Origin of the sequence: Shuttleworthella sp. MSX8B (genome assembly GCF_000524295.1) — a bacterium.
Classification (GTDB): domain Bacteria; phylum Bacillota; class Clostridia; order Lachnospirales; family Lachnospiraceae; genus Shuttleworthia; species Shuttleworthia satelles.
The window spans coordinates 57,672-115,342 of record NZ_JAQT01000033.1 but is presented as its reverse complement, the minus strand read 5'-3'; the positions used below and the strand labels follow the sequence as shown (position 1 = coordinate 115,342).

Sequence of the window (57,671 nt, the reverse complement as noted above, 5' to 3'; positions counted from 1 at the left end):
ATTCAAGGGTATCAGTCAGTGTAAAGGAGGAGACATATTTAACAATAGCAGAAACAGGTGTAGAAACCGGATATGATGCAAGACACGAATTTGTCTTTGAAAAGGGCATCAATGGTGAGTGGAACATTATTGAAGACAAGCAGCTGGATCCCACCGGATTAATGCCCTTATATAAAGCCGAAGAGTATGTTGATCCCTCAAGTGATATTTTCGAGGAGATTGGCGAAGAATGAAATGAAGAAGGACTTACTCCAGCGTCTACGGAAATAGAAGATATAAATAAGGAAGAGAGAAGTCTTTATTCAAAAGGCGGATATAATTACACTGCAATGGCAAATTATCTTGAAAAATACTGGAGTAACTATAATTCGGCATATAGAAGATTTTCAAACACAGATTGTACGAATTTTGTAAGCCAGGCCTTAAGAGCTGGTGGATGGAAAGATAAAGTTGGGTGGTACAAAAATTCAAATTATTGGTGGTATAGTAATTTCAATCAATCATGGTCGTGGTCTTCGGTTAATTATTGGGGGAGTTTCGCAAGAAACAGCGGTCGAACATCTCACTTAAATAATGTATGGTATCTTGGACTAGGAGATGTACTTCAAGTCAAGGCAAAAGGTTCGTCACAAAAAAATCATACAATGATGGTTTCGTATGTTTCTAACGACATGCCATATTTTACATATCATTCCCGAAATAGGTACAGAAGAAGTTTGAAGCAGACATTGGGAGATTGGGAAGGGGGGACTTTTTACGCATATAGGACATGAAAAAATCTTGATGATAGATTTGATGAAATTCAATCACAGCCTGAAGGACTTGCGATGGTTTAGAAAGGCTTCTGCTTGTGTTTGACAAGAAAGAGGTCGGGCAAGTATAATACACATTGGTGTTGCGACTTCCCGTGAATATGCAGTTTCGCGGATTCAAAACACAAATCCACGACTGGAGGGAGGTCGAGAAGAGTATGTCAAGCATTATCGTAAAAGAGAATGAGTCTCTTGACAGCGCACTGCGTCGCTTTAAGCGCAGCGTAGCTAAGGCTGGTATCCAGCAGGAGATCCGCAAGCGCGAGCACTACGAGAAGCCCAGCGTTCGCCGCAAGAAGAAATCTGAGGCCGCACGTAAGCGCAAGTTCAACTGATGAGTGAACAATCAGCCCCCGAGGTTATCCTCGGGGGCTTTTGTCTGCGCCCCGGGAAATTGACAGGTGAGATGAAAAAGCACTTTTCTCTTATTGCAACATGTGTTACATTTTAATCAGAAAATCAGAATTTCAGAAAATATGGAGGTGACGACATGATTGCAACCATAAGAAAAAGATCGCAGATAACTTTGCCAAGTGAGATTGTTACTAAGCTGGGTCTTTCCGAAGGCGACCAGCTCGATGTCATGGAAAAGGATGGAACAATCATGCTCTTTCCTATGGCTGTTTATCCGACTAAGTACATAGACGATCTGAAAAAAGAGGTAAGCGATATCAAAGCGAAGATTGCTTGTGGTGAGCAGCCAGTATTTGATACTGTAGATGCTCTCTTCGAATCGCTGGAGAAGTAGTATGGCATATAAGATTACATACACAAAGCGATTTCAGAAGCACTACAAGAAAATGGCTGCGACCGAAAAGAAGCAGATTAAATCGAAAGTAGAGACGCTTTCGAAAAATCCACTTCATCCGTCTCTTAGGACAAAAAGGATTCAAGGGACGGATGATCTTTTTGAGTGTAGCGTCAATATGGATATAAGGATTATCTGGTACTATGAGGATGATCAACTTATCCTTCTTCTTGATGTTGGACACCACGATATTTTGGATAGAATTTAAAATATATTTTTTAGAATTGAGAATAAAAATGACACATCTTGGTACAAAAACTATAGAAACAGACAGACTGTGCCTTCGAAAGCTAAGTGTTAATGATGCTGAAGCCATGTATAAAAATTGGGCATCAGATTCGGAGGTTACTAAATATTTGACTTGGCCTCCTCATGAGAGTATTGAAACTACGAAGAAACTTCTTTCCTTGTGGTCAAAGGACTATAGGAAAGAAGACTGTTATCAATGGGGCATCGAATTGAAATCCATAGGGGAGGTAATAGGTACTATTTCTGTAGTTGGGAAGAAGGACGAAATAGACATGGTGCATATAGGTTATTGCATCGGACGTGCATGGTGGCATCAAGGAATAATGACAGAGGCACTTAGTGCAATTATTGATTTCTTTTTCAACGAGGTTGGATGCAATAGAATTGAGTCCAGACATGACACCAACAATCCTCATTCAGGAGACGTTATGAAAAAGTGCGGTATGAGGGTAGAAGGAACCAAAAGAAGTGCTGACATAAATAATCATGGAATCTGCGATGTGACAGAATATGCTATTCTGCGCTGTGACCATTTATAAACCTCATGATCAAGCATTTTTGCGGCTTACATGGGGCTTTTGTCTGCGCCCCGGGGAATTGACAAGTGATTTTTCCACCCGTAAACTATAGAGGTTTGGCGGAACCGCAGTCGAAAGAGGCTGGTGTCTGCCCTGTGGAAACAGAAAAATGCCGGGAGATCCCGGCAGAATATATGAGGTGCATCTTGTCAAAGTTGAGAGAAGAAATCGAGAAGAGGAGAACATTTGCCATTATTTCTCACCCGGATGCCGGAAAGACAACCCTGACAGAGAAATTCCTGCTCTACGGGGGAGCGATCAATACGGCCGGTTCTGTTAAGGGGAAGGCGACCGCCCGGCATGCGGTCTCTGACTGGATGGAGATCGAGAAGCAGAGAGGAATCTCTGTTACCTCCTCTGTTCTCCAGTTTAATTATGCCGGACGCTGCATCAATATTCTGGATACGCCCGGCCACCAGGATTTCTCGGAGGATACCTACCGGACTCTGATGGCGGCTGACTCCGCGGTCATGGTGATCGACGGATCAAAGGGAGTTGAGGCCCAGACCAGGAAGCTCTTTAAGGTCTGCGTCATGCGTCATATACCGATCTTTACCTTCATCAACAAGATGGATCGTGATGCCATGGATACCTTTGAACTCCTGGATGATATTGAAAATGAGCTGGGGATCGCCACCTGTCCCATCAACTGGCCCATTGGCTCCGGTAAAGATTTCAAGGGGGTCTTCGACCGCGATACGAAGAGGGTTATGACCTTCGCGGATACGATGAAGGGGACCAAGGAGGGAAGTGAGGAGGAGTTTGACATCGGAGACGCCAAACTTCGTGCGGCCATCGGCGAGGAAGCGCTTGGAATTCTGGAGGAGGAGATTGAACTTTTGGACGGCGCTGCCGCTGCCTTTGATCAGGGCAAGGTGGATGCGGGACAGCTCTCTCCGGTCTTCTTTGGCTCCGCCCTGACCAACTTCGGCGTAGAGACCTTTCTGAAACATTTTCTGGATATGACATCCTCACCTTTGCCAAGAGAGTCCGATGCGGGGCTGATTGATCCCTTCTCAGAAGATTTTTCAGCTTTTTGCTTCAAGATTCAGGCCAATATGAATGCCCGCCACAGAGACCGCATAGCATTTATGCGTATTACTTCCGGCAAGTTCACAGCCGGCATGGAGGTCTTTCATGTCCAGGAGGGAAAGAATATCCGTCTTTCCCAGCCCCAGCAAATGATGGCGGATGACCGCCGTATTGTCGATGAGGCCTATGCGGGTGATATCATTGGAGTCTTTGATCCGGGTATTTTCTCTATTGGGGATACGATTCTGACGGGAAAAGAGCACTTCAGCTTTCACGGTATTCCCACCTTTGCCCCGGAGCATTTCGCCCGTGTCTGTCAGGTGGACACCATGAAGCGCAAGCAGTTCATGAAGGGGATCAATCAGATTGCCCAGGAGGGCGCCATCCAGATCTTCCGCGAATACAATACGGGAATGGAGGAGATCATTGTGGGAGTGGTCGGCGTCCTCCAGTTTGATGTTTTGAAATTTCGCCTCAACAATGAGTACAAGGTCGAGATCAAGATGGAGAATCTTCCCTATGAGTATATTCGTTGGATCAGCAATGAGGGAGTGGATGTAGACGCGATTGTGGGGACATCCGATATGAAGAAGGTGACCGATTTAAAGGGCAGGCCCCTTTTGCTCTGGGTCAATGAGTGGTCCATCCGAATGACGCAGGAGCGCAATGAGGGACTGGAGCTGGCCGAATTTTCACAGGATTGATTGTTTTGCTCCCGCAGGGCTTGAGCCCGGCGGGATTTTTTGAAGGCTCCAATTCTCCGGGGATTTATTTTTGAAGTCTCCAATTCTCCAGGGATTTATTTTTGAAGGCTCCAATTCTCCGGAGATTTGTCTTTGAAGGCTCTAACTCTCTGGAAGTTTGTCTTTGAAGAATTCGGCTCTGCGAAACCTTGTCCTTTTCCGTTTTCCGTATGAAGAAAATCCTGCAAATGACAGATCCGCCGAAGTTTGGCGGAAAAAATCGTGCAAGAGAGAGAATCGGGCGGGGAGTGATTGCCAAAGTCCCTCCGGCATGGGAGAATGAGGATGCGCAAGGGGAAATGAATTCGATCAGACGGATGTCTGCGGTCAGGAACCCGATCATGTCGTTGACAGCTATGTAGAATAGGATTAAGATGATCAAAAAAGCGAACAGCTGTTCGCGAATAAACGTTCGAACAAGGAGAGCATGATGGCAGCAGAAGCGAAGACAGTAGAAGCGAAGACGGCAGAGGAGAAGCAGAAGGCGCTGGAAGCCGCGATTACGCATATTGAGAAGCAGTATGGCAGGGGCTCTGTCATGAAGCTGGGAGAGGGAAGCCAGCGCATGAAGGTTGAGGCGGTCTCCACAGGCTCCATCAGCCTGGACCTGGCCCTGGGCGTTGGAGGTCTCCCCAAGGGGAGAATCATTGAGATCTTCGGACCGGAGTCCTCCGGTAAGACGACGGTGGCCCTTCACTGTGTCTCTGAGGTACAAAAGAGGGGAGGGATCGCAGGGTTTATTGACGCGGAGCACGCGCTGGATCCTGTCTATGCCAGGAATATTGGCGTTGATATTGATAATCTCTATATTTCACAGCCGGATAACGGGGAGCAGGCATTGGAGATTGCCGAGACAATGGTTCGCTCCGGAGCGGTTGATATTATTGTGGTCGATTCCGTCGCCGCGCTGGTGCCGAAGGCGGAGATTGAGGGGGATATGGGAGACAGCCATGTGGGTCTGCAGGCCAGACTGATGTCTCAGGCTCTGCGCAAGCTCACCTCTGTTGTCAGCCGAACCAATTGTATTGTTATCTTCATTAATCAGCTGCGAGAGAAGATCGGCGTCATGTTCGGGAATCCTGAGACTACGACCGGCGGCCGGGCCCTCAAGTTCTATGCCTCTGTCCGCCTGGATGTCCGCCGTACGGAGGCGATCAAGCAGGGAGGCGATGTGGTCGGCAATCATACCCGCGTCAAGATCGTCAAGAATAAGGTGGCGCCTCCCTTTAAACAGGCTGAATTTGATATTATGTTCGGACAGGGGATTTCAAGATCCGGAGATATTCTGGATCTGGCAGTTGATATTGATATTATTAACAAGTCCGGAGCCTGGTATGCCTATGAAGGGGAGAAGATCGGCCAGGGCCGTGAGAATGCCAAGAAGTATCTGGAAGAGCACCCGGAGCTTATGGAGCGGATTGAACAGCTGATTCGCGACCACTATGCGCCCGAAGAAGTGGCCGAAGAGCCTGAGGCAAAAGAAGAGTGAGTCGTTTGATTGAATCCATAGAGCCGGAAGGGAAGCGGCAGAGAGTCTGTCTCGATGACGGGACAGACTTTCTTCTCTATCAGGCAGAAGTCAGTCGATATGCGCTAAAGGCCGGAGAGGAACTGTCGGAGGACCAGTATCACATCCTTCTCAGCGAGATTTTCTTTCCCAGGGCCGCCAAGAGGGCAATGCGGCTTCTTGAGGTCAGAGATTACGCGGAGAAGAGACTTCGTCAGAAGCTTGAGACAAGCGGCTATCCCCAGGAGGCCGTCGATTACGCGATTGAATATGTCAGTCGCTTTCATTATCTGGATGACCGTCGCATGGCAGCTGCCTATGTGCACGCTCATCAGGAGAATAAAAGCCGCAGGCGGATTGCTCTCGACCTGACGAGGCGGGGGATTGACAGGGACTTGATTGAGCAGACCCTGGATGCAGAATACACGGCATCGGAGGAGGATCAGATTCGGAGCCTGCTCCATAAGAAGGGCTATGATCCGACAGTATCCGATCCCAGAGAGAGGGGGAAGCTCTATCGCTTTCTGGCCTGTCGGGGTTTCTCTGCCGCCTCCATTATGAAGGCTCTGCAAAAGTCCGATGAATCTTGACTAATTTTTCCGAAAATTATAATATTTAAGTGTTGTAGACAACATTATGGATAGTCCATTTTGAAGCATACAATCACAATTTCATAAGGAGGTGCTCCCGTGGTTGCAATTATCATTGCGGTAGTGATTACCCTAGTAGTTGTAGCTCCGGTCACCCTGGCGATTGCGAACTCCATTCATAAGAAACAGGATGCTGAGACCATCAGCGGCGCCCAGGAACAGGCGCGCAGAATCATCGATGAGGCTGTTACAGAGGCTCAGGCGAAGAAGCGCGAGGCTCTCCTGGAGGCCAAAGAAGACTCCCTGAAGACTAAGAATGACTTGGAGAAGGAGATTCGTGAACGCAGGGCAGAAGTACAGCGCTCTGAGAATCGTATTCTGCAGAGGGAGGAGAACATCGACAAGAAAAGCGATGCCCTCGCCAGAAGAGAACGGAGCCTGCATGACCGTGAGCAGAACATTGAGAAGGCCAGAGAAGAAGTGGCTCAGCTCAACGCAAGGAGGTTGCAGGAACTCGAGCGAATCTCAGGATTAACCTCTGAACAAGCCAAGGAATATCTGCTGAAGACTGTTGAAGAAGATGTCAAGATCGATGCTGCGAAGATCGTGAAGGAATCCGTTGCTCAGGCCAAGGACGAAGCCAACAAGCGGGTCAGAGAGATCGTGGTGACCGCCATTCAGAAGTGTGCGGTAGACCATGTCGCGGAGGCGACGATTTCTGTTGTTCAGCTCCCCAATGATGATATGAAAGGGCGGATCATCGGCCGTGAGGGCCGCAATATCCGTACCCTTGAGACATTGACCGGGGTGGAACTGATTATTGATGATACGCCGGAGGCGGTTGTCTTGTCCGCATTTGATCCGGTACGCCGTGAAATCGCAAGAATTGCGCTCGAGCGCTTGATTGTGGACGGACGGATTCATCCTGCCAGGATTGAGGAGATGGTCGAGAAGGCCAGCCGGGAAGTAGACAACGCGATGAAGGAGGCCGGCGAGGCCGCCGCCATTGAGGTGGGAACGCATGGTCTGCACCCGGATCTGATCAAGCTCTTAGGCCGTATGAAGTATCGTACCTCGTACGGGCAGAATGCCCTGCAGCATTCCATAGAGGTTGCGCAGCTGTCCGGTCTTCTGGCTCAGGAAGTCGGTGTCGATGTCCGTGTCGCCAAGCGGGCAGGTCTTCTGCACGATTTGGGCAAGGCAATCGACCATCAGGAGGGAATCACCGGCACGCATGTGCAGATCGGTGTGGAACTTGCCAAGAAGTACAAGGAGAGTCCGGTTGTCGTCAACGCGATCGCAGCGCATCATGGCGACGTGGAACCGGAATCACTGGTCGCCTGGATTGTCGCCGCAGCGGATGCCATCAGCGCAGCCCGTCCCGGCGCCAGACGCGAGTCTCTGGAAGCGTATACAGAGCGCTTACAGCAGTTAGAAGATATTACCAAGGAGTTCAAAGGGGTTGACAATGCCTATGCCATTCAGGCAGGCCGCGAGATTCGCGTGAGTGTTGTTCCCGAGCAAATCAGTGATGCAGACATGGTCCTTCTGGCCCGCAATATCGCCAAGCGTATTGAGAGCGAGTTGGACTACCCCGGACAGATCAAGGTAAACCTGGTTCGAGAGTCCCGTGTCAGTGATGTTGCGAAATAAGCAGGGAATCGGTCTGATCGATATGTTATCGGTCAGACCTTTTTCTGTTGCTTATGATGTTTAAAAAAGGAAATTTGTTTCCGGGCCGCAATAAATAAATAGGATGTTTTTTGGAGGAAGTTTCAGATGAATATTCGCCAGGAGATGGAACTCTTGGAAGATAAATTCCTCAGTCCCTATGCCACGCATGATGTGGACTCCAGGGGGCGAAAGAAGGAGGAAGACCAGTGTGACATACGTCCTCTTTTTCAGAGAGACCGTGATCGCATTTTGCATTCCAAGGCTTTTCGACGTCTGAAAAATAAGACCCAGGTCTTTTTAACCCCTCTGGGTGACCATTACAGGACTCGTATGTCTCACACATTGGAGGTGTCCCAGAATGCCAGAACCGTCGCCAAGGCTCTGCGCATGAATGAGGATCTGACAGAGGCTATCGCTTTGGGTCATGATCTGGGACATACTCCCTTCGGTCATGCCGGAGAAAGGGCGCTCACGGAGATTTATCCCGGGGGCTTCCGCCACAATGAACAGAGTGTGCGGGTGGTAGAGCTTCTGGAGAAGGAGGGGCAGGGGCTCAATCTGACCTGGGAGGTCAGGGATGGAATCCGCAATCATCAGACTGCTCTTACCCCTCATACGCCGGAGGGGAAGATTGTTCGACTCTGCGATAAGATCGCCTATGTCTATCACGATATTGACGACGCGATTCGGGCGGAGATTCTGTGTGAGGAGGATATTCCAAAGGAACTGCGCAATACACTGGGGCAAACGGCTAAGGATCGCCTGGACACCATGATCCACAATGTGATTATTTCAAGCCGTGACACGGACGCGATCTGTATGTCCGATGAAATCTGGCAGGCTCTACTGGACCTGCGCAAGTTTATGTTTCAAAGTCTTTACACCAATCCTGTGGCCAAGTCGGAAGAGGTCAAGGCCAAGCGGATGCTGAAAATGCTCTACGAGTACTATGCGGATCATTTTGAGGAGATCCCCGAGAAGTACCGGAGGATCGCGGAGGAGACCGGGGACGATGAGGGGCGGATCATCTGCGACTATATTTCCGGGATGACGGATCAGTATGCAGTGACCAAATTCAGCGAGTTCTTCCTGCCCAAGGCCTGGGAAGTAGACGGATATTGAGGAGTCAGCGTGCCATATTATTCAGACGAACTGATCGATCAGGTTCGCGAGGCCAATGATATTGTAGATGTCATCGGCCAGTATGTCGGATTAAAGAAGACCGGATCAGCTTATGTGGGGCTTTGCCCCTTTCACAACGAGAAGACGGGTTCTTTCCACGTCAACCGGGGCAAGCAATTCTATCATTGCTTCGGCTGCGGCGCGGGCGGCAATGTATTTACCTTTTTGATGAATTACGAGAACATGACCTTTCCAGAGGCGGTCAAGACCTTGGCCGACCGGGCCGGAATCGCCCTCCCCGAGCACAGGATGAGCAAAGAGGACCGGGCCAGGGCCGATAAGAGGAGCCGGCTTTTAGAGATCAACAGAGAGGCGGCCAAGTTCTATTTTGCCGTCCTTCGCGGTAAGGACGGGGCTACGGCCATGAACTATTTCAGGGACCGGCAATTGACAGAGGAGACCATGCAGAAATGGGGCCTGGGCTATACCGGAAGTCACTCCAATGCCCTCTATCGCTATTTAAAGGGCAAGGGATACGAGGACCGCGATCTGGTCGACTCCGGCCTGATTGCGATCAGCGAGAGAAGGGGAGCGCACGATAAGTTCTGGAACCGGGCCATGTTTCCCATTATGGACGCGGGAGGTAGGGTGATCGCCTTCGGGGGCCGTGTGATGGGGGAGGGGGAACCCAAGTATCTCAATTCCCCTGAGACCATGATTTTCAACAAGAGCCGCACCCTCTTCGGCCTCTTTCTGGCAAAGAGAACGCGCCGTCCCCAGATGATTCTCTGCGAGGGATATATGGATGTGATCTCTATGCACCAGAATGGCTTTGACAATACCGTGGCCTCTTTGGGAACTGCTCTGACGGAGGGGCACGCGCAGATGTTAAAGCGCTATACGAGGCAGGTCTATCTCTCGTATGACTCGGATCCGGCGGGAATCAGGGCAGCCCTGCGGGCGATCCCTCTTCTCAAGGACGCGGGTATCAGCTGTAAGATTATCAATATGCAGCCCTGCAAGGATCCGGATGAGTTCATGAAGAAGCTGGGACCGGACGCCTATGAAGAGAGGATCAAGGAGGCGGAGAATTCCTTTATGTTTACGATCCGCATGCTGGAGAGGGATTACCAGATGGATGACCCGGAGTCCAATACAGAGTTCTTTCGCCAGGTGGCCCTGCGGATCAGCCGTTTTCCGGAGGAGATAGAACGGGGCAATTACATCCAGGCTGTCGCTGATCGCTACCACAGAAGCGCAGAGTCGATCCGCCAGATGGTTGTGCACATGGCTTCCCAGGAGGGAATTTTGGCCCGGAGGAAGTCTGCGGACAAGGCGGACAAAGGCGCCTTTTCTTTGAATCGAAGTCAAAGGAATCCGGACGAGGACGCGTTTGCCATGGCAGACGCTTATGCCCGCGCCCAGGACGAGACGGAGGCCGCCTATCGGGGGAGCGATCCGGGAATGGACCTCTCACCAGCGAGAGCCGCGCGCAAGGGGCCAGGTCAGAGGAGCCAGCCCAGAGAGACCGGCATGCGCCAGTCCCAGCGCTTACTGCTGACATGGATTACGGAGGACCCGGAGATCTACCGGGTCGTGAAGCCCTATCTTGAGCCGATGGACTTCGAGGAGGGCGTATATCGGGATGTGGCAGAGGAGGTCTGGAGCCAGTCGGAACAAGGTGGAGTCAATCCGGCCCGAATTATGGATCATTTCCAGGAGGGAGATGAGGGAGTACAGCGTGAAGTGGCCAGGATCTTCAATACCACAGTCGGGAGGTTGACTGAGCGAACAGATCGGATTAAGGCTCTTCGGGAGACCCTCTTGCGGATCAAGAGGGCGGCTATGGAGCGAAAGCGCAGGAAGGGCAATGCGGTCGACCCGGATTTTCTGACTGAGATGATCCGCGATAAGAAGAAACTGCAGGAACTGGAACATATCAGCATTGACCTAAAATAAGAATGAGGAGAGAAAATGGCAGGCAAAAAAGTGACAGAGGAAATCGTAAAGACATCCGGGACCGGAAGAGAAAAGTCGGGCGCTGAGAAAAAGACAGCAAAGGCGGGAAAAGAGCAGAAGTCTTCTAAGACTGGCGGACCAGCTGCAGGCGGAAAGAAGGCCGCCGAAAAGGCTGTTGGAAAAGCCGGGAAATCATCGGAGACAAGCGCCAAGAAGGCCGGCGGATCAGCTTCTGAAAAGAAAGAGTCTCCGGTCAAGAAGGCGAATGCCAAGAAGGATGGCGGATCAGCTTCTGAAAAGAAGGCAAAGGCAGTGAAGAAGACTGCCCAAAAGGAAACGAAGAGTCCAAAGACAGAGAAGCCCCAAAAGGAAAGTCCCGAAACGAAGAATTCCAAGGCGGACAATCCGAAAACGAAGAATGCCAAAATAGAGAATTCCAAGACGGGAAATTCAAAAATGAAGGATTCTAAAACAGAAAACGCAAAAACAAAGAATTCCAAGGCGGACAATCCGAAAAAGAAAAATTCTAAAGTAGAGAGCGCAAAAACAGAGGCTCCAAAAGTGGAGAGCCCAAAAGCAGAAGAGGATAAGACCGGGGAGCAGGAGTCAGGTGAAGTGACTGCCGCGGAGATGTACAGCCGTTTGGGAGACCTGGTCGATCTTGGAAAGAGCAAGAAGAATATCCTGGACTATGCGGAGTTAGAGGAGGCCTTTCCGGAGTTTCGGGAGAATGAAGATAAGATGGATATCATCCAGGATTACCTGGAACAGTCCGGCGTGGATGTTCTGAAGATGGATGATGATGACCTGGACATAGATGATGACCTGCTCATGGATGAAGACGAGGATGAGGACGAGGACAAAGAGCCTGAGGTTGATATCGCGGCTCTGACCGCAAGTACCGACGCGGTCAACATTGATGATCCTGTCCGCATGTATCTCAAAGAGATCGGCAAGGTACACCTGCTGACTGCGGAAGAAGAGGTCGATCTGGCTCAGAAGATGGAAAAAGGGCTCAAGGCGGACGAGCAGATTGAGATCCTGCGGGAGGAGATCCATTCCGGCGATTTATCTGAGGAAGACATGATGAATCTGGAGGCCCAGATCAAGATCTTAAAGAACGATTCAGCTGTCGGCGAGCGGGCCAAGCAGAAGCTCGCCGAGGCGAATCTGCGCCTGGTGGTATCAATTGCCAAGCGCTATGTGGGCCGGGGGATGCTCTTCTTAGACCTGATCCAGGAGGGAAATCTGGGACTGATCAAGGCGGTTGAGAAGTTCGACTACACCAAGGGCTATAAGTTCTCAACCTACGCTACCTGGTGGATTCGTCAGGCGATCACCCGCGCTATCGCGGATCAGGCCAGAACCATCCGGATCCCGGTGCACATGGTTGAAACCATCAATAAGCTGATTCGCGTTAGCCGTCAGCTCCTGCAGGAACTGGGAAGAGAGCCTTCTCCAGAGGAGATTGCCAGGGAGATGGAGACGACGCCCGACCGCGTTCGGGAGATTTTAAAGATTTCGCAGGAACCGGTCTCTTTAGAGACCCCGATCGGGGAGGAGGAGGACTCCCATCTTGGCGACTTTATCCAGGATGAAAATGCTCCCGTTCCGGCAGAGGCAGCGACATTCACTTTGCTCAAGGAACAGCTGAATGAAGTCCTGGACACCCTGACTGAGCGAGAGCGCAAGGTTTTGATCCTGCGCTTTGGTCTGGAGGATGGCAGAGGGCGGACCTTAGAGGAGGTCGGCAAGGAGTTCAACGTGACCCGTGAGCGGATCCGACAGATCGAGGCCAAGGCCCTGCGCAAGCTGCGCCATCCGTCCAGGAGCCGTAAGCTCAAGGATTATCTGGAGTAATTATGGCTGTCAGGTTATCGAGGCGGATGCAGGCTCTGGCGGCTCTGGTAGAGCCCTGTCAGAGTCTGGCGGATGTTGGCTGTGATCACGCCTATCTGAGTCTGGCGCTTCTTGAATCCGGGAGAGTGAAGCGGGCTCTGGCCATGGATATCAGGCCGGGTCCCTTAAAGAGGGCAAGAGAGCATATTGCGGCGGAGGGAATGGCGGACCGGATTGAAGTCCGCTGTTCTAATGGTCTTGCGTCTTATCATCCGGGGGAGACAGAAGCCATTCTGATCAGCGGAATGGGAGGCGGTCTGATCCGAGATATCCTGGAGGCGGACCTGCCTTCGGCCAGGGAGGCCGGACAGATCATTCTGGGGGCACAGTCTGACTTACCCATGCTGCGGGCCTGGCTGCTTGACAGGGGATTTGTCACGCAGGCTCAGGATCTTGTGGAGGATGGGGGGAAGTGGTACTTCCTCGCCAGGGTTCGTTACCAGGAAGGAAGCCGGGGGGACTGTTTTTGGACTCCGGAGGAGCTGGCCTACGGAAAGCTTCTGATTGAGAATCGCCACCCCCTTCTGGAGGTTTATCTGCGGAGAGAGGAAGCCATGCTAAAGAGCATTCTTGCGGCGCTTCCTCAGGGGAAGGTCAGGCGAAGAGAAGAGATTTTAGAGAGGCTGAAGCAGAATCGAAGAGCCCGTTTGAGAATATCTGAGGAGAAGTAAGGATCCTGTAAAATACAGAAAAGATCAGTGTCAGACCGGTTTGGATATTTGCACCGGCATGCGGGATCAGATGGACCACGCAGTTTTTACAGCCCCGGGAGGCGAAGATGAGAGTCAGAGAAATTACAGACAGGATAGAGAAGCGCGTTCCCCGTCAGGCGGCGCTGGAATGGGACAATGTGGGACTTTTGGTTGGCGATCCCGATCAGGAGGTTCATCGCATCTATGTCGCTTTGGATGCCACCGATCAGGTCATCGACCATGCGATTAGCGCAAAGGCCGATATGCTCATTACCCACCATCCCATGATTTTCTCGCCGATCCGGTCCGTGCGGGCGGATGATTTTGTGGGTCGGCGCGTCATCAGGCTTATCAGCCATGAGATTTCCTATTATGCCATGCACACCAATTACGATGTCTGTGAGATGGGAGATCTGGCCGCCGATACCCTGGGAATGACAGAACTGATCACCCTGGATGTCAGTTACGACGGAAGGGACATTGATCCGGTCGATGCGGCGGGAGACGGGACAGACGCCATCCCTCCCATTCGGGTCAGCTCTTCGATGGGAATCGGCAAGGTTGGGGAGATGGGGGAGGCCATTGCGCCCAGCCTGCGGGACTACGCGAAGCAGGTCAGGGAGGCATTCGGGCTCTCCCATGTCAGAGTCTTCGGCGATCCCGAGCGCGAGGTGCACCGGGTGGCGATTTGTCCTGGATCCGGCAAGTCAGAGGTAGACTATGCCCTGGCAGCCGGGGCGGACACCTATGTCTCCGGGGACATCGATCATCATACGGGACTGGATGCCATGGCCCAAGGACTGGCGGTAATTGACGCGGGCCACTATGGGGTGGAGCATATTTTCATTGAGCATATGGCCATGACACTCAGAGCGCAGCTGGCGGAGATCGATGTCCTGACAGAGCCCATGAAAGAACCGGTCTGGATCGTCTGACGGTCTGCCTTGGTCCCATGCTCTCTTGCCGGGGAGAAGGGGCGGAGGGGAAGATAAAAGAAGAGAGAAACTGTTTGGCCTGCAAGAAGAGGGGAGCCGGAGAGTGGCAATTAGAGTCGAAATCGAAGGAAAGACACATAAATACGCGGAGGGAACAAGCCTCTGGGAGATCGCGAAGGAGATCACAGAGCGGGATCCGCAGGCCTATCCGGAGGATATTGTTCTTGCGGAGGTTGATCATCACCTGCGGGAGCTTGGTTATGTGGCCGAAGAGGGGGAGAAGATCCGCTTTTTGACCAGTGTTGATAAGAACGGGCTGCGAGCCTATCGCAGAAGTCTGATTCTGCTCATGCAGGCTGCAGCAGCTAGGCTTGATCCGGACAAACAGGTGGATATCCGGGTGGAGCATTCACTCGGTCAGGGTTACTTCTGCCATATATACAGCAGGGAGAAGGACGGCTTTCATCTGCTCTCTCATCCGCAGGCCTCGCTGATTGCCCAGCTCAAGGATCAGATGTTGGCAATGGCGGATGAAGATATTCCTATCGTCAAGAGATCTGTCTCTACGGAGAAGGTCAGGGATTACTTCCGCAGGGAGGGACTTGTCGACAAGGTGAGCCTTCTGCGCTATCGGATGGATTCTCACACCAATCTCTATGATCTCGAGGGCGTCAGCGATTACTTCTACGGCTATATGGTTCCGTCGACCGGCCTGCTGAAATATTTTGATCTGCAGACATTTGCCGATGGATTCATGCTTCTCTTTCCCTATCGGGAGGGGAAGAAGGTTGCTGACTTTGACCCGGCCATGAAGCTTTTTGAGGTGCAGGAGAGGTCGGGCAACTGGTCCGCCCGTCTGAGCATTCCCTCGGTGGGAACGCTGGACGATGCGATTGCTTCCGGCAGAATCCGGGATATCATTTTGGCCCAGGAGGCTCTGATGGAAGAGCAGATCGGCAGCATGGCCTCCCGGATCATTGACAGAGGCCGACGCGTCGTGATGATTGCCGGGCCCTCTTCTTCCGGAAAGACGACTTTTTCCCATCGACTGGGAACCCAGCTGATGGCCCGGGGCTTCACGCCCCATCCCTTTCCCCTGGACAGCTATTACAGGGGGAGGAGCCAGGTTCCCCTGGATGAGAAGGGAAACAAGGATTTCGAGGCCCTTGAGGCGCTGGATGTAGAGCTCTTCAATCAGAATGTCACGGACCTCTTTGCCGGGAAACGGGTTCTTCTTCCCGAGTATAATTTTACGACAGGCAAGCGGGAGTACCATGACCGATATATGCAGCTGGGGGAGAGAGATATTCTTGTGATCGAGGGGATTCACGGTCTCAACGACAAGCTCTCTTACTCCATTCCCGCCTCCATGAAGTACAAGATCTATATCTCCGCCCTGACTCAGCTGGGGATAGATGAGCACAATCCCCTGTCGACAACAGACGGCAGGCTTCTGCGCCGTATTGTCCGGGACGCGCGGACGCGCGGGACTTCCGCTGCCGAGACCATTCGCATGTGGGACTCTGTGCGCAGGGGAGAAGAGAGCGGGATTTTCCCCTTTCAGGAGATGGCCGATGAGATGTTTAATTCGGCTCTGGTCTATGAGATCGGCGTGCTCAAGCTCTATGCGGAGCCCCTGCTCTTTGCGATTGACAAGGAAGATCCGGCATACGCGGAGGCGCACCGCCTGCTCAAGCTGCTGGATTACTTTCTGGCCATCCCCACGGAAGATATTGCCAACAATTCCCTGATCCGGGAATTTATCGGGGGAAGCTGCTTTCAGGTCTGAGGAGGATTTTGCGCGTTCTGCTCTACCGGCCTTCGTTGGATTTGCTCTACAGACCTTTGTTTGCCGGGACCTTCATCGGTCTTGCGCTCACCCCTTTGAAATCGCTATAATAAGGCCTTGAAAGCAGGGTATGTGATCGCTGCCGTATGCAAGGGAGCCGCTTTGCGGCGCAGAACCTTGCCAAGAGGAAGGCTTTGCCGAACCTCAGAATACGGGAGAGGAAAGTCCGGGCTTCACAGGGCAGGATGCCGGCTAACAGCCGGTGGAGGCGACTCCCAGGAAAGTGCAACAGAAATATACCGCCGGGGGAACCCGGTAAGGGTGGAAAGGCAGTGTAAGAGACTACCGTGCGGCTGGTAACAGGCGCAGCCATGTAAACCCCATCCGAAGCAAGACCGAGCAGGAGCGATGACGCGGCCCGCCAGCTCCGGGTTGGTTGCTCGAGGCGGCTGGTAACAGCCGTCCTAGATAGATGATCACACCAGACATAACCCGGCTTATCGCCCTGCTTTCTATTTCGCGTTTCATAGGACCGTCCCTCTCTGTAAGGACGGTCTTTTCTCTTTTTTCGTATCTGCCCTGTAAAAGGTTCATGGAATGCCGCAGACAGCAGATGACCGCCGCCAGGGCTGCCCTGTAAAAGGTTCATAGAATGCCGTCAGACAGCGGATGATCGCCGCCGCCGGAGGCTGTCTTACAAAAGTTTAAGATAAGTTTAATAGAGCAGGCAGAAGGGATTCGCTATAATAATGTCTGAAAGTAATTTTCGAAATTCTCGCAATCGCATGGGGGGAGCTCCATCATTGCTCAGTGAGGAAGATGTATGCCCCGTATAGAAGGAATTATCGCACTGTTGATACAGATCCTGACGGTCATTCCGAGCATCTGGCTTGCCTTTGTGGTTATTTGGGGATTGAGCCGCAGGAAGAAGACATATCCGCACGCCGACAGGCAGGATCGCTTTGCCGTTGTCATCTGCGCCCGCAATGAGGAGGCGGTGATAGACAAGCTTCTGACCAGTCTCTCGCAGCAGAAATATCCTCAGGATAAGCTCAGGATTTTTGTTCTCGCGGATCACTGTACAGATCGCACGGCTCAGACAGCCTCAGGCTTTGATCGCGTCATTGTCATGGAGCGCAATGAAGGGCCCACCAGGGGCAAGGGAGATGTCCTGGCCTGGGGAATCCGCCGCATCATGAAAGAGTATGGCGACGACATCGATTCCTTTGCCTTTTTTGATGCCGACAATATTGTCCGAGAGGACTACCTGATCCATATCAATGACATGCTGCAGTCAGGGGAGGAGATCGTGCAGGGGAATCGCCTGGGAGGCGGCCCCTACAAGACCTTCGTTACCAAGTGGTTTGCCATCTACTGGATGCTCTACAGCTTTCTCTTTTCCTATCCCAGGCAGAAGATGGGGCTCTCAGCCTTTCTGACCGGTACCGGTTTCGCCGTCAAAAAAGAAGTCCTGTCCGCGGGCTGGAGGACCTCGTCCATTACGGAGGATGTTGAGTTCTCCGTCCAGCAGTGTCTGGCCGGCAGGAGAGTTGCCTTCTGTCTGGACGCCGTGTGCTTTGATGAGCAGCCCTCTGAGGTCAGGGTGCTCTTTCGCCAGTTGATCCGCTGGTGTACGGGCTCCTATCAGATCCTTCGCCGCTATATCGGGGCATGGATGCACGCCCTTAAGATCTCCAGTGAAGATCCCTATCGCAGACGCACGACGGACAACCTGATGCTTCTGCTTCTGGGCCCTGTCAATTTTGTCGCATTCTTCGCCAATCTGGTCATGATTCCTCTGACTCTCTGGTACTTCCCGGGACTGGCGCTTTTGGGTCTCGCCTTGATTCTGGCAGGGACGGAGGTCGTCCTCTTCTGTATGATCCGTTTCTTCTATCACCAGGAGCTTCGGCCCTTTATGCCTGCCCTGCTCTTTATGCCGGTCTTCTTCTTCTTCTACAGCATCTGTTCTGTGATTGCCCTGGTACACCCGGTCAGGAGCTGGAAGCGGATTGACCACGAGGGCATCGCCGCGCCTCAGGAGAGCAAGGCTCTGCCGCCTGCCGGCAGCAGGAAAGCGATTGCCTCCCGCGAAGATAAGGAGGAGGTCCCATACAAGATGACTGAGCTTCTTGTCCGGGAAGGGGAGAATGACCGCTTGAACCGTGCGGCAGGAGTTAAAGACGCAGAGGGGAGTGACTATGTCCGGAGTTAAGAATCCTCATGAGATAGGAGCGTGCAAAATGCAGGAGGAAAGGCAGGCATGAGGGCTCTGCGTTTTTCCAGTCAGGCCGGGATTATGCACAGTCTGCTTTTGGAGGAGACCTGGGACGCCTTTCCACTGGCAAAAGCAGAGATACGCTCGTCCTTTTCCCTGACCCTTGACGGGCATCTGATTTGCGACTTCTACACCGCGGAAGAATGGGAGAAACTGGAGGCGGCCGGTTACCGCTGCCTGCCCTATGGCCGCCTGCGCAAAATTTGTCTGGAGACAATTTCCGGAAAGAGGGCGCCGGGCTATTTCAAATTCGTCTTTCTGGCTCCGCCGGCCCTGGTCAGTCAGCTGCTTGATCAAGCGGGAAATGGCATGCGGTCAGAGGATGTAGACGCGCTGGCTATGAATCTCACCTATCGGGATGGATCGCTGCGGCTCACGACGGGAACTTCCTGTCGGATATTTTCCATGGACAAGAGTCTCGATCAGGTCTGGGATCATTGGGTATGTGAATTTCTGTCAAAAAATCATCTGGATTGGTCAGAACTTGTGTGAAAAAATTTGTTATTTTTTCCGCTTTATGTTATCCTTGACCCGTTGAGATGTTCTGTTCTGACATAGTTTCGTATGGAGGTATAAAGGAATGGCAAAAGGGACAGTTAAGTGGTTTGATGACCGTAAGGGGTACGGTTTCATCTCTGATGAGGCTGGAAAGGATGTATTTGTACACTTCTCCAAGCTGAACATGGAGGGATTTAAGACCCTGAAAGAAGGAGCTACGGTTGACTTTGAGGTTGAGGACTCCGATAAGGGTCCGCAGGCGATCGACGTCACCGTTGTGGAATAAATCAAATCACCACGAGGAATCATCAAATGTGAGTTCTGCTCACATTCGTGGTCACAGAGGAGAAGAGAAGCGGCAGGCCGCTTCTCTTTTTTCTTTGCGGAATCTGTTGTAGAATGGGTTCGTATCACTGTGACGGATCGATAATCTCCGTGCTCAGCACAGGAGGGTGAGGATGTATAAGATTTTAGTTGATTCTTGCGGCGAATTATCAGAGGAGATGAGAGCCGGCGGGCACTTTGTAAATATTCCTCTGATTCTTCGCGTGGACAATGAGGAGATTGTGGACGATGAGAGCTTTGACCAGAAGACCTTCCTGGCCAAGGTGGCCTCCAGCTCCAACGAGCCCAAGTCTGCCTGCCCATCTCCGGATGCCTACATGAAGTGGATGGAAGGGGAGTCAGACCACATCTATATTGTCACGCTTTCATCCAAGTTATCTGGTTCTTACGCCAGTGCCAGTCTGGGGAAAGAACTCTATGAGGAGGAATACGGGGACGCAAAGAAGATTCATGTCTTTGATTCCAGGTCCGCGTCCATCGGAGAGAGCCTGATCGGCTTGAAGATCGAGGAACTGGAGGAAGAGGGCCTGCCCTTTGAAGAAATTGTGAGCCAAACCCAGGACTATATTGAGAAGCAGCACACCTTCTTTGTCCTGGAGACGCTGGAGACCCTGCGCAAGTCCGGTCGTCTCTCAGGCCTGGCCGCTACGATCATCAAGGCACTGAATATCAAGCCGGTGATGGGATCCACAGAGGAGGGTTCCATTCAGAAGCTTGGTCAGGAGCGTGGAATGACGCGCGCGCTGATGAAGATGGTTCGCTGCCTCATGGAGGTCACGCCGGATCCTCAGAATCGCGTGTTGGCCATCGCTCACTGCAACTGTCCCGAGCGGGCGCAGATGGTCAAGGCCCAGGTGGAGAAGCTGGCGCATTTTAAGAAGATTCTGATTTTGGATACCGCGGGAGTCTCTTCTATGTATGCCAATGACGGCGGTATCATCATGGCTGGTTGATATGACTTATCAGGAAATTGTAGATAAGATAGAGAAAATGAGGCGATTCGGCAGGGCGACAGGATACCAGGTGTCCCGTGAAATGCTGGATCGCCTTTCGCATCCAGAAGAGGGGCAGAGAGTCATTCATATCGCCGGCACAAATGGCAAGGGATCGACAGCGGCGATCCTGGCGTATATTCTGGCGGCACAGGGCTTTCGGGTCGGGCTCTTCAGCTCGCCTCATCTGCTGCGTTTCAACGAGCGAATCCGCATTCTGGAGACAGAGGAGAATCGAAGAGGCGCATTCGATGCGGCGACTGCCCCTCGAGTGATTACAAGGCAGATTTCCGATGACGCCGTCCGGCGCCTGGGAGAGAAGATTCTTGAGCTGCCCATGGAACTGCCGCCCACCATGTTTGACATCTGTTTTTGCATGGGGCTCTGTTACTTCAGGGAAGAGGTCTGTGATTTTGTTATCTTAGAGACTGGCCTGGGGGGAAAATACGACTCGACCCGCGCTTCTTCTGTAGTTCCCCTGATCAGCATCATTACCAGCATCGGCTTAGACCACACGGCGATTCTGGGGAATCGCCCGGAGGAGATCGCGGAGAATAAGGCGGGGATTCTTCGCCCCGGCACACGCTGTATCCTGGGTCCTATGGAGGAGGCGGCCAGCCGGGTGATCATAAGGCGCTGCCGGCAAGAGGGGATTCCCTTTTGGCAGGTGACAAAGAGCGGGGCAAAGGATATTTTCCTGGCGAGGGGACTGAAAAGGGAGGATCTGGCTCTGGAGGGGCATTACCAGCTCTACAATGGAGCCTGCGCGATTCTGGCGGCGGAGATCTTGCATGAGATGGGAGTGACCTGTCAGAAGGGGAGAAAGACAGACAAGGCCCGCGGGAGTGCGACGACCGCGCCGGATTCTGTAAGAGGGGAGAATCAGGCGTTTTGCAGGGCCCTGCGCAGCGGTCTGGCTCAGGTCTCATGGCCGGGGCGCATGGAGAGAGTCAACTACAGAGGCAGGCAGATCCTGATCGATGGCGCCCACAATCCCCAGGGAGTGGACGCTTTGGCCAAGAGCCTGCGCGGCTTTTATCCGGATACGACCTGCGTCTTTATCATCGGGATTTTGGCGGACAAGGAGTATGACCTGATGCTGGAGGAGATTCTCCCGCTGGCGGCGGAAGTCGTCACGGTAACGGTGGACAGTGACCGGGCTCTGCAGGCAGAGAGGCTGGCTGCTCTGATCCGTGGTCGGGGCGGCTGCGCTCACAGGGCGGGCTCTGTCTCAGAGGCCCTGGAGCTGGCCGCGGACATCTGCAGGCAAAGAGAGGGAAAGGGAATCAGAAGCCCTCTGGTTCTCTTCGGATCTCTTTATTTTGTGGGTCAGGTCAAGGCATTCTTGGCCGATTCTCCGGAAGAATTCAGGCCGGAGGTGGCGCAGGAGAGGAAAAGCGACATTTAGCGCTTTCCTTACGGACCTTTTTTCGATACAATGTTGGGCGTAGATGATGCATTGGGCACCTCTGTGGAGGTGTGTGATGAAAATACGCAGGTATTTGATGTGCGGATTTCTTCTGATGGCCCTGTGCCTGTCGTCCTGCGCAAGAGGATCCTTCCTTCAATCCAGAGAGATAAAACAGGAGGAAGAGGGGGCCGATTCGAAAGAGCAGGCCGGGGATACAGGCAGGGGGGAGAATTCCGGGACAAATCAGACGGAGGGCGACAGGACAGATACCGGTGGGATCTGGGTTCAGATTCAGGGGGCAGTGGAGCGCCCCGGAGTCTACTCTCTTCCCAGGGACAGCCGCTTAAAGGATCTCCTGGAGGCGGCTGGCGGTTTTGGCCGGGATGCCGATACAGAGAAGGTAAATCAGGCCGCGCGTCTGGAAGACGGTGCCATGTATCGGGTGCCCAGACAGGGAGAGGGGCAGAACTCGTCTGAGGAGGGGCAGTCTTTGGAGAATGCTCAGACGGGATCCGGATCTTCATCCAAGGTCAATATCAACCGGGCTGACCGGGACCAGCTGATGAGTCTGCCCGGGATTGGAGCCGGCAAGGCGGATGCGATTATTGCCTATCGCAGGAAGCAGGGAGCGTTTGCCAAAAGAGAGGATATCATGAAGGTCCCTGGCTTGAAGGCGGCGGTTTACGCCAAAATCAAGGATCGGATCACTGTGAATTGAGGTATGAGATGGCCAAAAAGGTGTTGGTGGTCGACGATGAAAAATTGATTGTGAAGGGGATTCGCTTCTCCTTGGAGCAAGATGAGATGAAGGTCGACTGCGCCTATGATGGTCAGGAGGCTCTAGACAAGGCCAGGGAGGGAGACTATGATCTCATCCTCTTAGACGTCATGCTGCCCAGGATGGATGGCTTTGAGGTCTGCCGGGCAGTGCGTGAGTTCTCCAACGTGCCGATTGTCATGCTCACAGCCAAGGGCGACGACATGGATAAGATCATGGGCCTGGAGTACGGCGCGGATGACTATATTACAAAGCCCTTCAATATTCTGGAGGTCAAGGCCAGAATCAAGGCCATTCTGCGCCGGGTCAAGAGCCAGGAGGCGGAAGAGGACAGTGGAAATGTGGTCAAATCCGGCGACGTCAGCATGGACACGGATCGTCGAAGCCTTCGGATTGCGGGAGAGGATATCAATCTGACTTCCAAGGAGTTTGATATGCTCCTGCTCCTGGTCAATCATCCGGGCAAGGTCTACTCCAGAGATTCTCTTCTGCACACGATCTGGGGCAGCGACTATCCGGGGGACGCGAGGACGGTGGACGTACACATCCGCCGCCTGAGAGAGAAGATCGAGCCGAGCCCGAGCGAACCCAGGTATGTGCACACCAAGTGGGGGGTGGGCTATTATTTTCAGGCCTGAGACTTCCTTATCGATTTGATACGATTTCAGCCTTTGACATTGTCCCCTGATTTTTTCCCTGTTATACTAATCTCATGAATGCTTTTCGACGACTCCGGGATCAATTTCACAGGCTCAGACTGCGCCTGATTCTCATGATTCTGTTGGCGGGACTGATCCCTTATACCGTCGCTTTTTATCTCTATCTTTATGCCTATCGGCAGAATACCATCAACATTGAAGAAGTGCAGATTCAATCGCAGATGCAGGTTTTGACCGGGGGGATCCTGGACAAGGACTATCTGTCGGATCCTTCGGACACGGAGATCAACAGCCAGCTGGATACGGTTCGTCAGATCTATGGAGGGCGTATTCTGCTGATTGATGATACCCTTCGGGTGATCAAGGATACCAATGGCATCGATAGCGGACGGACGCTGGTCTGGGCGAACGTGATTCGCTCTCTCAAGGGAGAGGCCCTCAGCTACTATGACAAACAGAACAATTTCTTGACGGTTACCCTGCCCATCCGCAGCACGGCGGACAACAACGCGCCTGTTCGCGGGGTGCTCATGGTAGTGCGCTCGATGGACTACATGAACCAGTCCCTGGACCAGATGACCGCGCCCGGGATCATCGGTTTTGTCATTTTAGGCTTCATTCTCCTGGGGCTTGCCGCCTGGACCGCGGAGCATACCATTCGCCCTCTCAAGACCATGGAAGAGACCCTGGATAAGACGAAAAACGGCAGCGTCTCGTCGGGTCTGAAGGATTTAGACTATGCGGAGGCGGAGGAGCTGGCAGGCCATTTCAATGATTTCCTGGGCCGCATGCAGTCTGTGGAGGCTTCCCGGCAGGAGTTCGTCTCCAATGTCTCTCATGAGCTCAAGACGCCTCTGACATCCATGAAGGTCCTGGCGGACTCCATTAACAGTATGGAGGGGGCCCCCCTCGAGCTCTATCAGGAATTCATGCAGGATATGAGTCATGAAATTGACCGGGAGACCAAGATTATCAATGACCTTCTCTCTCTGGTTCGTATGAACAAGACGGGAATCAGCATGAATATCGCGTCTGTCAATATGAATGAGCTGATCGAATCCATCCTGCACCGGGTTCGTCCGATCGCGGACCGGCAGGGAGTAGAGCTGGTCCTCGAGTCCTTCCGTCCGGTTTTCTGTGAGATCGACGAGACCAAGTTTTCTCTGGCGATTACAAATCTGGTGGAGAATGCCGTCAAGTACAACAATCCCGGCGGCTGGGTTCACGTCTCTTTAAATGCTGATCACCAGTACTGTTTTGTGACGGTTGAGGACAATGGAATGGGAATCCCGCAGGATTCGCTGGACCGTATCTTCGAGCGCTTCTACCGGGTGGACAAGTCGCATTCCAGGGAGATCGGCGGTACCGGTCTTGGTCTTGCAATTACGCAAAACGCGATTCGCATGCACCACGGAGAGATTCGTGTGGCCTCTGAGCTGGGACAGGGAACGACCTTTGATGTTCGTATTCCCCTGACCTATATCGTGGATCCCGAGGAGGATGTCATTGCCAGACGGGCAGATGAGATCCGTGAGGAGAGGAGCGGAGAATGAGAAGATCTATCCGGAAGAAATGCGTCTCTCTCGCTCTGATGATGAGTATGGTTATTACACTTCTGACAGCGTGCGGCGGGGACGCGGGGACGCAGCAGATCTACTATATGGATGTGGCCGGGAACAGCTTAAAGATCAGCGCTCACAAGCTCAAGGCCAAAGACACAGAGGGACAGATCAGTGAGCTTTTAACTGCCCTGAAACAGGCTCCGGATACAGGAAGAGCAGTCAGTGTCATGCCCGGGGATCTGGAAGTGATTTCACATCGCCTGGATGGGGGACACCTGGTCCTGGATTTCAATACAGCTTATGAGCGAATCACCGGACCGAACGAGGTCCTCATGCGGTCTGCGATCGTCAAGACCCTCCTGCAGATCAGCAACATCAGCTCAGTGACCTTTATGGTACAGGGAAAGGCTCTGACAAACGCGGACGGTAGTGAGATTGGCGCCATGAATGCCGACACATTTATGGATTTCGGGGGCGACGCGGAGGACGCTATGGTTCGGCGGACATTTACCCTCTACTATGCCAGCAAGGACGGGCAGAGCCTGGTCAGAGAGAAGAGAGAGATCTATTACAACAGCAACATTTCACCGGAGAAGCTGGTGATGGAATATCTGATGACCAGTCCTCACACGGATGACGCCATCAGTCCGATTCCGGACAGCACCAAACTGCTCAATATCAATGTCAATCGCGGGGTCTGTTATCTGAATCTGGATGAGAATTTTCTCAATGCCACAGATAAGATCTCACAGCAGGTCGTGATATATTCGATCGTCAACTCTTTATGTGAGCTGAACGAGATATCCAGTGTACAGATCGCGATCAATGGGGAGATGAATTCCATCTTCCGAGGGGACAAGCTGTCCAATTCTTATACGCCCAACTTCAATATGGTGACTTCCGACGCCGAATAGGAGCGGGGAGGTGGCCTATGCTTAGAGCCAGACCTCTGGTCATCATGGCCTTGAGTTTACTTGCGGGAATTTTTATTGCGCGTGCGCCTTGCGCGCGCCAGGAAGTTCTGATTCTACTGATTGCGCTTATTTTGCCCGCTGTCGCAGCGGTCCTTTTTATCCCGGGTTGCCCCCTGATCGAGGGCGGCAGGCCCGCGGTCTTATCTTCTTTTATCAACATAAGAAAAGCGGTCAGACGGATCGGACCGGGACTGATGGTCTCTGCCTTCTTCCTGATCGGATTTACGCGCTGCCAGGCCCTCCTGGATCATCAGCTGCGGGTCGCGCAGAAACTGACAGAGGGACAGCAGATCATCGCTGAGGGGAGAATCTATGCCCTTGAGCCGAGGGAAAAAGGCATTCGGGCACTCCTGGGACAGGTGAAAATTTCAGCCAGGGATCATGAAAAAGAGTGGGAACTGGGGAAAATTTATGTCGATGATTTGGCCGAAACCATCGATCAAAGAGGGACGCGCCCTCAACTGGGAGACAGGATCCGCCTCAGCGCTTTATACAGTCCGGGACAAGCTGCGCCAAATGAGGGGGGCTTTGACGAAAGAGCCTATGAATACAGCAGGCAGATCTACGGGCATTTTAAGAAGGCCTCTCATCCGGTTGTGCTTGCAGAGGGAGCCGGTCATCCCTATTGGCATTTGAGGCAGCTGCTTGAGAGCCTGCGATCAGGGCTGGCAGGGGTCTTTGACAGGAATCTGCCGGCGGAAGAGGCGGGCCTTCTTTCCGCCATGGCGCTGGGGGCAAGGAGCAGTCTGGACGCGGAGGTCAGAGATCTGTTCACCCGATCCGGTCTATCGCATATCCTGGCGATTTCCGGCCTTCATGTCTTCCTTATGGCTTCCCTTCTCCTTGGGCTTTTGAGGAGCTTGCGCCTTAATCTGCCCCTGGCTGCCCTTATTTCCGGTATGGGAATCATCTTCTACGGTATGATGACCGGGAATGCCGTTTCCACGCAGAGAGCGGTGTGGATGTACCTGCTTGTTCTTCTGGGGAAATGTCTGGGCGAGGCCTACGATTCTCTGTCCGCGCTGGCGCTGGCGGCGCTTGTGATTCTGATCCCAAATCCCATGGCCATAGGCGACCCGGGGTTTCAGCTCTCATTCGCGGCGATTTTGGGTATGCAGCTTGTGGCCAGGCCGATGCAGGAGCGCTACCGATCCGACTGTAAAGAGAAATTTAAGGCGAGACAGCATCAGCTTTTTCGAATGAGTCAAAGGCAACTGCCCTGGAATCGGGGGCGTGACCGTGTATCCGGGTCCTATCAGCCCAATCTGACCCAGCGTATCCTGGGGCAGATAATCCTGGCCCTGGGAATCCAGCTGGCTGTCTTACCCCTGCTCGCCTTCTGCTACAGCGAGATAGCTGTCTATGTGATTTTTCTCAATTTGCTTCTGCTGCCCTTTTTGGGACTGGTCCTGGCGAGCGGTCTGCTGGGAGGATTTCTGGGTCTGGCGGCAGAGCTCGGGTTTCTGAAAGCGCCGGCAGATCTTTGCCTGGGAGTCAGCCACTGCCTGCTCTACTTCTTTGAATGGAGCTCGGATCTGAGTCTGCGCCTGCCCGGAGCGAGGATGATTACAGGCAAGCCCCCGATTTGGCTGATCCTTGTCTATTACGGGAGCCTTTTTTATTTGCTGTATGGAAGAGAGAGAAGAGGGGCTGTTCATCCCGGGCAGAGGAGAGCAAAGGGTCAAATAAAAAAACGGCGGATTCAGGGGAGAATTTCCGCGGGGGTCGCCCTTGCCCTTCTGCTGTCGCCGCCGATCCTCTGGTCTGCAAGCCTTCCTTATCTGGCAGGAGCTGAATTTACCATGTTAGACGTCGGACAGGGGGATGGTCTGTACTTCTGTGACGGGAGAGGAGGCCATTACATGATTGACGGGGGATCGACCAGTCTGGATCAGCTGGGAAAGCGGCGTATTCTTCCCTTCCTCAAAGCCAGAGGCATTCGGCAGATCCGCTATTGGTTTGTCAGCCACACCGATCTGGACCATATCAGCGGCCTGGAAGAGGCCCTAAAGGAAGGGTATTCCATACAGAATCTTGTCTTTTCGGCCAATATGCCCTATGTCGATGAGGGGAGAAATCCCGCCTATGAAAGGCTTACTGCTCTGGCAAAGAGAAATGGATGCCGGGTCCTGCTCTGGGATCAGGGGGACCAGCTTTGTATAGAGGGCGGTGGGGAGAAAAAGGAGATCCTTTTGGTGCGCTGCCTGGGACCGGGCAGGGATCATTTGGCCAGGGGGGCCAATGAGAACAGTCTGATCCTGTCGATTACCATGCCGGGACTCTCTGCCTTTTGCGCCGGAGATATTGGGACACAGCAGGAAGAAACCCTGTTGCGCAAGGGCATGTTCTTTGGAGACAAAAGAGAGGGGAACCTCTCTTTATATAAGGCCTCCCATCACGGGAGCAAGGGAGCCAACAGCCGGGAGATTCTCCAAAGGCTGCGGCCGGATCTGATCTGGATCAGTGCCGGGATCAGAAATCGCTATGGACATCCGGGAAAGGAGACTCTGGAGCGGATGAAGGAGATCGGTTGTCCGATCGATCGAACTATGTATCAGGGGCAGATGACCCTGCGCAGAAAGGGAAGCGACTGGAAATATCAGGTCCGCTTCCCGTGAAATTCGCCTCTTGACACCGATTCGCATGGGAGAAAGTCTGGCTCGATAAAACGATTACATCAGCTGATCTTCGCGGATCACCTGCGCGTGTTCGATCAAGGTCCGGTAATGCTCCAATCCCTTCGGATCATCCAGGGGGTGAATAGAACACTCGCCCGAGGACTTGTCGACGAGTACAGGGCCGAATTTGCCGTAGCTGTAAGCGGTATAGCCCTCTTTGCCGGACAGAAGGCAGGCGGTATTGTCTGCGGAGTGACCGGATGGATTTCTGTGGAAGAGACTGGTCCAAAATTCCCCTTTCTTTTGGGCCTGCGCGGTCAGTTCTGTCGGATCCAAATCTCGGGGGAGAAAGTCAAAGATGTAATAGCGGTGGCAGACCCAGGCGTGATAGAAGAGATTTTCGGCGGGAGCCAGCCGATCGATATAGTCCTGGGCGAGTTGACAGGCCTCGTGGGCATTTGTGACGGTTTGTGACATGATATTCTCCTTACAGGGCCATTGTCCGCAGGGCGTGTTGGACGCGGCAGAGACGGATTATGGCTGTTGTTTTGTCAGCTGAATTTTTTACTATTATAAGCGCTTTTGCCTTCCGATGCCCATCGAACTTAAGTGCGTATTCCGCAGATTGACTTGTATGGAGCGGGATTTTACAATTGTTTTCATGCAGACCATCAATCAGGATATTAAGACGGGACAATTTCACAGAGCCTATCTGCTCTATGGAGAAGAGGACTATCTCAAGCTCCAGTATCGGGATCGGCTGGTCAGGGCCCTGACAGGCGGCCAGGAGAGCATGAATTTCAGCCGGATGGAGGGAGATGACTGCGACCTGAAAGGGCTGATTGATCTGGCGCAGACCATGCCTTTTTTCGCGGACCATCGCTGTATTCTGATCATGGAATCTGGCTTCTTTAACAGTAGCAACGATGAACTGGCGGCTTATCTTGAGACTGTGCCAGAGACGGCTGTGCTGATCTTTGTCGAGAAGGCCGTCAGGAAATCGACCAGACCTTTTAAGGCCATGGTGAAGTATGGCTACGCCTGTGAGTTCTTAAAGCCCGATGAGAGAATCCTCATGCAGTGGATCGGAGGCCGCCTGTCCAAGGAGAAGAAGACCATGTCACCCGAGGCGTGGCGGGAATTCTTTCTGCGAAGCGGCGAGAACATGGAGAATATGGAGCGGGAGTACGAGAAGCTTGTGACTTACTGCCTGGACAGAGAACGCATTGAACTCGATGATGTCAGGGCCATCACAAGCCGTCCGCTCAACAACCGTGTCTTTGATCTGATCGACGCCATGGCGAGGCGGGACGGAAAGCTGCTCCTGGAGCACTACGCGGATATGATCGCGGCCAAAGAACCGCCCCTGCGTATCCTCAGCCTGATTGAGCGCCAATTCATCCAAATGCTGGCGGTGCGGCAGATGTCATCAGATCATCTGTCAGATCGCGAGATCGGACAGAAAATCGCCGTCTCCCCTTATATTGTCGGAAAGATCCGCCGCAGCTCAGAGAGCTATAGCCAGGAACAGATCAGACAGCTGCTGGCGGACGCCTCTGACATGGAGGAGAGAATCAAGACCGGGAAAATCACAGACCGACTGGGAGTGGAAGTCCTCATGATGCGCTATGCCAGGTGAGGTACGCGCCTGCCCGTAATTAATCCTTGACAGGAGCAGGCCCGGACAGTATCATGTACGAGTATGTTTACATTGAACTGTCCGTGTCCGGCTACAATGTAACTAAGGATTTTTTCTATAAGAAACATTCGATTTACATTGGAGGTAATCTAAATTGGCTAACATTAAGTCCGCAAAGAAGAGAGTACTCGTAACTGCTACCAAGACCGCCCGCAACAAGGCGATCAAGTCAGAGGTGAAGACCTACATCAAGAAGGTCGACGCGGCAGTTGAGGCTGAGGATAAGGACGCGGCCCTTGCAGCGCTCAAAGAGGCTACCAGCGTGATCGCCAGAGCATGCTCTAAGGGTGTTTATCACAAGAATACAGCGGCACGCAAGGTTTCTCGTCTCAGCAAGGCTGTCAACAAGCTCGCTTAATCAATCGGACGAGAAGAGGCGTCAGATACACCGATGCCGCAGGAATGAAGGATAAGAGAGTCAACAGCCCGTCATCTGTTGACTCTCTTTTTGTTCGCCGCATGGCGGATGATGAGAACAGGAGCGGAAATTGCCGTCGAGGGATCATGACCGCGGCGCATGAGGAGCAAATCCATGGGAATCGACCAGAGTAAAATTCGCAATTTCTGTATTGTGGCCCACATTGATCACGGCAAGTCCACCCTGGCGGACCGGATCATCGAGATGACCGGAACACTGACCAAGCGGGAGATGCAGGAGCAGGTTCTGGACACGATGGATCTGGAAAGAGAGAGGGGCATTACAATTAAGTCACAGGCGGTCAGGGTTATTTATCGGGCCAGGAATGGGGAGGAGTACATTTTCAACCTGATCGACACGCCGGGACATGTGGATTTCAATTATGAGGTCTCCCGCGCCCTGGCGGCCTGCGACGGAGCCGTTCTGGTCGTTGACGCGACCCAGGGGGTTGAGGCCCAGACCCTGGCCAATGTATACCTGGCTCTGGATCATGATCTGGAGGTGATCCCAGTCATCAATAAGATCGATCTTCCATCCGCGGACCCCGAGAGGGTGAAGAAGGAGGTGGAGGATGTCATCGGTCTGGACTGTCAGGACGCGCCTTTGGTGTCCGCCAAGACGGGTCTGAATGTAGAGGATGTTCTGGAGGCGATCGTTCATCATCTCCCGGCCCCACAGGGAGACAGGACGGCGCCTCTGAAGGCCCTGATCTTCGATTCTCTCTACGATTCCTATAAGGGAGTCATTGTTTTCATACGTCTGATGGAGGGCTCAATGAAGGCTGGAGACAGGGTCTGTATGATGGCGACCGGTTTCAGCTGCGAAGTGGTGGAGCTGGGCTACTTCGGCGCCGGTCAGTTTATTCCCTGTGAGGAACTGGAGGCGGGCATGGTAGGCTACTTTACCGCCTCGATCAAGGATTTGAGGGAGACCCGGGTCGGCGATACGGTGACCTCGGCGGATCGGCCGACAGAAGAGGCCCTGCCGGGCTATAAGAAGGTCCAGCCCATGGTCTATTCCGGGATATATCCGGCGGATTCCGCCAGATATCCGGAACTTCGTGAGGCTCTGGAGAAGCTCCAGCTCAACGACGCTGCCCTGCAGTTTGAACCGGAGACCTCAGCGGCCCTGGGATTTGGCTTTCGCTGCGGCTTTCTGGGTCTTCTACATCTGGATGTGATTCAGGAGCGCCTGGAGAGAGAGTATAAGCTCGATCTGGTGACGACCGCGCCCGGCGTCGTCTATCGGATCCATAAGACGGATGGGAGCCAGATGGAGCTGACCAATCCATCCAATCTGCCGGATCCATCCGAGATCGACTACATGGAGGAGCCTGTCGTCGAGGCGGAGATTATGGTCACATCCGACTATATCGGAGCTATTATGGATCTCTGCCAGGAGCGGCGCGGCCAGTATATCAGCATGGAGTATATTGAGGAGGGCAGGGCTCAGCTTCGCTATACCCTGCCTCTCAATGAGATCATCTATGATTTCTTCGATGTCTTGAAGTCCAGGAGCCGGGGCTATGCCTCCCTCGACTATGAGATGAAGGGCTATCAGAGGTCAGACTTAGTCAAGCTGGATATGCTGATCAATAAGGAACAGGTGGATGCCCTTTCCTTTATTGTGTTCTCAGGCACCGCATACGAGCGGGGGAAAAAGATGTGCGAGAAGCTCAAAAAGGAGATCCCCAGGCATCTCTTTGAGATTCCCATTCAGGCGGCAGTCGGGGGGAAGGTAATTGCCAGAGAGACGGTCCGGGCCATGCGCAAGGATGTCCTGGCCAAGTGCTACGGGGGAGATATTTCCCGCAAGAGAAAGCTTCTGGAGAAGCAGAAGGAGGGAAAGAAGCGCATGCGGCAGGTGGGCAGTGTGGAGATCCCGCAGGAAGCCTTTATGGCGGTTCTCAAGCTGGATTCGGACGACTGAGGATCGGATGCCGCTCTCCAAGGAACAGACGCGCATCCGGCGACGACGTGGAATTTGCGGCAGGTCTGTTTGAAACAGCGGTCGGGATACATCAAGAGAAGGAGCAGGGCGCGTGGAAGCTTTGGAGCTCTACATACATATTCCCTTTTGTGTGAAAAAATGTTTATACTGCGATTTTAACTCTCATCCGGGGAGCCCGAAGGAGCAGGCGGCTTATGCCGGCGCCCTGGTCAAAGAAATCGACTGGTGGGGCAGACTGATCGGCAGGAAGCAGGCGGCAAGTGTATTCGTGGGGGGAGGAACTCCTTCCTGGCTGGATTATTCTCTGATGGAGCAGATCTTTGCGGCAGTTCACAGGAACTTTTCTCTGGCCAGGGACGCTGAGGTCAGTCTGGAGCTAAACCCGGGGACCGTGACGGCAAAGGCGCTGAGGGCCTATCAAAGGATGGGGATCAACCGCGTCTCGATCGGCTTGCAGTCGTCCAATGACGATGAGCTGGCCCTTCTGGGACGAATTCACAGCTGGAATGATTTTCTACGTACCTTTGAACATGTCCGCGCAGCCGGTTTTTCCAATGTCAATGTGGATATTATGACGGGTTTGCCCCTGCAGACCGAGGATAAGCTCAAGAGAACCCTTCAGATGGTGACTATGCTCCGGCCGGAGCACATTTCCGCCTATTCTCTGATTGTAGAGCCGGGTACGCCCTTTTATGAGAGATATGCCGGGGATATCGCCAGGAGAGAGAGGGGCGAAAAAACGCTGGAGCTGCCGGACAGTGACCTGGAGTACGCGCTCTATGATATGACGAGGACCTTCCTGACGGGAAAGGGATACAGGCAGTACGAGATTTCCAACTATGCCAGGGAGGGCTATGCCTGTCGTCATAACCTGGGCTATTGGGAGAGAAAGCCCTACCTTGGATTTGGTGTGGGGGCGGCGTCTTTACTCTGTGATTCCCTCATAGACAGGCATTCGGACAGGAATCCCCTCATGCGAAAAGATCCGGCACAGAGAAGCTGCGCCTATCCAAATCTGCGCTTTTCCAATATCCCTGAGACAGACCGCTATATTGACCTCTGGGGAAAATATGATCCCGGTCAACAGCTGGACCTGGATGAAGTCCTGGCGGACGCTCCCTGGATTGATTCCAAAACGGTGCAGAAGCTGACCCGCCGGGAGGCCATGGAGGAATTTCTCTTTTTGGGGCTGCGCAAGACCAGGGGCATACGGGAGGCGGATTTTTTCAACGCTTTTGATCTCCCCGTCGGCAGTGTCTATGGATCCACTCTGGAGAGCCAGAGCAAGCGGGGTCTCCTGCGCCGACAGGGAGGGATGATTGCTCTTACAAAGGCAGGTACGGATATTTCTAACCAGGTGCTGGCGGAATATTTGCGTTAAATTTTTTGCATTAAAACAGAAATAAAACAGCCCCAAAGCGGCAAATTTATCTCACAAAAGCAGTAATTTATCGCACAAAAGCAGTAATTTGTCTCCCTAAAAGCAGTAGATTCGTCTCCTCGTGTTGACAGGCAAAGGCCCTGTCCCTACAATAAAAGAAGTTGTAGCACTCAGGAGAATCGAGTGCTAGTGCCAAAAGAGAGGAGAAATCTATGGCAGATTCCGGGCAGGGTATTGAGGAACTTTCCGAGCGCAAGTCAAAGATCCTCCACGCAATTATTCAGAATTACCTGGAGTCCGGAGAGCCGGTCGGTTCAAGGACGATTTCCAAGTTAGAGGGCGTCAGTCTGAGCTCCGCTACGATTCGCAATGAGATGAGCGACTTAGAGGAGATGGGCTACATCATTCGTCCCCACACCTCGGCCGGCCGGATCCCGACGGATCAGGGCTATCGCTTCTATGTGGATCATCTGATGGCGGAGAAGGACCAGGAGGTTACAGAGCTCAAGGACTTCGTGATCCAGAAGACGGAGAAGATGGATAAGGTCTTACAGCAGGTTGCCAAATTTTTGGCCAATACCACGCAGTACACCTCCCTGATCTCCGCGCCGGCTGTGAGCAAGAACCGAATTAAGTTCCTCCAGCTCTCTCAGGTTAATGAGCACCAGATCCTGGCCGTCATCATGATGGGAGGCAATATGGTCAAGAGCCGCCTGATTGAGGTCAAGAGCATTCTGAGCGGTGAGAATCTCCTGAAGCTCAATATGCTGCTCAACAACAGCCTGAATGGGCTGACCGCGCAGGAAATCAATCTGACTACGATCAGCAGGATGCAGGAGCAGGCGGGAATTCACGAGGATATTGTGGCGGAGGTCTTAAAGACCATTCCGGAGACGCTGCGTGAGGATGACGGACTGGAGATCTATACGTCCGGAGCCACCAATATTTTCAAATACCCGGAGCTGTCTGACGCGCAAAAGGCCTCGACCTTCATCTCTACCTTTGAGGAGAAGGGACAATTGGCGGAGCTGATCAATGACGTGCAGGAGCAGAGCGCCAACAATCCCGATTCGACGGGGATCCAGGTCTATATTGGAAGTGAATCTCCCATCGGAAACATGCCGGACTGCTCAGTTGTGACAGCCAACTATGACCTGGGTGACGGAGTCAGGGGGACGATCGGTATCGTGGGGCCCAAGCGAATGGATTATGCCAAGGTGATGGGCAGTCTCAAAGAGCTCAAGAGCAAGCTCTCTGAGATCATGGAAGATGCCCGGGAATAAAGAGAATAGAGTTTGTTGCTGCAACAGCTTTTCTGTCATCGGATGATGCAGAGAAGCTGTATTTTGCAGAAGTAGCACATGATGCGGGAGTCATCGGAGACGAAGCGTTTGCTGTATTTCAGATTGCAGAATATATGGCAAGTGCCGAACGGGCATACTGGTTTGGAGAAGCATTTCAGGGTCAGGGTATCATGCCGGAAGCTGTGAAGGAAATGCTGCGCCATAGATATACCTGATGAAGAAGGAAGATTGGCAGGAGATGTCAAAATCATTTTAAAGGTACGATTCTGAGGTTAAGATGGCGATCGTTTGGGAAGGAAATAAAAAAGAATTTGGAACATCGCATCAAAGTCCGCCGGTTCAGCAGAATGCGGTTAAGATTCGTGATGCTGAGGGATTTATCGGTAAGTCCCTGCCGTTTGGTATAGCTCCAATGATGATTTGCATGTTGGCGGTATTCTTAAAGGCATTTACAAGCAAGGAAGCACCGATTTCTCCAATATACCTTGTTCCGGCCTTTTTGATTGGATTTATGATAGCATTACCGATTCACGAGTTTGCGCACGCAGTTTGTTATCCGAAAGAAGCTACGGTGTGGGTGGGACTGTGTGTTCGTAAAATGCAGGCATGGGCCATTTCATATCATCCTCTTACAAAAAGGCGGTTTATCTGTATGTCTTTAGCCCCTGCCCTTTTGGGAATCATTCCTCTAATAGGAATCATCTTTATTCCAATAACAATGAAACCACTACTTACGATATGCGTCGTATCCGCATTCATGGGACTTATATCTCCGGCGCCTGACTATATGGATGCAATAAATGTTATGAGAAAAGTCCCCAAAGGTGCTGTCATCCGCGATTCACAGGATGGTTTGTATGCATATTTGAGTTCGATCGGAGGCTGATCAGCAGCTTTCCGTGATACGGGGAACAATAATGTATAGGATTTGAGGGATATCCCGGTGTCAGTATGGCGACATTTAACGATCCAATTGCGTTATACAATGTCAGCGCAACCATCATCTGCTCTTTCGAATACTTCATCTGTTCTCCCAGGGGCATTGCAGCGCCCAATTTTTTGTCCTCACCCTTTTAGAAGAATAGAATTTACGTTTTCATTTTTCTTCAGTGAAAAACTTGCAAATTTAAGTTGACACGATCTGTGAGGGGTGTTATCTTAGTGCATGAAGATATTAGCACTCACCAATATCGAGTGCTAATTGAAACAAATCCCAGGGTCGCAGACCCGAGAAAGGTGGTAGTTTTTTGGCTGAAGAAAAGAAGACTCCGGAGAGCAGCAATGAAGAGGCTGTGAAAGAAGCCGTAAGAGAGGCCAGAGAAGAAGCGAAGAAGCAGGAAAAGGCCGGTGAGAACGGGGAAACAGCAGAAGAAACTGCTGGACCTGAGGATATTGAGGAAGCTGTCAGGACAGAAGCGGATGGTGAGACTGGGAGAGAGGCAGACCCCCCAACCAAGGACGCCGTCGAAGCTGCGGATACCGCAGAAGCGGACCCCGGACAAAAAGAGAGCGGGAAGGGAATCTTTCACAAGAAGAAGGATCCGAGAGATGAGAAGATCGCCGAGCTCACAGACCGGGTGACCCGTCAGATGGCTGAATTCGACAATTTCCGCAAGCGAACGGAGAAAGAGAAGAATGCCAGCTTTGAGATGGGCGCTTCGGCTATTGTCGAGAAGATTCTTCCTGTGGTCGACAACTTCGAGCGCGGATTGAGTCTCTTGCCGGAAGGAGAGGCAGATGCCTTTGCGGAGGGCATGGATAAGATCTATAAGCAGCTGATCACGACTCTAACAGATCTGGGAGTCAGTCCCATTGAGGCCTTGGGGCAGACCTTTGATCCTGAGCTTCACAATGCAGTGATGCATGTGGATGACGAGAACGCCGGTGAGAACGAGATCGTGGAGGAATTGCAAAAGGGATACCGTTTTCACGACCGGGTCATCCGCCACAGCATGGTCAAGGTGGCCAACTAAAGAGACAGGTACAGATTATCTGATTTTTATAATTCAAAAATGATTTCAGGAGGAAAAAATTATGGGCAAGATTATTGGAATTGATTTAGGAACAACAAACAGCTGTGTCGCTGTTATGGAGGGCGGACAGCCCAACGTCATCCCCAACAAGGAGGGGTCCAGAACGACACCCTCAATCGTGGCATTTACCAAGAGCGGAGAGCGTCTGGTCGGCGAACCGGCCAAGAGACAGGCGGTGACCAACGCGGAGAAGACCATTTCTTCGATCAAGAGAGATATGGGAACGGATAACGGCCGTGTCATCGACGGAAAGAAGTACTCGCCCCAGCAGATCTCCGCGATGATTCTCTCCAAGCTCAAGGACGATGCCGAGAATTATCTGGGTGAGAAGGTGACAGAGGCGGTCATCACGGTTCCGGCATACTTTAATGACGCGCAGCGTCAGGCGACCAAGGACGCGGGAAAGATCGCGGGCCTGGATGTCAAGAGAATCATCAACGAGCCGACAGCAGCTGCTTTGGCCTACGGACTGGACAACGAGAAAGAGCAGAAGATCATGGTTTATGATCTGGGCGGCGGTACCTTTGATGTCTCTGTCATTGAGATCGGAGACGGCGTCATTGAGGTTCTCTCTACCAATGGGGATACCCATCTGGGCGGCGATGACTTTGATAACGCGGTCGTTGATTGGATGCTCTCTGAGTTCAAGAATGCCGAGGGCGTAGACCTCTCCGGAGACAAGATGGCTATGCAGAGGCTCAAGGAGGCCGCTGAGAAGGCCAAGAAGGAGCTCTCCTCCGCGACGACGACCAATATCAATCTGCCCTTCATTACGGCAACGGCGGAGGGGCCCAAGCACTTTGATATGGATCTGACCAGAGCAAAGTTTGATGAACTGACCCATGACCTGGTTGAGAGGACGGCGGTTCCGGTTCAGAATGCTCTTCGCGATGCGGGTCTTAACGTGAGCGACCTGTCCAAGGTTCTTCTAGTCGGCGGCTCTACCCGTATTCCGGCCGTACAGAAGAAGGTTGAGGAGCTGACGGGCAAGGAGCCCTCGAAGAACCTGAATCCTGACGAGTGCGTCGCAATCGGCGCTTCCATCCAGGGAGGCAAGCTGGCAGGAGATGCCGGCGCCGGCGACATCCTTCTTCTGGATGTCACTCCCCTTTCTCTGTCGATCGAGACCATGGGCGGCGTTGCGACCCGTCTGATCGAGAGGAATACGACCATCCCCACCAAGAAGAGCCAGATCTTCTCCACAGCAGCGGATAATCAGACCGCGGTAGATATCAACGTCGTACAGGGTGAGCGCCAGTTTGCCAGAGACAACAAGTCTCTCGGCCAGTTCCGTCTGGACGGAATCCCCCCGGCACAGCATGGCGTACCTCAGATTGAGGTTACCTTTGACATTGACGCCAATGGCATCGTGACCGTATCCGCTAAGGATCTCGGCACCGGCAAGGAGCAGCATATCACGATCACCGGCGGTTCCAACATGTCTGATGCGGATATCGAGAAGGCCGTTAAGGAGGCTCAGGAGTATGAGGCTCAGGACAAGAAGCGCAAGGAGGCGGTTGACACCAGAAATGAGGCGGATTCCTTCGCTTTCCAGACGGAGAAGGCCTTAGAGGAGGTCGGAGACAAGCTTGACGCGGCTGATAAGTCCGCTGTTGAGGCTGACATAAAGGCTCTTCGGGATCTCTTGAATCAGTATACGCAGCCGGAGGAGCTCTCAGACGCGCAGGTGGGCGAGATCAAGGCTGCTCTTGAGAAGCTGCAGGGCTCTGCCCAGAAGGTCTTCTCCAAGATGTACGAGCAGCAGGCAGCAGCCCAGCAGGGACAGGCCACAGGCGGCCCTGAGGCCGGCGCGCAGGCAGGGAATACTGCGGATGGCAATGATGATGTTGTCGATGCGGATTTCAAGGAAGTTTAATTAGATCATGGCAGACAAGAGAGATTTTTATGAGGTGCTGGGCGTCGACAGAAATGCCGACGACGCAGCTCTGAAAAGAGCATATCGCAAGCTCGCCAAGAAATATCACCCGGATTCTCACCCGGGGGACAAGGCGGCAGAGGAGAAGTTCAAGGAGGCCTCAGAGGCCTATGCCATCCTCTCGGATCCGGACAAACGCCGCCAGTACGATCAGTTCGGTATGGGAGCTTTCGAGGGCAACGGAGCAGGTGGAGCCGGCGGATTTGATTTCTCCGGTATGGACTTTGGAGATATCTTCGGAGATCTCTTCGGCGGCTTTGGGAGCTTTGGCGGCTTCGGCGGATCCTCCGCCCAGCGCGGTCCCCATAAGGGGGCGAATGTTCACGCGTCTGTCCGCATCAGCTTCGAAGAGGCAGTCTTCGGCGTGGTCAAGGAACTGGATCTGAACCTGAAGGAGGAGTGTCCGACCTGTCATGGCTCAGGCTGCAGGCCGGGAACAGGAAAGAAAACCTGCTCCAAGTGCGGCGGTAAGGGCCGGGTCGTTATGACCCAGCAGTCCATGTTTGGAACCGTGCAGAATGTGACGACCTGTCCCGATTGCGGAGGCAGCGGGCAGGTGATCGAGAGCCCATGCCCGGACTGTCACGGGAGCGGATATATCACCAGACGCAAGAAGATACAGGTCAATATACCCGCCGGGATTGACAATGGACAGTCCGTTCGTATTCGCGACAAGGGTGAGCCGGGGACAGGCGGAGGCCCCAGAGGGGATCTTCTGGTCGAGGTCCGGGTTTCCGGGCATCCTATTTTCCAGAGAAACGGCTTCGATCTCTACTCATCCGCTCCGATCACGTACGCCCAGGCGGCAATCGGAAGCGATGTCGAGATTGACACCATTGACGGCAAGGTGATCTACACGGTAAAGCCCGGGACACAGACGGATACGAGGATTCGCCTGCGGGGAAAGGGCGTTCCCACTCTGCGCAACAAGAATGTGCGCGGCGACCACTATGTCACCCTGGTGGTACAGACGCCGACCCATCTGACGGAAGAGGCCAAGGAGGCACTTCGCCATTTCGATGAGCTCTCCGGAGCAAGTCTTAAGTCCGCGTCAAATCCCAAGCCGAGAAAGAAGGGCTTTCGGGAGAAGATGCAGGAGATGAAGGATAAGTTCGACGACGCGATGGAATAATTGACAGGATCCCAGTATCAGGATTCTTATATAAAGACAGAGAGCACAGCTTTCTTCCTTTTGATTTTATCGAGAGGAAGCGGCTGTGTTCTTTTTTCCATGACAATGAACGACAGGAGGATCGCCCTTTTTGATCGGACCAGGAAGTCAGGAGGCGCTTTTTGGCCCGTTTGAAGTGCTGAATTCGGGATAAAACCGACCAAATCCAGGTTTTACCCGACATAATGACGATGGATTTAAAAAAATAGTTGAAATGTGTGAGCATTTTGCATAATATAAGAATGTAAGTTGTGTGAACGCTTGGAAACGTTTACAAGATATGTGCTTTTATGGAGGGAACTATGAAAAGTAAAAAACTTGCAGCACTTGGCCTGACCGCGTTGATGGGGGTTTCTGCATTGACAGGCTGCGCTGGCGGTAAGACGTCAGACAAGAATACGAAAACGGAATCAAAGGAAGCAACGCTTACCGTCTGGTCACCATCAGAGGATCAGTCTGAGGAGCAGGGCAACTGGCTCAAGAAGGAGTTGGATGCATTCCAGCAGGCACATCCGGAGTGGAAGCTTACCTTTAATACCGGCGTATGCCCTGAGGGTGATGCCAAGAATCTTGTAGCCTCAGATCCGGGAGCGGCAGCCGACGTATTCATGTATGCCAATGACCAGATTCCCGACCTGCTCAAGGCCAACGCTCTGGCAGAGCTGGGAGGATCAACGGTTGAGGCAATCAAGAAGAATAACGATGCGACGACCGTCAGTACGGTTACCTATAACAATTCGATCTACGGTGTCCCTTTCACGGGCAATACCTGGTTTATGTATTATGACAAGCGTGTCTTCTCCGCAGACGACGCCAAGAACCTCGATACCATGTTGAAGAAGGGTAAGGTCGGTTTCCCCTTATCCAATTCATGGTATTTCGCCTCTACCTACGTGGCAAACGGCTGCACTCTGTTCGGCAAGGACGGAACAGACGGCAAGGCTGGTATTGACTTTGGCGGAGACAAGGCGACAGCAGTCACCAATTACCTGATTGATCTTGCTAAGAACCCCAACTTCAAGGATGCCAATGGCCTGTCAGCTAGTACCCTGGGAGACGGAACAATTAATGCTCTCTTCTCAGGTTCCTGGGATTATAAGTCCGTTGTAGACGCTCTCGGCCAGGAGAATGTAGGAATTGCCGTACCCCCCAAGTTCAACTTAAACGGCAAGGAAGTGCAGATGAAGGCCTTCGCGGGTTCCAAGGCAATCGGTGTCAACCCCAACAGCAAGAATTCTGAGATTGCTGTTGCTCTGGCAGCCTTCCTGGGAAGCTCCAAGGCACAGCAGGATCACTATGATCTTCGCAAGGTGATTCCTTCTGATACCACGCTGAAGGTTTCCGATGATCTGTCAAAGGTACAGATGAGCACCATCGAGAATTGCGCAATTGTTCAGCCCCTGCAGTCCGGTATGGGCCAGTATTGGACGCCCGCAGAATCTATGGGTAAGGAGATCATTGCCGGCACAGTAACGCATGATAATGCCGCTGAGAAGACGGAGAGCATGAACAAGGCCATGAATACAGCTGCCGTTCAATAACATTGCATTTACTGATGGAAGGAATGCGGTTGGCATTACAGCCGCATTCCTCTTTTCTTATAGAATTGGATGAATTGTATGGAAAATAAAATGCAAAGTAAAATTCCACTCTCGAAGGCGATTGCCGCCGGAGATATACAGACGAAGTTATCCATCCCCTTCATGGGACTTGGGATATTTCTCAAGGGGCAGAAGATCAAGGGCTGTCTTATTTTTCTGCTGGAAGTTGCTTTTGTGCTCTATATGGCTACTTCCGGAGGCTATGCTTTATCTATGCTGCCTTCACTCGGTAACTCGGCCCAGCAGAAGGTCTGGAACGAAGCAAAGCAGATCTACGAGTACTCAGCTGGGGATAATTCACAGCTGATTCTTCTATCCGGGATCGTGACCTGTTTTGTGATCGTAGGATTTATCCTCCTGTGGATTATGCAGATCAAGCAGGCATATCGTCTGCAACTGCAAAAAGAAAACAATGTCCATGTCAAGACCTTCGCCGAGGATATCAGATCTCTCTTCGATGAGAACCTGCACATCACCCTGATGTCTCTGCCATGCATCGGTATTTTGGTATTCAATATTGTGCCTCTGGTTTACATGATCAGCATGGCCTTCACCTCCTATTCCAAGGAAGATAATCACTTACAGTTATTCGGTTGGAACGGCCTGGTCCAGTTCCAGCGCGTACTGAACTTCGGCGGTAATATAGGAAGGCAGTTCTGGCATGTCCTGGCCTGGACCGTTGTCTGGGCACTGGTTGCGACCTTCTTAAACTATGTCATGGGAATGATTCTTGCCATGATCATCAACCGCAAGGAGACAAAGGCAAAGGGCTTCTGGCGCTTTTGCTTTGTGCTCTCAATTGCGGTTCCGCAGTTCGTTTCACTGATGATTATGAATATCATGCTGCAGCCGTCGGGCGCAATCAATGTTCTCCTGCAGAATCATGGATTGATCAGCGGTCCCCTGCCCTTCTTCACAGATGCTATGTGGGCCAGGGTTACGATCATCCTGATCAATCTCTGGGTAGGTATCCCCTACACCATGCTTCAGGTCACGGGTATTCTTCAGAATATTCCGAGCGAACTCTATGAAGCGGCACGCATGGACGGGGCGGGTCCGGTCAAGATCTTCATGAAGATTACCCTGCCCTATATGCTGTTTGTGACGACGCCCTATCTGATCACTTCATTTGTGGGCAACATCAATAACTTCAATGTCATTTACCTCTTATCCGGTGGTGGTCCTACCTATGTGGGCGACACGGCAGGACAGACGGATCTTCTGGTAACCTGGCTCTACAAGCTGACCATTGACCAGCAGTATTACAATCTGGGCGCGGTTATCGGTATCCTGACATTTGTTATCCTGACGGTCGTTACACTCGTAACCTACCGCAGATCGAAATCCTATAAGAACGAGGAGGCGTTCATGTGATGAATACGAATACAGTTACAGTAAAGCGTAATCGAAAGAGTCTTTCCAAGCGCATCAACAATCTCCTTGTTCACCTGTTTTTGGCAGTGCTGGCGGCAATATGGATATTGCCGATCTTATGGATCGTACTGACAAGCTTCCGCGCAGAACCGGGCTCCTATGTCAGCACCTTTTTCCCAAAGGGTTACACGCTTGCCAATTATGTCAAGCTGTTCACAGACCGTAATGTGTTAGATTTTCCGCGCATGTTCGGAAACACCTTGATCATAGCGATCTGCACCTGCATTGTCTCGACTTTCTTCGTTCTGTCCGTTTCTTACTGCCTGTCCCGTATGCGCTTTCGCTTTCGTAAGCCCTACATGAATCTGGCTATGATTCTTGGATTGTTCCCGGGATTTATGGCTATGATTGCCGAGTATTATATCCTGAAGGCAATGGGGCTGACCGACGGATCCATGATCCGTCTGGCCTTGATCATTGTCTACTCAGCCGGAACCGGTCTGGGATTCCAGATTACGAAGGGCTATTTTGACATGATTCCCCGTGCGGTTGACGAGGCCGCAATTGTGGACGGCGCGACCCAATGGCAGGTATTTACGAGAATTACCATACCGCTGTCAAAGCCGATCATTATCTACACGATCATGACCTCCTTTATCGGCCCCTGGGTTGACTTCATCTTTGCCAAGGTCATTGTGCGAGCCAACTCCGATCAGTTTACGGTTGCCATCGGCCTTTGGAACATGCTGCAGAAAGAATATATCAATCAGTGGTATACCTGCTTTGCAGCGGGAGCTGTTGTGATTTCTGTTCCGATCGCAATTCTCTTTGTCTTCATGCAGAAGTTCTATGTCGAGGGAATGTCTGGAGCGGTCAAGGGATAAGACAGACCGGAAGCAGGCTGAAATCAGGCTGCTGGCCAGCCAATGGAATGATCGACAGTAATTACATTTTATGCTAGTATGGCACACGGACATGCCCTCCTGTGAGAGGGCTTCCGTGTGCTGTTTTTATGATAACTGGCAATCAAGTCGTTGCAGAACATGCATGTCGTGACATGTGACAATCGACTGTTTGCAAAGCATACATTCCATTGTCGCTTTGGAGGGCGAAGATTTGCGGCGTCAGGCTTTTCCCGCCGAAGAGGAGAGAATATGGACTATATTTGCTATACGATTGAGACGAGGGAGGAGGCGGAGGAGATTGTCAGCTGTCTTTTGGCAGAGGAAGGGATCGATTCCCTTGAGATTGATGATCTGCTTCCGGTCGATGACAGCATACAGGGGGGCAATTTCGAGGAGTTACAGCCGGATCTGCCGGAGGACGACGGCTCCTGCCGCATCCGTTTCTATCTGGACGCAGAGGGGGATCATACAGAACTGCTCAGGAGAGTTCGAAGTGCCCTGGAAGGGGCCAGAGCATATGCGGATATGGGTTCTTTGACCATTCGTGAGGAACGGGTCCGGCGGGAGGACTGGCAGGACAAGTGGAAAGAGTACTTCCACAGCTTTTCCATTGAGGATATTCTCTTTGTCCCCAGTTGGGAGAACCCTCCCGCAGACCTGGAAGGGAAGACCCTGATTCGCATTGATCCGGGCATTGCCTTCGGAACCGGCAGGCATGAGAGTACCGAACTCTGTATCCGGGCCATGCGTCATTATCTGAAGAAGGGAGATGCTGTTCTGGATGTGGGTTTTGGCTCCGGGATTCTCTCTGTAGTTGCCGCAAGCCTTGGCGCCGGTTCGCTGGCGGGCACGGATATCGACCCGATTTGTAAGGATGCGGTCGCGCAGAATATGGAGGCCAATGGTTTTTGCTTTGACCCGGCGCGCTTTTATATCGGAAATCTGGCGGAGGATACCGGACTGCGGAAGGAACTGGGAGAGGGCTGTTATGATCTTGTCTTCGCTAATATTCTGGCGGATATTATCACGGCGATGGCACCGGATCTTCGGGATCGGCTCCGACCGGGAGGTCTTCTTATCACATCCGGAATTATTGACTTCAAGCAAGAAGAGGTGGAAGATGCCCTGAGGGATCAGAAACTGGAAATTGTCGAGGTCAATGCCCTGGGTGAGTGGCGCAGTATCATTGCCAGGAGGAAAGCAGGTGGAGAAGAATGCAGCAGGTCTTTGTCGACGCGCGGCAAGTGAATGATGAGATCGTCACGATTCAGGGAGAGGATGCCAGGCATCTGGGGAGAGTCGTTCGCATCCGTCCCGGAGAGGAAGTGCGTGTCAGTGTGCGCGGCGGCAGGGATTATTATGGTCATGTCCTGACGGTAGATCGGGAGGAGATGACTGTAAAGCTGGTTGAGGAGGCTGCCAGCACGGAGCTCGCCCAGAAGATCTGTCTCTTTCAGGCGATTCCCAAGGGGGACCGGATGGAGACGGTCATTGAGAAGGCGGTTGAACTGGGGGTTTATGAGATTGTTCCGGTGGAGACCAGATACTGTGTGGTCAGGCTGGACGAGAAGAAGAAAGCCAAAAAGAGAGAACGCTGGCAAGCGATTGCGGCCAACGCAGCCCGACAGTCAAAACGCAGCATCATTCCAAGGATCGCCCCGGTCACACCTTATCAGAAAGCCCTGGATGACGCGGGTGACGCGGATCTGGTCCTTCTTCCCTATGAGAATGCCCGCGGCATGCAGGCGACTGGCGAAGCCCTGACGGCTGTAGCCCATGCAGGAGGCATTGGCATATTTATTGGGCCGGAAGGCGGATTCGCGGCAGATGAGATAAAGGCGGCTCAAAGAAAAGACAATATAAGAGTCATTTCCCTGGGCAGACGGATTTTAAGAACCGATACGGCGGCCATCGCAGCCATGACCATGGTCATGATGGCATGTGAGAGCAGATAGAGGCTTGTATGGAAGTATATTTGGACAATTCGGCCACCACACAGACAGATCAGGAGGTGGTGGATCTCATGGTCAAAGTTCTGCGGAAGGACTATGGGAATCCCTCCGCCCTGCACCAAAAGGGGATGGATGCGGAGGCCTATTTGAAAGAGGCCAGAGAGAGGATTGCCGGAACCCTGAAGGCAAAGAGCAGGGAAATTGTATTTACTTCCGGCGGAACAGAGGGGAATAATCTGCTTGTTCGGGGAGCGGCTCACGCCAATCACAGGGCGGGCAGGCATATTCTGACTTCTCCCTTTGAGCACGCCTGCGTATATGAGAGTATGCGTTCCCTGGCAGAGGAGGGCTTTGAGATTGAGGATCTGAAGGTGGATGGAGATGGCAGGATCAATCTCGAGGAGCTGCGAAGTCGTATTCGCCCCGATACCATCTTGGTCAGTATCATGCAGATCAATAATGAGATTGGCGCTCTGCAGCCCCTGGAAGAACTGGGACCTCTTATCAAAGCGGTCAATCCAAACTGTCTCTTCCACACAGACGCGGTTCAGTCCTACGGAAAGGTGAAAATTATCCCCAAGGATATGGGGATCGACCTCCTGGCGGCTTCCGGGCATAAGATCCATGGACCCAAGGGAAGTGGTTTTGTATATATCAAGGATAAATGCAGAGTCGAGCCGCTTCTTCTTGGGGGCGGCCAGGAGAGGGGACTGCGATCCGGCACAGAGAATACGGCGGCCATTGCGGGGCTGGGTCTTGCGGCCGAGAAGATCTGCGCCAATCTTGAGGAAGAGCAGAACCGTCTCTATGCCCTGAAGGAGCATATGGTAAAGAGCTTGTCCAAAATTCCCGGCCTGACAGTCAACGGCCGTACCGGCCGTGACTCCGCTCCACAGATTATCTCTGTATCTCTTGCGGGAGTCAGGGCGGAAGTGATGCTGCACGCTCTGGAGGAGAGGGGGGTCTATGTATCCGCCGGAAGCGCCTGCTCCTCCAATCATCCAAGAATCAGCAGAACCCTACAGGCAATTGGTCTGAACAGAGATTTACTTGATTCCACCATCAGAATTTCGCTATCGGTATATACGACTATGGAGGAGATTGATTATGCCTGCGACTGCATGGAACAACTGATGCCAGTGCTGGCAAGGTTTCGCAGACATTAGCCATACGCAGGGGCAGCCGGTCACATGGCAAGAGGGACGATGCGAAAGAGAATCATAGTATCGCAGGAAGAACGGTTATAAGAAGGAATGTAAAGAGAAGAATAGGATGGAGCCATGGTTCAGTACAAAGCATTTCTGATTAAATACGGAGAGATTGCCATTAAGGGCAAGAACCGTCACGTTTTCGAGGAGGCGCTGGAGAGGCAGATCAAGCGCAATTTGCGCGACTGCGAGGGAGAATTTGCGGTTGAGAGACAGACAGGACGCATCTTCATCCGCTGCCTGTCCGACTATGACTATGACGAATTGGTCGGAGCCCTGACCCGGGTCTTCGGCATTATCTGGATTTGTCCCTGCGTTCTGACAGAGATCAAAAGCTTTGATGAGACGGCCGGGGAGATTGTTCGCTACATCGGGGAGGCCTTTCCCGACCGCCATGTCAGCTTCAAGGTCAAGGCCCGCCGCCCCAACAAGAAATACCCGATTCATACCATGGATTTAAACGCTATGATCGGAGAGAAGATTCTGGATGCTTATCCGGAAATGACGGTTGATGTACACCATCCGGACTTTGAATTGAACGTGGAGATCCGTGAGCAGATCAATTTCTACGCCAGAATGATCCCGGGACCCGGCGGTATGCCTGTCGGAACCAACGGTAAGGCCATGCTTCTTCTGTCGGGCGGAATCGACTCTCCTGTGGCAGGATGGATGATTGCAAAGCGAGGTGTTACTTTAGACGCGACTTATTTCCACGCTCCGCCCTATACCTCCGAGCGGGCCAAACAGAAGGTGATTGATCTGGCCGAGCAGGTGGCCAAATATGCGGGTTCCATCCGACTTCATATTGTTAACTTCACGGATATTCAACTCTATATCTATGAGCAGTGCCCCCACGATGAGCTGACTATCATTATGCGCCGCTATATGATGAGGATCGCGGAGCACTTCGCCAGGGAAAATGCTTGCATGGGTCTTATTACCGGCGAGTCGATCGGCCAGGTTGCCTCCCAGACCATGCAGTCTTTACTCTGCACGAATGCGGTATGTCAGCTGCCGGTCTATCGCCCTCTGATCGGATTTGATAAGCAGGATATCGTGTCCATCGCTGAGAAGATCGACACTTATGAAACCTCTATTCTTCCCTATGAGGATTGCTGTACCATCTTTGTGGCCAGGCATCCTGTCACCAAGCCCCGACTGGAGATCATTGAGCGCAGTGAGCTCAAACTGGCGGAGAGGATTGAGGACTTGTACCGGCAGGCAATCGAGACGACCGAAACGATAATCTGTGAATGATCTCCCTCTCTTCAGCAGTGAGAGAGAAAGAGGCCGACAGGGGGCCCAAAGAGGATCAGAAGCGCAGAGAAAAGAAAAACAGCCCTGAGGGTCAGACCCGGGACTGTTCTTTCTTACAGAAATATTTTCGGCGGCGCAAGATGGAACCGACCGAATGCGATTACTCGACGACGTAGGGCTTTAGTGCCTCAAGAATTTCGTCGACATTATCCTCCGCGTGGATAGATAATTCGATGGGCTTCGAGAGATCCAGAGAGAAAATTCCCATGATCGACTTGGCGTCAATGACATAGCGGCCGCTGATCAGATCGAAATCGGAATCAAACTTGCCAATTGTATTGACGAAGGACTTGACCTTGTCGATGGAGTTGAGAGAAATCATCAGTGTATTGCTCATAGTAGCAACCTCCTCAATTGCATGGATATCAAGTGAATATTCGTGTTCATCTTACGACCCGACGGAAGAGATGTCAATAAAGCGGGAATATTTGGGAGAGAAGAATATAAGCGCGAATGTTGAGGAGAGAAGAAGCGGGAATGCTGGAAGACAAGAGCATTCCGGGCGGCAGATGGAGAGGCGATCTGTGATGTCGGCCTGACGCCAATATTCTTGAAGGCAGAGAGATGTCAGCTTGACGACAGCGTCTTGAAAGGAAAGCGAAAGAAAGAGCGGATATGAGAAGAGCAGCATTACACAATCTGGGCTGTAAGGTCAATTCCTATGAAACGGAGGCAATGCAGCAAATGCTGGAGGCAGCGGGCTATCAAATCGTCCCCTTTCAGGATCAGGCGGATGTCTATATCATCAATACCTGCTCTGTGACGAATATGGCCGACGCCAAATCCAGGCAGATGATCCACCGGGCCCGCAGGAAGAATCCGGATGCCATTGTGGTCGCGACCGGTTGCTATGTACAGACTTCAGCCGGGGAGGCGGAGGAGGATTTGTCCATTGATATTATTATCGGAAATAATCGGAAGACCCAGCTGGTCCGGGCCATCGACGAGTTTCGCAGAGATCACCGCAGGGTAAAGGAGCTGGCTGAAGACAGTCGGCAGCCTGACTATGAGCGGCTTCAGCTGACCCGAACTGCAGAGCACACCAGGGCTTTTATCAAGGTCCAGGACGGGTGCAATCAGTTCTGCTCCTACTGCATCATCCCCTTGGCCCGGGGCAGAATCCGAAGCCGCAGCCCAAAAGACGTTCTGAAGGAGGTTCGCGGTCTGGCAGCTTCCGGATATCAGGAAGTTGTATTAAATGGGATCCACCTTTCCTCCTATGGAATGACCTCTTATAACCGCCAAGTCGCGTCGGAGGAAATGGCCGGCGGGGGGCATTTGATGGAACTTGTGGAGGCCGTGGCAGGGGTGGAAGGAATCCGGCGGATCCGTTTAGGATCCATGGAGCCCCGCCTGGTCGACCGGGCATTCGCGGAGCGCCTGGCCAAGGTAGAAAAGATCTGTCCCCACTTTCATCTCTCCCTGCAGTCCGGCTGCGATGAGACGCTAAAGAGGATGAACCGCAGGTACACGACGCAGGATTTCCGACAGGCAGTCGCTCTTTTGCGCGAGAATTTTGCCCATCCAGCCATCACGACAGATGTAATTGTTGGCTTTCCCCAGGAGACAGAGGAGGAATTTGAAGCCAGCAGACATTTTTTGGAAGAGATCCGTTTCTATGAAATGCATATCTTCAAGTATTCCCGCCGCCGGGGGACCCTTGCTGATACGATGCCGGGGCAACTGGATGAGGAGACCAAGTCCAGGAGAAGTCATGTTCTTCTGGCTCTGGCAGACCGCATGTCTGCAGAATTTCGCAGGCAGGAAATCGGAAGAGAAGCAGAAGTCCTGATGGAGGTGAAAGAGATCCTGCGCGGGGAAGACTACTGGACCGGTTTTACCAGAGAGTACGTGCGCGCAGCCGTCAAAGCGGACGGAAGAGACCTGCGCAATCAGCTGATCCGGGGCAGAGCGTCAGGGCTGATCCCGGGGACGCAGATCCTTCAGATGGAAGAAGCCCATGTGTAAACTATTCAAAAAAGGAGGGCCTTGATTGGATAGTTTACACGAAGTTTACAGGCGGTATTGAAAACGATTTCAGTACATGCTATATTTTGTCAGCAATGATTTCAAAGGGTGCCAAAGAGCAGGAGTTTGTTTATGAGACGAAGTGGTGTGTTAATGCCCGTATTCAGTCTGCCGGGTGAATATGGAATTGGCTGTTTTTCCCGGCAGGCTTATCGCTTTGTGGATTTTTTGGCGGAGGCGGGACAGAGCTACTGGCAATTGCTGCCCCTGGGACCGACCAGCTATGGAGATTCTCCTTATCAGTCCTTCTCGACCTTCGCCGGTAATCCCTATTTCATCAGTCTGGAGGAGCTGATTGGACAGGGACTCCTGACTGAGGAGGAGTGCCAAAGCGCCAACCTGGAGTCGGATCCTGAGAAGATTGATTATGCGGCTCTCTATGAGAGGCGCTTTCCCCTCCTGCGCCGGGCCTTTGAGCGGGGCGAGATAGAGAAGATGCCGGATTTTCAGTGCTTTGTCGAAGACAATGCCTTCTGGTTGGAAGATTATGCCCTCTTCATGGCCTTAAAGGACGCCCACGGCGGAAGAAGCTTCACCGAATGGGAGGGTCCTCTGCGCAATCGGGAGTCTCAGGCTTTAGAGCAGGCCAGGCAGGGCTTGCGGAGGGAAATTCTATTCTACGAGTACCTGCAGTATGTTTTTCAGGATCAGTATTTTCGCCTTAAGACATATGCAAACAGCAAGGGAATAGAGATCATTGGAGATATTCCCATCTATGTGGCTCATGACAGTTCTGATTTCTGGTGCAATCCCGGGCTTTTTCAGGTAGATGAGAACCGTCAGCCAACGGGAGTTGCCGGATGTCCGCCGGATGGATTTTCCGCGGAAGGACAGCTCTGGGGCAACCCTCTTTATGACTGGGAAGGGCAGAAGAGGGATGGCTTCTCCTGGTGGATTGAGAGGATCAGGCGCTGCATGAGACTCTATGATGTGATCCGCATTGACCACTTCCGCGGTCTGGACGAGTATTATCGCATTCCGGCGGGGGCGCCAAACGCAGTACATGGTTCCTGGATGCCGGGGCCGGGGCTTGCCCTCTTTGAGAAGATCTGGGAGACTCTGGGACATGTGTCTATCCTGGTCGAAGATCTGGGATTTATCACAGACTCGGTTCGCCAGCTGGTTGCCAGAACAGAATATCCCAATATGAAGGTATTGGAATTCGCCTTTGATTCCCGGGATACTGGCGGTGCCAATTTGTACCTGCCCCATAATTATGACAGAAATTGCGTGGTCTATACGGGCACGCATGATAATGAGACTCTGGTCGGCTGGATTCGGGATCTGTGCCCTGAGGATAAGAAGATGTTTCTTGCTTATCTGGGAACAGAGGAGACCAATGAGCGTGATCTGGCGGAGCGAATGCTTCGTCTGGCACAGGAATCTGTGGCTGACAGCTGCATCATTCCTCTGCAGGATTATCTGGGACTTGACAACAGAGCCAGAATTAACAGACCATCTACTCTGGGGGGCAACTGGATGTGGAGAGTGACTGAAGAGGCCCTGAGTCCTGGGCTGGCAGAATATATCCATACTCTGACCGCGACTTACGGACGGCTGGTTTCGCAGAAAGACCGGACGGAATAAATGAGGAAAGACGATGAGAAGAACCTGACCATCAAGGATATCGCCAGGCTATGTAAGGTCAGCATCAGCACAGTCTCACGGGCGATCAATAATGACCCTACGATTAATCGCAAGACGAGAGACAGGATCCTTCAGATCGTTCGTCAGTACCATTATATTCCCAATAACAGTGCAAGAAATCTTCGGATGACAGACAGTAATACCATTGCTCTTCTTGTAAAGGGCATTGCAATCCCTTCTTCCAGGAGATGATAACCTGCATTGAGAAATGCCTGCGCAAGGGCAGTTACAGTTTCCTCTTTCACAGTTTGCGCGAGGAAGAAGACACGGTGGCGGCTGCGGCGCAGCTGGTCAAGGAGCGTCGCCTCAAGGGGATTATCTTTCTGGGCGGCCGCATGAGCTATCCGGAGGAGGAACTCAAGCAGGTGCCTGTCCCAACGGTCCTGTGTTCCGTCGCGGTAGAAGAGGAAGCGGGGTTGGGCAAGGCGGCTTCGGTCACGATCGACGATGAGAAGGAGACCTACCGGGCAATTTCTTATCTGATTCGACGGGGGCATCGAAGGATCGCCCTGATTGCCGGCCATGAGGCAGACACGACGGTTGCCCGCCTAAGGCGTATCGGATACTGTCGGGCTTTAGAAGAGGCGGGAATCCCCTATGATTCCGCTCTGGTCGGATTTGCTGATCCCGGGGCAGAGGGCTATACGGAGGCCTGCGGTTATGAGACAGCCAGGCGTCTGATCCAGTCGAAAGCTGATTTCAGCGCGATTTTTGCTATTTCAGACCGGATGGCCTTAGGCGTCTATAAGGCAATTTACGATGCCGGAAAGAGCATCCCGAAGGACTATTCGGTGATGGGGTTCGATGGGATCGAATCCGTTCGCTATATCATTCCGCCTCTGACAACCTTAAAACAGCCGACAGAGCCGATGGCCAGGGCGGCAGTAGATCTGCTTTTCCGGCAGATCAAAGGAGAGCGGGTCTGCGAGAGGCAGCTCTTTACAGCGAGTCTTCTGGAGGCGGATTCTGTCACAGACAGAGACGGATCTGCCGCGGACAGAGAATATGAGCATAACAGTTAGGAGAAAAAGATGGATCAAGAGATGATGAGAGAGAATTTAGAGACCAGCTTAAGAAAGCTGCACGGAGTAGGATTTCAGGAGGCAAATCCAAGTCAGCTGGCAGATGCCGCGATGACATTGGTACAGGAGGAACTGCAGAACCGCCCTCTGATTCAGGGGAAAAAGAAGCTCTACTATATTTCAGCAGAGTTTCTGATTGGAAAACTTCTGTCGAACAATCTGATTAATTTGGGCTGGTATCAGCCCATGAATGAGCTTCTTGCAGAGAGAGGTCTTGCTGTGGCAGATCTGGAGGATCTGGAAGAAGAACCCTCCCTGGGAAATGGCGGACTGGGTCGTCTGGCAGCCTGCTTCCTTGATTCCATTGCAAGCCTTGGTCTGCCGGGAGATGGCGTGGGCCTGAATTATCACCTGGGGCTTTTCCGCCAGGAATTCCGCCAGAATAAACAGTGTGAGATGCCAAATCCCTGGCTGTCCAAGGATCACTGGGAGAAGCGCAGCAAGATCAGCTTTACGGTCCCTTTCGCCAAGTTCCATCTGCAGTCGACGCTCTATGACATCTTTGTCCCGGGCTATGGCAATGAAGCGGTCAACCGTCTGCGTCTCTTTGATGTGGACAGTGTCGATGAGAATCTGCCTCATGCCGGCGGAATTCAGTTTGACAAGAGGGATGTGGCTAAGAGCCTGACCCTTTTCCTCTATCCGGATGACAGTGACCGTGATGGCCAGCTGCTGCGCATTTATCAGCAGTACTTTATGGTCAGCAATGCGGCTCAGCTGATCCTTATGGAAGCGGAGGAGAGAGGCGTCGACCTGCACCATCTGGATGAGGCCGTCGTGATCCAGATCAATGACACGCATCCTTCTATGGTTATCCCTGAACTGATTCGTCTGCTGATTGAGCGCGGCATTGACTTTGATCAGGCGGCAGAGATCGTCTCCAGGACCTGTGCTTATACCAATCATACCATCCTGGCCGAGGCGCTGGAAAAATGGCCAATCGATTATCTGGAGGAGGTTGTCCCCCATTTGATGCCCATCATTCGCCGTCTGGATGAGAAGGTGAGAGAGAAGATCACAGATGCCAGCACCTATCTGATTGATGATCAGAACCGGGTTCATATGGCTCACATGGATATTCATTACGGATTCTCGGTCAATGGTGTTGCGGCTCTGCATACGGAGATTCTCAAGGAATCAGAACTTAAGAATTTCTACCAGATCTATCCGGAAAAGTTCAATAATAAGACCAATGGAATTACCTTCCGTCGCTGGCTGATGGCCTGCAACCCTGCCTTAAGCAGTTATATTCAGACTCTGATCGGGAACGGATTTAAGACGGATGCCACAGAACTTGAGAAGCTTATAGCCTATGTTGATGATGCCGAAGTTCATGAGCGCTTAGATGCCATTCGCAGGGAGAACAAGCAGAAGTTAAGTGACTTCCTGAAGGAGACGCAGGGAGTCGTTGTTGATCCGGCCTCTGTTTTCGACGTGCAGGTCAAGCGTCTGCACGAATATAAGCGCCAGCAGATGAATGCTCTTTTTGCCATTGACCAGTATCTTGAGATTAAGAAGGGAAATCTGCCGCATCGCCCCATCACTATGATTTTTGGAGCCAAGGCGGCGCCGGCCTATATCATTGCCAAGGATATCATTCATCTTCTGCTCTGTCTGCAGGAGCTGACCTGCAATGATCCGGAGGTTGCTCCTTATCTCAAGGTGATTATGGTGGAAAACTACAATGTGACCAAGGCGGAGAAGATTATTCCCGCTGCGGACATCTCTGAACAGATCTCACTGGCTTCCAAGGAGGCTTCCGGTACCAGCAACATGAAGTTTATGCTAAACGGTGCTCTGACTCTGGGCACCGAAGACGGGGCCAATGTGGAGATTGGAGAACTGGTTGGCCCGGACAATATCTATATCTTCGGCAAGAAGAAAGACTATGTTATTGACGCCTATGCGCAGGGAAGCTATCATGTCGCTGATTACTACGCGGATCCCCAGATCCGGCAGCTGGTGGACTTTATCATTGGCGATCAGATGCGGGCGATCGGCGATGCCGAGAGCTTAGAGCGGCTGCATCGTGAGATTTCAGGCAAGGATTACTTCATGGCACTGCTGGATCTCAGAGATTATATTGAGACCAAGAACCGCCTTCTGACTGACTTCGAGGATCGGGAGAGCTGGCTGAAGAAGGAAGTGGTTAATATTGCCCATGCAGGCTTCTTCTCATCAGACCGCACTATTGCCCAGTACAATCAGGATATCTGGCATCTTGTTTGATTGGAGATTAGACGATTTTCGTCTTTAGGCTTATACTGGTCTCTGTGCCCGGGCAGGAGAGTTCCTGGCCTGGAGAAAATCGGATCACAGGCGGCGAGATCCAGCGAGGTGAGGACTTATGCGTAAGACGGTTGAAGACTACATTACGACCATTCCGGATTATCCGGAGCCGGGAATTATGTTCCGGGATATCACAAGCGTTCTGCAGGATGCGGAGGGCTTTCATCTGGCGATTGACGAGATGATCAGACTTTTGGATGGTCTGGATTTCGATGTTGTCTGTGGCGCGGAGTCCCGCGGCTTTGTCTTTGGGGCTCCCATCGCCTACGCATTGGGGAAGCCTTTTGTCCTTGTGCGCAAGGCGGGAAAGCTGCCCCGCGAGACGGTCAGGCAGTCCTATGAACTGGAGTACGGACAGGCGACGGTTGAGATGCACACCGACTCTATCCGGCCGGGTCAGAGGGTCGTTCTGGTGGATGATCTGATTGCCACCGGAGGTACCATTGAGGCCTCGGCGAAACTGGTGGAACGCCTGGGAGGTCAGGTGAGCAAGATTATCTTCCTCATGGAACTGGCAGGCCTTAAGGGGCGCGAACGTCTGGCCAGGTATGATGTGGATTCTGTCGTTATATATCCGGGTAAGTAAGTTCCGGAAAAGGGAATCAGATTCGGAATCATCGTCAGATGGATATGAAACTCAGACAAATTGCCCATATTGAAAATGGATTTGCCGACAAATTTGGCATTCCCCGACAGGCTGGCCTTCTGGAACATGCTGTCAGCCGTCTGGTCTTTGAAGCAAAATTTCGCAACGAGGCTGCTCTGCGCGGAATCGAGGGATACGATTATCTCTGGCTGCTATGGGGCTTCTCTGCGAATCGCAGGAGACCCTGGACCGCTACGGTCAAGCCTCCCCGTCTGGGGGGACATCGGCGTATGGGTGTCTTCGCAACCCGTTCTCCCTATCGCCCGAATCCCATTGGCCTCTCATCTGTGCGTCTGATCGGGACGGAGAGGGGACGGGAGGGGGTATGTCTGCTCTTGCAGGGGGCAGATCTTATGAACGGAACACCTATCTATGACATCAAACCTTACCTGGCTTATGCCGATGCGCATCCCAAAGCGGCAGGCGGATTTACAGATCACCTGGTCTGGGAAGAGCTGTCTGTGGACTTCCCGGAGGATATGGCCAAAGAGGCAGGGGTCGCCCATGAGGCCTACCTGGCTATGATTGAGATTCTGCGGCAGGATCCAAGACCTGCTTATGACAGAGATAAGAAGAGGGAGTTTCGTCTGGCATATGGAGGATTTGACCTGACCTTTCGGGTGGAACATCGTAATTTATATGTACTTAATGTCAATTCTGCAGCTACTTTTGCGACCTGATGGGGAGAAGTCATATAAAATCTCTAAAGCTGGAGATATAAAATACAAAATTCGTAAAACTCAGGTTATCGCTTTGTAAATAATGATTGCAAAATGGAGGGGAAAAAACTAAAATACTGTATTAAGAACAGCATGAGAGCAGGACAGGCACTTTGAAATTCAAAGTGCACTTTTATTTATCTGAGTGCTTTATTTCTGCGAAGTGTAGAAGATTATTGATTTAGCGCGGGGAAACGGCAGAGAAATAAGAAGAGCATCTGTCGATTCATGCGGTTCGACGACACAATTGGAAAAGGAGTTAAGAAAATGAGTGAACCAAAACCGGCTTTTAAGCCCTTCGTCTCAGCGGATGAGAATCCACCTGAGCTGACCGTCACCTCTATTGTCATCGGTATTCTGATGGCCATTCTCTTTGGCGCAGCCAATGCATATCTGGGACTGCGCGTGGGAATGACCGTGTCCGCGTCTATTCCGGCGGCCGTTATCTCTATGGGTGTGATCCGCTTCATTCTCCGCAAGGACTCGATCCTGGAGAATAATATGGTT

The 57,671-nt window shown here is 52.3% G+C and carries 54 protein-coding genes and 1 other RNA gene (2 of these 55 cut by a window edge); 53 read left to right on the top strand and 2 right to left on the bottom strand.

The features are described 5' to 3' along the window. The 27 genes from HMPREF1508_RS08270 to HMPREF1508_RS08145 form a co-directional block, all read left to right on the top strand. Positions 1 to 233, top strand: the final stretch of a protein-coding gene (locus tag HMPREF1508_RS08270; protein ID WP_044961100.1) for a hypothetical protein. It extends 343 nt beyond the left edge of the window; only the last 233 of its 576 coding nucleotides appear in the window; its start codon lies off the left edge, out of view; its stop codon occupies positions 231 to 233. 33 nt (positions 234 to 266) lie between these two features. After that, entirely contained in the window at positions 267 to 773 is a 507-nt protein-coding gene (locus HMPREF1508_RS10025; protein WP_330365327.1) for an amidase domain-containing protein, read from the top strand. 197 nt (positions 774 to 970) lie between these two features. Then, complete coding sequence (gene rpsU / locus HMPREF1508_RS08260; RefSeq protein WP_044961232.1) at positions 971 to 1,147, top strand: 30S ribosomal protein S21; 177 nt, start codon at positions 971 to 973, stop codon at positions 1,145 to 1,147. Positions 1,148 to 1,302: 155 nt separating this feature from the next. Then, positions 1,303 to 1,560 (top strand): AbrB/MazE/SpoVT family DNA-binding domain-containing protein, encoded by a 258-nt coding sequence (locus tag HMPREF1508_RS08255; RefSeq protein WP_006905566.1) that lies wholly within the window; start codon positions 1,303 to 1,305, stop codon positions 1,558 to 1,560. A gap of 1 nt (position 1,561) precedes the next feature. Next, the gene (locus tag HMPREF1508_RS08250; protein ID WP_006905565.1) at positions 1,562 to 1,828 is read left to right on the top strand and encodes a type II toxin-antitoxin system RelE/ParE family toxin; all 267 of its coding nucleotides are present in this window, start codon (positions 1,562 to 1,564) and stop codon (positions 1,826 to 1,828) included. A 28-nt stretch (positions 1,829 to 1,856) separates the two neighbouring features. Further along, on the top strand, positions 1,857 to 2,408 hold the full coding sequence (locus tag HMPREF1508_RS08245) for a GNAT family N-acetyltransferase (RefSeq protein ID WP_044961098.1): 552 nt from the start codon (positions 1,857 to 1,859) through the stop codon (positions 2,406 to 2,408). A 173-nt stretch (positions 2,409 to 2,581) separates the two neighbouring features. Beyond that, positions 2,582 to 4,183: a peptide chain release factor 3 gene (locus tag HMPREF1508_RS08240; RefSeq protein WP_044961231.1), complete on the top strand. Its 1,602-nt coding sequence runs from the start codon at positions 2,582 to 2,584 to the stop codon at positions 4,181 to 4,183. 469 nt (positions 4,184 to 4,652) lie between these two features. Further along, entirely contained in the window at positions 4,653 to 5,711 is a 1,059-nt protein-coding gene (recA, locus tag HMPREF1508_RS08235) for a recombinase RecA (RefSeq protein WP_044961096.1), read from the top strand. Continuing rightward, positions 5,708 to 6,319 (top strand): regulatory protein RecX, encoded by a 612-nt coding sequence (locus tag HMPREF1508_RS08230; RefSeq protein WP_198015628.1) that lies wholly within the window; start codon positions 5,708 to 5,710, stop codon positions 6,317 to 6,319. The genes recA and HMPREF1508_RS08230 overlap by 4 nt, the downstream gene beginning before the upstream one ends. Positions 6,320 to 6,418: 99 nt before the next feature. Further along, positions 6,419 to 7,972 (top strand): ribonuclease Y, encoded by a 1,554-nt coding sequence (rny, locus tag HMPREF1508_RS08225; RefSeq protein WP_006905559.1) that lies wholly within the window; start codon positions 6,419 to 6,421, stop codon positions 7,970 to 7,972. A gap of 126 nt (positions 7,973 to 8,098) precedes the next feature. Continuing rightward, a complete protein-coding gene (locus HMPREF1508_RS08220) occupies positions 8,099 to 9,115 on the top strand; it encodes a deoxyguanosinetriphosphate triphosphohydrolase (RefSeq protein WP_044961093.1) in 1,017 nt (338 codons plus the stop codon). Between the two features lie 9 nt (positions 9,116 to 9,124). Continuing rightward, entirely contained in the window at positions 9,125 to 11,074 is a 1,950-nt protein-coding gene (gene dnaG / locus HMPREF1508_RS08215) for a DNA primase (protein ID WP_044961091.1), read from the top strand. A 561-nt stretch (positions 11,075 to 11,635) separates the two neighbouring features. After that, on the top strand, positions 11,636 to 12,934 hold the full coding sequence (gene rpoD, locus HMPREF1508_RS08210) for an RNA polymerase sigma factor RpoD (RefSeq protein WP_443018246.1): 1,299 nt from the start codon (positions 11,636 to 11,638) through the stop codon (positions 12,932 to 12,934). A 2-nt stretch (positions 12,935 to 12,936) separates the two neighbouring features. Continuing rightward, entirely contained in the window at positions 12,937 to 13,644 is a 708-nt protein-coding gene (locus HMPREF1508_RS08205) for a tRNA (adenine(22)-N(1))-methyltransferase (protein ID WP_044961089.1), read from the top strand. A gap of 107 nt (positions 13,645 to 13,751) precedes the next feature. Continuing rightward, positions 13,752 to 14,600 carry a Nif3-like dinuclear metal center hexameric protein gene (locus HMPREF1508_RS08200; protein WP_044961087.1) on the top strand — a complete coding sequence of 283 codons (849 nt, stop codon included), beginning with the start codon at positions 13,752 to 13,754 and terminating at the stop codon, positions 14,598 to 14,600. A 103-nt stretch (positions 14,601 to 14,703) separates the two neighbouring features. After that, a complete protein-coding gene (locus tag HMPREF1508_RS08195) occupies positions 14,704 to 16,389 on the top strand; it encodes a nucleoside kinase (RefSeq protein WP_242834542.1) in 1,686 nt (561 codons plus the stop codon). Positions 16,390 to 16,509: 120 nt separating this feature from the next. Then, positions 16,510 to 16,905: RNase P RNA component class A (gene rnpB, locus HMPREF1508_RS09735), an RNA gene on the top strand. A gap of 307 nt (positions 16,906 to 17,212) precedes the next feature. Beyond that, positions 17,213 to 18,604, top strand: coding sequence for a glycosyltransferase family 2 protein (locus HMPREF1508_RS08190; RefSeq protein WP_044961085.1), 1,392 nt, complete (start codon positions 17,213 to 17,215; stop codon positions 18,602 to 18,604). Positions 18,605 to 18,625: 21 nt separating this feature from the next. Continuing rightward, positions 18,626 to 19,159, top strand: coding sequence for a DUF5721 family protein (locus HMPREF1508_RS08185; protein ID WP_198015626.1), 534 nt, complete (start codon positions 18,626 to 18,628; stop codon positions 19,157 to 19,159). Positions 19,160 to 19,247: 88 nt separating this feature from the next. After that, positions 19,248 to 19,451, top strand: coding sequence for a cold-shock protein (locus tag HMPREF1508_RS08180; protein ID WP_006905550.1), 204 nt, complete (start codon positions 19,248 to 19,250; stop codon positions 19,449 to 19,451). 172 nt (positions 19,452 to 19,623) lie between these two features. After that, the gene (locus HMPREF1508_RS08175; protein WP_044961082.1) at positions 19,624 to 20,463 is read left to right on the top strand and encodes a DegV family protein; all 840 of its coding nucleotides are present in this window, start codon (positions 19,624 to 19,626) and stop codon (positions 20,461 to 20,463) included. A 1-nt stretch (position 20,464) separates the two neighbouring features. After that, a complete protein-coding gene (locus HMPREF1508_RS08170) occupies positions 20,465 to 21,910 on the top strand; it encodes a bifunctional folylpolyglutamate synthase/dihydrofolate synthase (RefSeq protein WP_198015624.1) in 1,446 nt (481 codons plus the stop codon). Positions 21,911 to 21,986: 76 nt separating this feature from the next. Beyond that, positions 21,987 to 22,631 carry a helix-hairpin-helix domain-containing protein gene (locus HMPREF1508_RS08165; protein ID WP_198015623.1) on the top strand — a complete coding sequence of 215 codons (645 nt, stop codon included), beginning with the start codon at positions 21,987 to 21,989 and terminating at the stop codon, positions 22,629 to 22,631. An 8-nt stretch (positions 22,632 to 22,639) separates the two neighbouring features. Continuing rightward, positions 22,640 to 23,329, top strand: a complete 690-nt coding sequence (locus HMPREF1508_RS08160) for a response regulator transcription factor (RefSeq protein WP_044961077.1) — start codon at positions 22,640 to 22,642, stop codon at positions 23,327 to 23,329. Between the two features lie 134 nt (positions 23,330 to 23,463). Continuing rightward, positions 23,464 to 24,903 carry a sensor histidine kinase gene (locus HMPREF1508_RS08155; RefSeq protein WP_242834541.1) on the top strand — a complete coding sequence of 480 codons (1,440 nt, stop codon included), beginning with the start codon at positions 23,464 to 23,466 and terminating at the stop codon, positions 24,901 to 24,903. Then, positions 24,900 to 25,826: a GerMN domain-containing protein gene (locus HMPREF1508_RS08150; RefSeq protein WP_049906947.1), complete on the top strand. Its 927-nt coding sequence runs from the start codon at positions 24,900 to 24,902 to the stop codon at positions 25,824 to 25,826. Before HMPREF1508_RS08155 ends, HMPREF1508_RS08150 begins: the two co-directional genes overlap by 4 nt. A gap of 17 nt (positions 25,827 to 25,843) precedes the next feature. Beyond that, positions 25,844 to 28,504 carry a DNA internalization-related competence protein ComEC/Rec2 gene (locus HMPREF1508_RS08145; protein ID WP_044961073.1) on the top strand — a complete coding sequence of 887 codons (2,661 nt, stop codon included), beginning with the start codon at positions 25,844 to 25,846 and terminating at the stop codon, positions 28,502 to 28,504. 54 nt (positions 28,505 to 28,558) lie between these two features. Here HMPREF1508_RS08145 and HMPREF1508_RS08140 read toward each other — a convergent pair whose 3' ends face one another. After that, on the bottom strand, positions 28,559 to 28,981 hold the full coding sequence (locus tag HMPREF1508_RS08140; RefSeq protein ID WP_044961071.1) for a hypothetical protein: 423 nt from the start codon (positions 28,979 to 28,981) through the stop codon (positions 28,559 to 28,561). A 184-nt stretch (positions 28,982 to 29,165) separates the two neighbouring features. Between HMPREF1508_RS08140 and holA the strand changes: the two genes are divergently transcribed. From holA to thiI, 18 genes are all read left to right on the top strand, one after another. After that, the gene (gene holA / locus HMPREF1508_RS08135) at positions 29,166 to 30,143 is read left to right on the top strand and encodes a DNA polymerase III subunit delta (protein WP_044961223.1); all 978 of its coding nucleotides are present in this window, start codon (positions 29,166 to 29,168) and stop codon (positions 30,141 to 30,143) included. Positions 30,144 to 30,297: 154 nt separating this feature from the next. After that, positions 30,298 to 30,561 (top strand): 30S ribosomal protein S20, encoded by a 264-nt coding sequence (gene rpsT, locus HMPREF1508_RS08130; protein ID WP_006905540.1) that lies wholly within the window; start codon positions 30,298 to 30,300, stop codon positions 30,559 to 30,561. 44 nt (positions 30,562 to 30,605) lie between these two features. Further along, positions 30,606 to 30,755, top strand: a complete 150-nt coding sequence (locus HMPREF1508_RS10430) for a hypothetical protein (RefSeq protein ID WP_198015621.1) — start codon at positions 30,606 to 30,608, stop codon at positions 30,753 to 30,755. Continuing rightward, positions 30,736 to 32,550, top strand: coding sequence for a translation elongation factor 4 (gene lepA / locus HMPREF1508_RS08125; protein ID WP_044961070.1), 1,815 nt, complete (start codon positions 30,736 to 30,738; stop codon positions 32,548 to 32,550). Before HMPREF1508_RS10430 ends, lepA begins: the two co-directional genes overlap by 20 nt. Positions 32,551 to 32,662: 112 nt before the next feature. Further along, complete coding sequence (gene hemW / locus HMPREF1508_RS08120; protein ID WP_044961069.1) at positions 32,663 to 33,952, top strand: radical SAM family heme chaperone HemW; 1,290 nt, start codon at positions 32,663 to 32,665, stop codon at positions 33,950 to 33,952. 212 nt (positions 33,953 to 34,164) lie between these two features. Further along, a complete protein-coding gene (hrcA, locus tag HMPREF1508_RS08115; RefSeq protein ID WP_044961068.1) occupies positions 34,165 to 35,235 on the top strand; it encodes a heat-inducible transcriptional repressor HrcA in 1,071 nt (356 codons plus the stop codon). Beyond that, positions 35,232 to 35,471: a GNAT family N-acetyltransferase gene (locus tag HMPREF1508_RS10890; RefSeq protein WP_156923216.1), complete on the top strand. Its 240-nt coding sequence runs from the start codon at positions 35,232 to 35,234 to the stop codon at positions 35,469 to 35,471. The genes hrcA and HMPREF1508_RS10890 overlap by 4 nt, the downstream gene beginning before the upstream one ends. A gap of 62 nt (positions 35,472 to 35,533) precedes the next feature. Beyond that, on the top strand, positions 35,534 to 36,142 hold the full coding sequence (locus tag HMPREF1508_RS08110) for a metalloprotease family protein (RefSeq protein ID WP_044961067.1): 609 nt from the start codon (positions 35,534 to 35,536) through the stop codon (positions 36,140 to 36,142). 361 nt (positions 36,143 to 36,503) lie between these two features. After that, the gene (grpE, locus tag HMPREF1508_RS08105) at positions 36,504 to 37,229 is read left to right on the top strand and encodes a nucleotide exchange factor GrpE (RefSeq protein ID WP_156923212.1); all 726 of its coding nucleotides are present in this window, start codon (positions 36,504 to 36,506) and stop codon (positions 37,227 to 37,229) included. Positions 37,230 to 37,290: 61 nt separating this feature from the next. Beyond that, a complete protein-coding gene (gene dnaK, locus HMPREF1508_RS08100; RefSeq protein ID WP_044961066.1) occupies positions 37,291 to 39,165 on the top strand; it encodes a molecular chaperone DnaK in 1,875 nt (624 codons plus the stop codon). Between the two features lie 7 nt (positions 39,166 to 39,172). Next, the gene (gene dnaJ / locus HMPREF1508_RS08095; RefSeq protein WP_006905530.1) at positions 39,173 to 40,357 is read left to right on the top strand and encodes a molecular chaperone DnaJ; all 1,185 of its coding nucleotides are present in this window, start codon (positions 39,173 to 39,175) and stop codon (positions 40,355 to 40,357) included. Positions 40,358 to 40,698: 341 nt separating this feature from the next. After that, complete coding sequence (locus HMPREF1508_RS08090; protein ID WP_242834540.1) at positions 40,699 to 41,937, top strand: extracellular solute-binding protein; 1,239 nt, start codon at positions 40,699 to 40,701, stop codon at positions 41,935 to 41,937. 78 nt (positions 41,938 to 42,015) lie between these two features. Then, complete coding sequence (locus HMPREF1508_RS08085; protein WP_156923211.1) at positions 42,016 to 43,371, top strand: carbohydrate ABC transporter permease; 1,356 nt, start codon at positions 42,016 to 42,018, stop codon at positions 43,369 to 43,371. Further along, a complete protein-coding gene (locus HMPREF1508_RS08080) occupies positions 43,371 to 44,255 on the top strand; it encodes a sugar ABC transporter permease (RefSeq protein ID WP_006905525.1) in 885 nt (294 codons plus the stop codon). The genes HMPREF1508_RS08085 and HMPREF1508_RS08080 overlap by 1 nt, the downstream gene beginning before the upstream one ends. 270 nt (positions 44,256 to 44,525) lie before the next feature. Further along, the gene (locus tag HMPREF1508_RS08075) at positions 44,526 to 45,524 is read left to right on the top strand and encodes a 50S ribosomal protein L11 methyltransferase (protein ID WP_044961064.1); all 999 of its coding nucleotides are present in this window, start codon (positions 44,526 to 44,528) and stop codon (positions 45,522 to 45,524) included. Further along, a complete protein-coding gene (locus tag HMPREF1508_RS08070; RefSeq protein ID WP_044961063.1) occupies positions 45,491 to 46,231 on the top strand; it encodes an RsmE family RNA methyltransferase in 741 nt (246 codons plus the stop codon). Before HMPREF1508_RS08075 ends, HMPREF1508_RS08070 begins: the two co-directional genes overlap by 34 nt. Before the next feature lie 8 nt (positions 46,232 to 46,239). Beyond that, positions 46,240 to 47,394, top strand: a complete 1,155-nt coding sequence (locus HMPREF1508_RS08065; protein ID WP_044961062.1) for a cysteine desulfurase family protein — start codon at positions 46,240 to 46,242, stop codon at positions 47,392 to 47,394. Positions 47,395 to 47,508: 114 nt separating this feature from the next. Further along, positions 47,509 to 48,693, top strand: a complete 1,185-nt coding sequence (thiI, locus tag HMPREF1508_RS08060; protein WP_044961061.1) for a tRNA uracil 4-sulfurtransferase ThiI — start codon at positions 47,509 to 47,511, stop codon at positions 48,691 to 48,693. A gap of 160 nt (positions 48,694 to 48,853) precedes the next feature. On the opposite strand, the gene HMPREF1508_RS08050 is transcribed toward thiI, so the two are convergent. Continuing rightward, on the bottom strand, positions 48,854 to 49,090 hold the full coding sequence (locus HMPREF1508_RS08050) for an HPr family phosphocarrier protein (protein ID WP_006905519.1): 237 nt from the start codon (positions 49,088 to 49,090) through the stop codon (positions 48,854 to 48,856). Between the two features lie 278 nt (positions 49,091 to 49,368). Between HMPREF1508_RS08050 and mtaB the strand changes: the two genes are divergently transcribed. From mtaB to HMPREF1508_RS08010, 8 genes are all read left to right on the top strand, one after another. Continuing rightward, entirely contained in the window at positions 49,369 to 50,721 is a 1,353-nt protein-coding gene (gene mtaB / locus HMPREF1508_RS08040; protein WP_044961058.1) for a tRNA (N(6)-L-threonylcarbamoyladenosine(37)-C(2))-methylthiotransferase MtaB, read from the top strand. 132 nt (positions 50,722 to 50,853) lie between these two features. Further along, a complete protein-coding gene (malQ, locus tag HMPREF1508_RS08035) occupies positions 50,854 to 52,368 on the top strand; it encodes a 4-alpha-glucanotransferase (protein ID WP_044961057.1) in 1,515 nt (504 codons plus the stop codon). Beyond that, positions 52,369 to 52,620 carry a LacI family DNA-binding transcriptional regulator gene (locus HMPREF1508_RS10595; RefSeq protein ID WP_242834539.1) on the top strand — a complete coding sequence of 84 codons (252 nt, stop codon included), beginning with the start codon at positions 52,369 to 52,371 and terminating at the stop codon, positions 52,618 to 52,620. Continuing rightward, entirely contained in the window at positions 52,617 to 53,450 is an 834-nt protein-coding gene (locus HMPREF1508_RS08030) for a substrate-binding domain-containing protein (protein WP_242834538.1), read from the top strand. Before HMPREF1508_RS10595 ends, HMPREF1508_RS08030 begins: the two co-directional genes overlap by 4 nt. A gap of 24 nt (positions 53,451 to 53,474) precedes the next feature. Next, the gene (locus tag HMPREF1508_RS08025) at positions 53,475 to 55,739 is read left to right on the top strand and encodes a glycogen/starch/alpha-glucan phosphorylase (protein ID WP_334291391.1); all 2,265 of its coding nucleotides are present in this window, start codon (positions 53,475 to 53,477) and stop codon (positions 55,737 to 55,739) included. 118 nt (positions 55,740 to 55,857) lie between these two features. Next, positions 55,858 to 56,385, top strand: coding sequence for an adenine phosphoribosyltransferase (locus tag HMPREF1508_RS08020; RefSeq protein ID WP_006905513.1), 528 nt, complete (start codon positions 55,858 to 55,860; stop codon positions 56,383 to 56,385). A 44-nt stretch (positions 56,386 to 56,429) separates the two neighbouring features. Then, positions 56,430 to 57,125 carry a tRNA (N6-threonylcarbamoyladenosine(37)-N6)-methyltransferase TrmO gene (tsaA, locus tag HMPREF1508_RS08015; protein WP_044961215.1) on the top strand — a complete coding sequence of 232 codons (696 nt, stop codon included), beginning with the start codon at positions 56,430 to 56,432 and terminating at the stop codon, positions 57,123 to 57,125. 306 nt (positions 57,126 to 57,431) lie between these two features. Beyond that, positions 57,432 to 57,671, top strand: the 5' portion of a protein-coding gene (locus HMPREF1508_RS08010; RefSeq protein WP_044961055.1) for an OPT family oligopeptide transporter. 1,653 nt of this gene lie beyond the right edge of the window; 240 of the gene's 1,893 nt are visible here — the first part of the coding sequence; the start codon lies at positions 57,432 to 57,434; its stop codon lies beyond the right edge, outside the window.

What these genes read in the sequence shown, in the direction of transcription:
- rpsU (WP_044961232.1), top strand. Translation starts at nt 971, where the DNA reads ATGTCAAGCATTATCGTAAAAGAGAATGAGTCTCTTGACAGCGCACTG.
- HMPREF1508_RS08255 (WP_006905566.1), top strand. Translation starts at nt 1,303, where the DNA reads ATGATTGCAACCATAAGAAAAAGATCGCAGATAACTTTGCCAAGTGAG.
- HMPREF1508_RS08250 (WP_006905565.1), top strand. Translation starts at nt 1,562, where the DNA reads ATGGCATATAAGATTACATACACAAAGCGATTTCAGAAGCACTACAAG.
- HMPREF1508_RS08245 (WP_044961098.1), top strand. Translation starts at nt 1,857, where the DNA reads ATGACACATCTTGGTACAAAAACTATAGAAACAGACAGACTGTGCCTT.
- HMPREF1508_RS08240 (WP_044961231.1), top strand. Translation starts at nt 2,582, where the DNA reads ATGAGGTGCATCTTGTCAAAGTTGAGAGAAGAAATCGAGAAGAGGAGA.
- recA (WP_044961096.1), top strand. Translation starts at nt 4,653, where the DNA reads ATGGCAGCAGAAGCGAAGACAGTAGAAGCGAAGACGGCAGAGGAGAAG.
- HMPREF1508_RS08220 (WP_044961093.1), top strand. Translation starts at nt 8,099, where the DNA reads ATGAATATTCGCCAGGAGATGGAACTCTTGGAAGATAAATTCCTCAGT.
- HMPREF1508_RS08205 (WP_044961089.1), top strand. Translation starts at nt 12,937, where the DNA reads ATGGCTGTCAGGTTATCGAGGCGGATGCAGGCTCTGGCGGCTCTGGTA.
- HMPREF1508_RS08200 (WP_044961087.1), top strand. Translation starts at nt 13,752, where the DNA reads ATGAGAGTCAGAGAAATTACAGACAGGATAGAGAAGCGCGTTCCCCGT.
- HMPREF1508_RS08190 (WP_044961085.1), top strand. Translation starts at nt 17,213, where the DNA reads ATGCCCCGTATAGAAGGAATTATCGCACTGTTGATACAGATCCTGACG.
- HMPREF1508_RS08180 (WP_006905550.1), top strand. Translation starts at nt 19,248, where the DNA reads ATGGCAAAAGGGACAGTTAAGTGGTTTGATGACCGTAAGGGGTACGGT.
- HMPREF1508_RS08175 (WP_044961082.1), top strand. Translation starts at nt 19,624, where the DNA reads ATGTATAAGATTTTAGTTGATTCTTGCGGCGAATTATCAGAGGAGATG.
- HMPREF1508_RS08170 (WP_198015624.1), top strand. Translation starts at nt 20,465, where the DNA reads ATGACTTATCAGGAAATTGTAGATAAGATAGAGAAAATGAGGCGATTC.
- HMPREF1508_RS08165 (WP_198015623.1), top strand. Translation starts at nt 21,987, where the DNA reads ATGAAAATACGCAGGTATTTGATGTGCGGATTTCTTCTGATGGCCCTG.
- HMPREF1508_RS08160 (WP_044961077.1), top strand. Translation starts at nt 22,640, where the DNA reads ATGGCCAAAAAGGTGTTGGTGGTCGACGATGAAAAATTGATTGTGAAG.
- HMPREF1508_RS08155 (WP_242834541.1), top strand. Translation starts at nt 23,464, where the DNA reads ATGATTCTGTTGGCGGGACTGATCCCTTATACCGTCGCTTTTTATCTC.
- HMPREF1508_RS08150 (WP_049906947.1), top strand. Translation starts at nt 24,900, where the DNA reads ATGAGAAGATCTATCCGGAAGAAATGCGTCTCTCTCGCTCTGATGATG.
- HMPREF1508_RS08145 (WP_044961073.1), top strand. Translation starts at nt 25,844, where the DNA reads ATGCTTAGAGCCAGACCTCTGGTCATCATGGCCTTGAGTTTACTTGCG.
- HMPREF1508_RS08140 (WP_044961071.1), bottom strand. Translation starts at nt 28,981, where the DNA reads ATGTCACAAACCGTCACAAATGCCCACGAGGCCTGTCAACTCGCCCAG.
- holA (WP_044961223.1), top strand. Translation starts at nt 29,166, where the DNA reads ATGCAGACCATCAATCAGGATATTAAGACGGGACAATTTCACAGAGCC.
- HMPREF1508_RS10430 (WP_198015621.1), top strand. Translation starts at nt 30,606, where the DNA reads ATGAAGGATAAGAGAGTCAACAGCCCGTCATCTGTTGACTCTCTTTTT.
- lepA (WP_044961070.1), top strand. Translation starts at nt 30,736, where the DNA reads ATGGGAATCGACCAGAGTAAAATTCGCAATTTCTGTATTGTGGCCCAC.
- hrcA (WP_044961068.1), top strand. Translation starts at nt 34,165, where the DNA reads ATGGCAGATTCCGGGCAGGGTATTGAGGAACTTTCCGAGCGCAAGTCA.
- HMPREF1508_RS08110 (WP_044961067.1), top strand. Translation starts at nt 35,534, where the DNA reads ATGGCGATCGTTTGGGAAGGAAATAAAAAAGAATTTGGAACATCGCAT.
- dnaK (WP_044961066.1), top strand. Translation starts at nt 37,291, where the DNA reads ATGGGCAAGATTATTGGAATTGATTTAGGAACAACAAACAGCTGTGTC.
- dnaJ (WP_006905530.1), top strand. Translation starts at nt 39,173, where the DNA reads ATGGCAGACAAGAGAGATTTTTATGAGGTGCTGGGCGTCGACAGAAAT.
- HMPREF1508_RS08090 (WP_242834540.1), top strand. Translation starts at nt 40,699, where the DNA reads ATGAAAAGTAAAAAACTTGCAGCACTTGGCCTGACCGCGTTGATGGGG.
- HMPREF1508_RS08085 (WP_156923211.1), top strand. Translation starts at nt 42,016, where the DNA reads ATGGAAAATAAAATGCAAAGTAAAATTCCACTCTCGAAGGCGATTGCC.
- HMPREF1508_RS08080 (WP_006905525.1), top strand. Translation starts at nt 43,371, where the DNA reads ATGAATACGAATACAGTTACAGTAAAGCGTAATCGAAAGAGTCTTTCC.
- HMPREF1508_RS08075 (WP_044961064.1), top strand. Translation starts at nt 44,526, where the DNA reads ATGGACTATATTTGCTATACGATTGAGACGAGGGAGGAGGCGGAGGAG.
- HMPREF1508_RS08070 (WP_044961063.1), top strand. Translation starts at nt 45,491, where the DNA reads ATGCAGCAGGTCTTTGTCGACGCGCGGCAAGTGAATGATGAGATCGTC.
- HMPREF1508_RS08065 (WP_044961062.1), top strand. Translation starts at nt 46,240, where the DNA reads ATGGAAGTATATTTGGACAATTCGGCCACCACACAGACAGATCAGGAG.
- thiI (WP_044961061.1), top strand. Translation starts at nt 47,509, where the DNA reads ATGGTTCAGTACAAAGCATTTCTGATTAAATACGGAGAGATTGCCATT.
- HMPREF1508_RS08050 (WP_006905519.1), bottom strand. Translation starts at nt 49,090, where the DNA reads ATGAGCAATACACTGATGATTTCTCTCAACTCCATCGACAAGGTCAAG.
- mtaB (WP_044961058.1), top strand. Translation starts at nt 49,369, where the DNA reads ATGAGAAGAGCAGCATTACACAATCTGGGCTGTAAGGTCAATTCCTAT.
- malQ (WP_044961057.1), top strand. Translation starts at nt 50,854, where the DNA reads ATGAGACGAAGTGGTGTGTTAATGCCCGTATTCAGTCTGCCGGGTGAA.
- HMPREF1508_RS10595 (WP_242834539.1), top strand. Translation starts at nt 52,369, where the DNA reads ATGAGGAAAGACGATGAGAAGAACCTGACCATCAAGGATATCGCCAGG.
- HMPREF1508_RS08030 (WP_242834538.1), top strand. Translation starts at nt 52,617, where the DNA reads ATGATAACCTGCATTGAGAAATGCCTGCGCAAGGGCAGTTACAGTTTC.
- HMPREF1508_RS08025 (WP_334291391.1), top strand. Translation starts at nt 53,475, where the DNA reads ATGAGAGAGAATTTAGAGACCAGCTTAAGAAAGCTGCACGGAGTAGGA.
- HMPREF1508_RS08020 (WP_006905513.1), top strand. Translation starts at nt 55,858, where the DNA reads ATGCGTAAGACGGTTGAAGACTACATTACGACCATTCCGGATTATCCG.
- tsaA (WP_044961215.1), top strand. Translation starts at nt 56,430, where the DNA reads ATGAAACTCAGACAAATTGCCCATATTGAAAATGGATTTGCCGACAAA.